This is a genomic window from Candidatus Sodalis endolongispinus (assembly GCF_018777395.1).
Lineage (GTDB): Bacteria > Pseudomonadota > Gammaproteobacteria > Enterobacterales > Enterobacteriaceae > Sodalis_B > Sodalis_B endolongispinus.
Genome location: NZ_JAFJYC010000001.1, coordinates 460,766 through 518,436, shown reverse-complemented (window position 1 = coordinate 518,436; position 57,671 = coordinate 460,766). Strand labels below are relative to the sequence as shown.

Here is a 57,671-nt window from a genome sequence, read left to right as displayed (position 1 = left end):
CATACCTTTTTACCATTTGGATACTTTCCCATCCCCCCATTTCTTGCAATGCTGGTAGAGGTACACCAGACTGGATTAACCAACTCGCCCAAGTATGCCTCAGATCATGAAATCGAAAGCTGATTTAGCCCCCTGAAACACTAGACAGTAGCTGTATCTCTTAATCTGGAGATACAGCTACTGTCTGGTGTTTCAGGGGGCTAAATCACGTTCGTCATCCAATGACTGTTTCCCTGTTTGCGTCGCAGACTACCGTAAACAATTATTCGCATGGTTAAAACTCAAACCGATAGAGCAAGTCTAGCGCCTGATTAAGACCAGACACGGCTTCCAGATAAAGTTTCGGCATTAAACGATAACGCAGCGTTAACGTCGCCAGTGAATCAAAAATACCCACACCGTATTTAACCTGCAGACCGGGCGCGATATAACCGCTGACCACCACCTGAGAGCTGTCGCCAACCCCCTGGGTATCCAACGCCAGATCGCTTACCCCGAATGCTTGTCCGATTTTACCCACAACTTGCCCGCTTTGCGCAACCCCCATGCCAATTAACATCGATGTCATCATATTGCTGTCGGCGCCGGAGGCGTCCAGACCCTGTCCGCGCAGTAAACAAGACAGCGCCTCCTGCTGGGATTTGACCGGATCGGAAAACACTTCCACTTTCGGCTGATCGGCCAATCCAGTTACCCGGACCCCTGCCGTAACATCATCTTCGGTGGAATCCGGATTGCGGATAGCTTCGATGTTCAGGTAAGGCTGATCGACCGGGCCGGAGAACAGCAGTTGGCCTTTGTTAACAATCAAATCCTGCCCGTAGGCGTGGAAACGGCCGGAGGGAATATCGATTTGCCCGTTAAGTCCCAGCCCTTGTTTATCCTGCGCCACTTTCAAATCGCCCGTCAGCCTGGCCTTCAGGCCAAAAGCGTCAATGCGCACATCCGGGCCGACGTGAACCAGCAGATTTGAGCTAATCGGGATCGCGGCGCCGCCGGCGCTGTCGGGTACCGGTTGCAGGTTGTCGTCCAGCAGCACCTCATCGCTGGAGACGCCGACCGCGCTTTGCGGCATATCTTTCACCTCGATACGCGCCCAGGGGATATCGACCTTACCGTTAAGGGCGAACAGCGTCGGCGTGGCCTCAAACACAATATCCGGCGACATATCCAGCCGCACCATCGGCGGTACGGTGATGCGCACCCGGCTGCCCTGCGCGTTAATGCGCGCGCGCCAGGCTTCCATCCTGCTCCAGTCGGCGTCGCCGGTCAGGTTGAGCTGGCCATGGGTGGTACCGATGAGGCCCTGCAGCGCGGAGCGGGTACCGGCGAAGGAGAGCGCCAGCCGGCTGTCGGTCATGGCAAAAGGCATGAAAGTACCTTTGATCACCAGACGCTCCAGCCCCAGCTGACCGTAAAGCTGTGGCCGCTGCACATCCCCGCCGAGACGCAGCGCGGCGTTAACCAGTCCATCGACGCTTTCACCCCGCGACAGCAGCGGTTTCAACAGCGCCAGCGAAAGATTATTGATATTGACGTTGCCGGACAGCCCGCGCCGGCTCTGAGGGTCCGCGACCTGCACCTGACCGTTGAACTGGCCGTTGCCGGCAATTTTCATCAACCAGTCCAGACGCGCCAGCCCCTTATCCAGCGCGGCATTGAGCGTCAGCGTCTCAAAGTCTACCGGTAGCGTCTTGCCCTGCACGGTCTGGCTGACCTTCACGCCGCTGCCCACCAGCGCCACTTTACCCTGCGGCAAACCGCCGCCCGCGGTCCAGCGTATATCGGCCCGGCCGGTGAAAACGCCGCTGGCCTGCGTCTCTGCCGGCAGCATCGGTTTCAGCATCGCCAGGTCAAAGCGGTTTAGCAGCACGCTCGCCTGCCCGGAGTCGCCGAGGTCAATATTCTGCGGCGCACAGATCTGCGCATTCGGGTTTTGCCAGCAGTGCGGGCCCATGACCAGATTTTGCGTTGCGGCCCGATAATCCAGCGTCATGGCCCGCGTTAGCCGCCACTCCCCCACCGGCGTATCAAAACGGGTTTGGCTCAGCGTACCTTGCCAACGTTGCTGCTGCCGGTCGAAGCTGCCGTTCAGCTGTAGTTGGCCGGCCACCGGCTCGCCATGCATCGCCAGCTTCAATTGATGCTGCTTTTCATCGCCGGTCGCGTCCAGGGTCAATTGCGCGATGGACAGCGCCCCCTGCTGCAGGCGATCCATCCGCAACCGCACGTCGCCGCGGACGATATCGCTGGAGCGCACATCCCCCTGTAGTGCGATACGCGCAATGCTCATTTCCCCCCAGCGCAGCGCATGCGCGTCGAGATCCATCAGCAATTGCGGCGCCTGCAGATTACCGTGCAGCTTGATATTCCCCGCTGCCCGACCGCCCAGGCCAGGCAGCGCACCGTTCAGCGCCGGCGCGTTGAGCACGGCGTCCAGCGCGAAGGCCTCGTTCAGCTCGCCTTTCACGTTCAATTGGTTGCGCCCCAGTGCCAGCAGCAGCTGCGGCACCTGCCATTGACCTGCGGCGTTACCGCGCAGCGATCCTTTGGCGGTCAACGCGTTCTGGCGAATTTGACCGTGCAGATCCAACTCAGGCACCTGTAATTGCCAGTTGCCACCGTACAGGCTGCCGAGGCTGGTGATTTTCCCCTCCACCCGCGCCGGCCAGTCCGGCCACTGGCGGGCGGTATTGATACCGCTTAACGCCAGCTCACTGCGCCAGCTTATAGCGCGTTGCCAGTCCACGACCGCGCTCAGGTCAGTGTTGCCCTGCAGCGCCGCCAGCCGCAGGCGCGACAGCGTAAAGCCGTCGGTGTTGCCCTTGGCGTCCATAGTCATATCCGCCGGCGGCAGTCCCTCGCCGCTGAGCGCCGCTTTCAGCGCCAGCCGGTAATCCCGCGCTTCGCCATCCAGCCGTAAGGCCACGCCTCGCGCCTGATATTGCGGTGTGCCGGTTAACGGCCATTGCAGGGACTGGCTATCGAACGTCAACGTCAGCGGCAGACCCGCCTGCGCCAGTTGCGTCTTCAGAGCCAGTTGCGCGGAGAGCGGGCCGGACAGATTGAGCGCGGCGCGCAGCTCGTCGCGTAACTCGCCGTCCACCGCAAGTTTGATTTTTTCGCCTTTCAGCGGCGCGCTATTCAAGATGGTGTTGACCGTCATCGCCACCGGCCAGCGCCCGCTCAGCTCGGCATGGCCGGAAGCATTTAGCAACCCCTGGGGCGAGTCGATATCCAGCAGCGTCAGCTCAGCGTGTTGATCCTGGGTTGCCGCCTGCAGGCGTAAACGGGTAATAAGCAGATTGGCGTCGCCGGTCAGGCGCAAATTTTCCCCGTCAACGCTCGCCAGCGTCAGATTCAGCGGCAGGGTAAACGGCGGCAATAACGGCTTGGCGAACAGGGCGCGCAACGTCTCGGCCAACGGCGGCTCGGCACGAATCGCCGCCCGCGCCGACTCTTCGTCGGCGCGTTTTTGCGCCGGGGTGCGCATGTCGGGTTTTATCGCCTGCACGGCGGCGGTGGCCGCTTTATCCGCCACTAACTGCGCCTCCGTCGGCAGCGCCACCAAAAGACCGGCGATGCGCGTCGGCGTCACCGTCAGGCTGTTGCCCTCAAACTGGAAGCCGGTAGTGAACTCGTCAAGGGCGATGCGGGTGTTATCCACCTTGACCTGGACATTCTCCAGCGCCAGACGGCGCAGGAGAAGCGGGTAAGGTGTGGACACGGGGCCGCCGTCCGACGCCTCCTGCGCGGCGGGCGCCGGCGGGCCCAGTTCGGTGGTGTTCACGCCGACCATCACACCGCGCAGGGCGAGATCATTGATGCACAATTGGCGCTGGCGTAAGCAGCTGAAATCCAGCGCCAAATGGAATTCGCCGGCGCCGACCGTCACCCCAGGCATCTGGTAACGCAGCTGTTTAATGGTCAGATCGCGCCAGCCGCCGCTGACCGAGGCCATTTCTAACCCCGGCACCCAGCGGGCCGCGCCGTTCAGCAACAGGTGCAAGCCGCTGGTGGTGCCGATGAGATAGGCAATCGCGCCCAGCAGCACTACCAGCAGCAGCACAACGCTCAGGCAAATTTTCTTAACAAGGCTCATAATTCCGGCCCCAGTCCAATGTAAAATTGCACGCCGTGCTCATGTTCATCCGCGACCGGGGCGGCAATGTCCAATTTGATGGGGCCGACGGGCGACTGCCAGCGCACGCCGACGCCGGCGCCGGTTTTGATGTTGCTTTCTCTGATGTCATTGACCGCCTCGCCGCTGTCGACAAACACCGCGCCCCACCATTTGCCGGTGACGTTATATTGATACTCAAGCGACCCGGTCGCCAATTTAGAGGCGCCGGTCAGTTTGCCGTCATCGTCCCGCGGCGACAGGGATTTGTATTTATAGCCGCGGATACTGCGATCGCCGCCGGCAAAAAAGCGCAGCGACGGTGGGACGCGTTCAAAATCATTGGTTTCAATCCAGCCTAGATTGCCGCGGGCCACAAAACGGTGTTTTTCCGCCAGCGTGCGGATCCAGACGTTTTTCGCCTGCAAAATGACGAAGTCGATATCCGATCCCCACAGGGTATTGGACACATCGACGGAATAGCGCTGGCTATCGCCCCAGGTCGGCATCAAGCCGCCGCGCTGGCGGGTGCGGTTGATACTGACGCCGGGGTAAATAAGCATGGTGGTATCGGTGACGTTGGCCTGGGTAAAGTGATCCAGGCTCCAGCGCAGATTGACGGCCCGCTGCCAGCCGCTGGACAGATCCCAATAGCGCGCCACATTTAACGTGGTGGAATCCGCCTGAGTATCGTTAAGATCCTCGCGCTTAAAGCAGCCCTGCAGGAGATAATATTGCTCCAGGGGGTCTTTGAGCAGCGGGATTTTATAGCTGACATCGGCCGATTGCTCCGGCGCCGACAGGCTCAGGCTGGTCTGCAAGCTGTGCCCGCGGGAATTGAGCCAGGGTTTACTCCAAGTGGTCTTCACCCGCGGCCCCACGTCGGTCGCGTAGCCGACGCCGGTCTCGATGCTGTTGCGGGTGCGCGGCGTCACCACCGCGTCCAGCAGCAAGGTTTTACTCTGTATGCCGCTGGCAAAATCCGGCGAAATGACCACCGAATTAAACCAGTTGGTGGCAGCCAACCGGCGGTTAAGCTCCGCCAGCGATTCGGCGCTGTAGGGCTCCCCCTCGCGCACTTTGGCGATGTTTTGCAAATAATCTTCGCGAATTTGCGCGCCGTGGAAACGCACTTTGCCAAAGCGATAACGCTGACCGCTGTCAAAGTCGATATCCCAGTAGGCCTCATAACGCGCCGGCGCAACGCCCAATTGGCTTTTACGGAATTCGGCGTCGAAATACCCCTTGCGCAACGCCAGGCTGGAAAAGCCGTTTTTAAACCTGTCGTAAGCACCGTGGTTTAATACGGTGCCCGGCGCGGGTTTGCCGTTGGCGACCCACTGCCGATAATCAGTATCCTGCCGCGCTTCGCCGCGCAAGATGACATTGACGCCGGCGATTTTCACCGGCTTGCCCGGGGTGATGCGGGCAATAAGCACATCTCGCCCGCCGTTCACCGCCGGCTTGAAAACGAAATCGATGGTGGGCGAATAATACCCTAGCGCCCGCAGACCTTCGCGTACCGCGTTATCTACCCGGCTCTGGAAACGCGCATCGGCGGTCACCTCGTCCGTCCCAATGGTCGACAGGCGCGCACGCACATTGCGCTGCAGGTCGCCGCTAAGCCCCTCCACCGGCAGGCGGACGCTGGCGCTGTGGGCCTGCGGCATCAGCAATAGCGCGCAGAAGAGCAAGGACTTTCGGCCATGCCATGTTTTCACGCTGATGACCTCTGTGTAATTCTTTCCTGGCAAAGTCTCTCCATCCGCAACGAATCAGCGTTGATGCTATTATTAGCAGACTCAACAGTCCATTGGCAAAACCGCCGGACCTGGCCTTGCGCGTACGTGTCCACCTCGCCGCCTGGCGTTAGATGGCGCTTACTCACCTATTGCTAAGGTGACCAACCCTCTCTAGTTCACGGTGAGATTATTCACTGAAAAACCGATTTATCTTCACAGCATCATGTAATATTGCGCTTTATTGTCGGTAAAGCGTGCAGGTTAAACAACCCTTGACCGAGTATTTCGCTGGCATTTGTTTAAAGAGGAGTTACGGATGGCGCACAATTTCGCCAAAACCACGCGCATTACGCAGGTTCGCCACGGTATTCGCGCACTTTATGTCCCCCGAGCTGGCGGAGCAACTGAGCTTTATCTGCTCGTTCTCGCTGGTGACCGGCATGTTTATTTTGTTCGCCGATTTGACCACGAAACGCATCGCGTTGATCTCCCAGGAAATTTATGCCGTTAAGATTATCAACCCAATGCGCTTCTGCCTGCTGGTGTTCCGTCCGCTGGTCTGGCTGTTCAACGGTCTGTCCAACGTCATTTTCAAAATGTTGAAACTGCCAATGGTGCGCAAAGACGACATTACCTCCGACGATATTTATGCGGTGGTCGAGGCCGGCGCGCTGGCCGGCGTGTTACGCAAGCAAGAGCATGAACTTATCAAAAACGTCTTTGAGCTCGAATCGCGCACCGTGCCTTCCTCGATGACCTCGCGTGAAAATATCATTTATTTCGATTTGCGCGAAACCGAGGACAGCATTAAAGAGAAAATAGCTACCCATCCCCATTCTAAATTTCTGGTGTGCGACGCCACCATAGACCACATCGTCGGTTATGTCGACTCGAAGGACTTGCTCAACCGCGTCCTGGGCAATCAAAGCCTGGCGCTCAACAGCGGCGTGCAGATCCGCTCGGCGCTGATCGTACCGGATACGCTGACGCTTTCCGAAGCGTTGGAAAGTTTCAAAACCGCCGGCGAGGATTTCGCGGTCATTTTAAACGAATATGCACTGGTCGTCGGCATCATCACCCTGAACGATGTGATGACCACCCTGATGGGGGATTTAGTGGGCCAGGGGCTGGAGGAGCAGATCGTCGCCCGCGATGAGAACTCCTGGCTGATTGAGGGTGGCACCCCGATTGATGATGTCATGCGGGTGCTGCACATTGATGAATTTCCTCAATCCGGCAATTACGAAACTATCGGCGGCTTGATCTTGCCCCGCCATCTCCGTACAGCTTTTGTATCTTAAGTTAACGAAGCCCGCTGCCGCCGGTATTCTCTCGGAGAGTGATATCCCAGCGCGCTGTGCGGATGGTTTTCATTGTAATGCGTGAACGCTGCTGCAAGGTTTCGCAGGGCTGTTCTCGCATCCGGTTTTGGCATGAACTCGATATAGTCTTCCTTCATCGTCTTCACGAACCGTTCGGCCATGCCATTGCTCTGCGGGCTGCTCACCGCTGTTGTGCAGGGCTCCAGATCCAGTTCTCTGGCGAACCTCTGCGTTTCATGCGCGGTATACGCTGAACCGTTGTCCGTCAACCACTGCACCGCTGTATCGGGTAACCTGTCGCCGAAGCGCTTTTCTACCGACCTCAGCATCACATCCTGCACGGTCGAACTGTCGTAGCCTACAGTGCTCGCAGCCCAGTCTATGGCCTCTCTGTCGCAGCAGTCCAGTGCGAACGTGACCCGCAGTTTTTCACCGTTGTCGCAGCCGAACTCGAAGCCATCTGAACACCAGCGCATATCGCTTTCTGCCACCGCGATCCTGCCCTTATGCTCACGCCTCGGCCGCTCTGGTTTTCAATGTAATAACAGCAGGTTATGCTCACACATGATCCTGTAAAGTCGTTTCGCATTTACCGGCGGCAGTCCCTCTGCGCGACGTTGTTTACGCAGGATGCCCCACACCCGCCGATAGCCGTAGCTGGGCATATCGCTGATGATGTCGAGGATGTCCGACAGTATTTCAGCGTCTGCTTCGTCATTACGCCGGTTACAGCGCCTGTCCTGCCAGTCGGCAGAACGCTTAATCCGCAGTGACAGCGGCGCACGCGACCCGCTCATGGCGCGGCTGACCTGTGCTATTCCCCGGCCTTTGGCAACAAGGGCGCGTGCGCTATCCATTTTCGTGACTGGCCGTACTCCACGGCTTCTTTTAGGATCTCAACCTCCATCGTCTTCTTACCCAGAAGGCGCTGGAGCTCCCGGACCTGCTTCAATGCAGCTGCAAGCTCAGAGGCAGGAACAACGTCCTCCCCGGCAGTGAGGCTGCCTTCCTGATATTGCTTTTTCCACTTAAACAGCAGGCTGGGCTGGATACCGTGCAGTCGTGCGAGATGGGAGACATTCATGCCGGGCTCCATCCTCTGCTGAATAATGGCCATTTTTTCCTGAGGAGTTTTACGTTTACGGACTTCTTGACCTAACAGGATCCCGGTCATATCAAAATTGGCGTTAGTGTTAGACATATATTCAAGCCTATCTCTTATCTGGAGATACAGCTACTGTCTGGTGTTTCAGGGGGCTAAATCACAATATTTATCCGATGCCAGTCGACGGTTTTCGCGATGGCATCATTAAGGTTGTACGAGGGGTGAAAGCCGAGGGCGCGCAGCCGGCTGATATCGACACTTCGATTGGCGACACCTATCGGCGCGTCGGCGTCCAAGACGATATTCAGGCGGGATTGATAGCAGAGGTTAATTGCCGATACCACCTGCGCCAGGGTAGATTCGCAGCCGCTGGCAATATTAACCATACCGCTGCCGTGCAGAAAAGTGTGCAACGCCGCCGCGCCGTCCTCTTCGCTGAACATGAAATCGCGGCTGGTTTCCGGCCGCCCCCATACATGGAGGCAGCGATCCTCTCGCCGCCAGCTGGCGGCGGCTTTTTCAATCAACGAGGGGATTACATGGCCGCAGTGGATATCGAAGCGGTCATTAGGGCCGAACAGGTTAGTAAAAATACCGTAGCAGTAATCGATATCGTATTCCCGGCGCAGGATTTCCAAATAGCCCAGCGCATGGCGTTTTGCCATACCATAACCATATTCCCCGGCGTGAGGCGCCCCGGTAAAGAAGTACGGCTCAGTTAACGGCAACGCGTGGTATGGATAGCCATAGCCGGCCACGGTACTGGCAAAAAAAAAAGATTTTGCGTACCGGATATCGCTGACAGGCGAGAAGCAAATGCTGGTTGATCAACGTATTGGTCGCGATAGCGTTTAGCTGGTTTTCCATGTTGCCCTGCAGGCCGAACACCAGCGAGGCAAGATGGAAAACGTAGTGCGAGCGATGATGAGCAAAGAAACCGTCCACCTGTTGCGTGTCTAGCGCGTTTAATTCCTGGCGGGTCGGACAAAGGAGATGGCGATAACCCTGCGCCTGCAGAGCACGTCGCAGGCCGTGTCCCAAAACGCCATTGGCGCCGGTAATGATGTTAGCGTCCAGTTCCATCGTCGACTCCCTGTTTAAATGTAATCATCAATTTCCCTGCGGCTTATCTGACGTAGCGATCCGTTTTGCATTAAAAAGAAAGTGTTGCAAAACGCCTTTATGGTTTCCCGGGAGTGTGAGGCCAGTATCATCACCGCCGATCTATCCACCATCTGCTGTAGCTTCTTGCTCATTTTGTCGCGAAATTGACTGTCGCCTACCGTTAGCCATTCATCCATCAACAACACGCTGGGCTGTAAGACGGAAATAATGGCGAACGCCAGGCGCAGTAGCATGCCGCTGGAATAAGTCCGCACAGGTAAAGAGATGAATTCACCCAGTTCACTGAATTCGATAATGAAAGGTACCTGCCGGGCGATTTGTTTCATGGTCAGGCCAAGCAGTAAACCGCGGATGTAAATATTTTGATAACCGGTCGCCTCGCTCTCCATTCCCATGGCCATATCGATGAGCGAAACCACCTCGCCGTGGATGGACACACGACGGGCAGTGGGGTGATAAACACCGGCCAGGACCCGCAAGAGGGCGGTTTTACCTGCGCCATTGCCGCCCAAAAGCGCTACCCGCTCACCCTGATGGACTTCAAAGGAGACGTTATCCAGCGCTGTAACCGCCAGCGCCTGATGATGTTTTGCCAGGTTGCCGCCCACCGCCCGTCGGAACAATAATTTCTTTAGGCTGCGTTGAGAGGCGGTATAGATAGGAAACTCAACGGAGATATTTTCCACTTTGATAATGGCTTGCATTGTTTATAACCAGTAGGCAATGCGACGCCGGGTTCTATTTAGTAATAGCATGGCCAGCAAAAAAAGGATGGCTGTAATGGTGAGCGCGATGCTTATTGAGCGCAGATCGGGCATTACACCTAATAGCGGCGGGCGTATGATATTAAAGTAATACACCAGAGGATTGTAATTTATGTAATGTAGCATCGCTGCGGGAACTTGCTCGGTTTTCCACATAATGGGAGTGAAATAGAAAGCAATAATTAATAGGTTCTGCATTATCATCAATACATCACGAAAACGTGTACATATGATAGCGAGAATGATAGAACAGAAAAAAGTGACGTAGTCAAAATGAGTAGTCCTGGCAAAAACCATAACATCTTAAAATGCCAGCCGGGGCCCACCAGCGTAATAACTATCGCGATAATGATAAAGTTGTGCGCAAAAACGATGACGTTTCTGCTGAGAATGCGCAATATCAACGAACAGAAAGAGGTACTGCTTTGCTTAATGATATAGTCAAATTGAACGAAACCATTACAAGATTCCGTAAGTTGTAGCAAAATATAGGTCCAGACAACCTGTACTATGGAAAAAAAGGTAAATATTCGCGTACATCCAATTTGAACAGCGTCGACCATAATACGCTCAACATCCCCACCAGGACACCGGTACTTAATGTTACCCAAAACGGCCCCAGCACAGAGCGTTTATAACGTTGTTTAATATCAAACCAAGAAAGTACGCTCCAGATTTGCGGCTTTTTTAACGCCATGATCAGATCGGTTAGCATGTGATAATAATCATTGTTTTTTAATGTTGCCGGAATGCCTTGCTTTCAGACGTTACTCGATACTGTGGCAAACGGCGTAACCGTGCGATTTGAGTAAACTTTGCTGGCGCGTGGCCTGGAGATCGTGTCCCACCATTTCCGCAATCAATTGCTGCAAGGTGATTTCTGGTTGCCAACCGAGCCGCTGCTGCGCGTAGCTGGGGTCGCCCAAAAGCGTATCCACTTCGGTAGGCCGGAAATAACGCTCGTCCACCTCGACAATGACATCGCCGACGCGTAATGAGGGGGCCAGGCCGCCGGTAATTTTGCTGACAAAGGCTTTCTCATTAATGCCTTGGCCCTCAAAGACGACTTCAATGCCCAATTCCCGTGCCGCCATGGTAATAAATTCACGGACGCTATACTGGTTACCGGTTGCGATAACAAAATCCTCAGGTTTATCCTGTTGCAGCATCATCCATTGCATGCGGACATAGTCGCGCAGGGCGCCAAGATTGCCCATATACAAACATTTTTCCAATCCATGAGCGATACTCGCCAAACCGCGGGTGATTTTGCGGGTGACGAACGTTTCGCCACGGCGCGGTGATTCATGATTGAATAAAATACCGTTGCAGGCATAGATTCCGTAGGCTTCCCGGTAATTCACCGTAATCCAGTAGGCGTACATTTTGGCCACGGCATAGGGACTGCGGGGATAGAACGGCGTCGTTTCTTTCTGTCGTGGTTCGCACACCAGACCGAAAAGTTCTGACGTGGATGCTTGATAGTACCGGGTTTTCTCGGTAAGCCCAAGAAAACGAATGGCCTCTAATAAGCGTAACGCGCCGATGGCATCGACGTCAGCGGTATATTCGGGAGAATCAAAGCTGACTGCGACGTGTGATTGCGCACCCAAATTATAAACTTCGTCCGGTTGGACTTCCGCTAATATGCGGGTTAAATTTGAGGTATCAGAAAGATCACCATGATGCAATTTAAGTATGGCGTTATTGTCATGAGATGCTTGGAAAATATGTTCAATCCGCTGCGTGTTAAACTGCGAGCATCGTCGTTTTATGCCATGGACATCGTACCCTTTGTTCAATAGGAATTCGGCAAGATATGAACCATCTTGGCCAGTAATACCAGTAATAAGGTCGACTTTATCTTTCAAAATAACTCCTGAAGGTATCATGGTCGTGGTGTCAAGATTGGGCAAGTGTAGCTCTTTATTATCTTAATCCATAGCCTGCAATGAAAAATATTAAGTTTCCTATAGAACGGCGGAGATAAGACTATTTCCTTTTTCATTCATACCGAGTTTGTAACCTTTCCGTCATGCTGCCGTGGAATATGCCGAGCTGTGTGCTTACAGAAAAGAAAATGCCCGATTTCATTTATGACATGACGCTTCACTTCATTCTCAACTCTCAACCTCTACACCAACCTCAACCTCTACACCAACCACCACCAACATTGCCATCGCGACGACCCGACCCGTTCGGCCAGCGATGACGTCCAGACATGCGCCGTCCGCCGGCGTTAGTCGGGCGCTTGACTCAGGGTGAAAAGCGTTTCCCGCACCCAGCGCTGGGCAGGATCGCGGTGGGTCCGTTCATGCCAGACCGCGGTTTTGCTAAAACCCGGGATCGACAGCGGCGGCGCCAGGGTGACCAGCCCTTCGGTATGCTGCGCCAGCCGCCGCGGGACGATAGCGATAAGATCGTTTGAGCGAAGAATATCAGGTAGTACCAGGAAACTGTTCACGGCTAACGTCACGCGCCGCGTCAGCCCCAGGTTAGCCAGTGCTCTGTCGGTTGCGCCCGTAAAACCGCCGTCGGAATAAGACACCAGCGCATGATCGAGCGCGCAGAAGCGGTCGAGTGACAGACTGCCGCTAATGGCGTCGGGGTGATCGGCGCGCATGACACAGACATAGCTTTCCAGAAACAACACATGAGAGTGCAGGTCCGGCGGCGTCGACTCCGGCGTTAATAACGCAATGTCGATATCGCCTTGCTCAAATTGCGTCTGTAGCCGGGCGTGGTCTACCGCCACCACCGCTACCCTGATGCCGGGCGCCTGTTGTCTAAGCATCGTCAAAAGCGGCACCACCACCGCGCGCAGGGCATAATCGGTTGCGGCGAAGGTTAATGTCGCGCAGGCTGTGGCGGGCTGAAATGTCGGCGGCTTGAGCATAGCTTCCACCTCGCCGAGCAATTGCTTTACGGGCGCCGCCAGCGCCTGCGCACGCAGCGTGGGAACGATGCCTCGCTGGGTACGAACAAACAGCGGGTCGTCAAAACTGTCACGCAATCGCGTCAGCATACCGCTGACCGCAGGTTGCGTCAGGGCCAGCCGCTGCGCGGCGCGGGTCACGTTGCGTTCGTCCAGCAGCACGTCCAGCGTTTTCAGCAAATTAAGATCCATCTTTCTAATATCAGTTGGCATGATGACTATAATTACAATCAGCGATTGGATTTATATCATGCTAGCACGCAATCTATACAGCCTCCATCAGGTGGCGCTTGCACTCGTTCGGCGTCGTCGTTTCAGGCTACATTGATAAGGTAATCCATGAACGCCATTATCTGGCCCGCGCAATATCAACCGGGCTTTTGTGACAATTTTGTTTCCAGTGAGACCATTGAAGCCGGCCTTGGCGCAGCCGAGGTCTGGCCGTGGCTTAACGATGCCGTGCGCTGGCCGGATTACTACACGAACGCCGCCAACGTATACTTATATGACCAGGCCGGCCCCGCGCTGGCATCCGGCGTGCGATTCTATTTTGAAACCTTTGGTTTCACGGTAGAGGCTCAGGTCGTTGAGCAGGTGGCGCCTGGCTCAGGACAACCGGGACGGCTGGCCTGGCATGGCTGGTCGGGGGAGGGCGAAACGCGTCTGGACGTACATCATGCATGGCTTATCGAAGATTTGCCCGGCGGTCGGGTTCGCGTCCTGACGCAGGAAACGCAGAATGGGACGCCGGCGGTGGCGTTGGCCCGTACTCGGCCTAATCCCATGTTGAACGGCCACCAGACATGGCTGGACGGCTTGGCGGCGGCGGCCCGTCGTGGACGCCAGATCTCGCTCTAGCCATCCGCCGTTCGGCTGAGCAAGCTGCCGGCGATAGTCTATTGTCTCGTTCACCTGAGCAAGCTGCCGGCGATGGTCTGTCGTCTCGTTCACCTGAGTGAGCTGCCGGCGATAGTCTGTTGTCTCGTTCGCCTGAGCGAGCTGCCGGCAAAGATTTATAGCCTCGCTCGGCAGTACCCGCTGCAATGAGCCGGGGGATCCTCAGTCGGTAAGGATAACACTCGGGTAGGGCGTAGCGCCGGCCGCCGCTTACCGATCTCCCTCATGCTCCTGACGCGCGGTTTGTCTGGCCTGACGCCAGTTCAGCAGCGGCGTCACGGTTATGCCATGCACAATCACGCTGGCGACGATAAGCGTCAGCGCCATGTTAACCATGTGTTCTGCGTCCTTGCCCGCCAGACCGTGGCTGAATGCGTAGGCAATATAATTCACGCTGCCGATGCCGCGAATCCCGAGCCAGCCAATCATTAGCCGCCGCAGCGGCGGCGTGCGGGTACCCAGGGTAGCCAGCCATACCGCCAGCGGACGAATCACAACGAACAGTATCGCCGCCAGTACCAACCCCTGGGGATCCCAGTGATGGGCCAGAGAAATACCGAGCGCCACCACTATCGCTGCGGCGAATAATCGCTCCACCGTATCGCCGAAGGACAGGGCATCCCCAACGACAAGACCGACGGCGGTCGCCAGCCCGCCCTTGCCCAGTGTATGGCGCCGGTTAGGGTTCACCAAAACCTCCGCGGGGGGATAATGCTCCTCCTCCGCCAGCTCTTCGGGCGGATGGCGATTTACCACCCGCACCTCGGCGCGACGCAGACCGACGCCGGCTGCGAAGGCGGCCAGGAACCCGGAAGCGTCGACGCTTTGTGCGGCGGCATAGCTCAGCGCTATCAGCGCCAAAGCAAAAAAGTCATTGGGGGCGACATCTTGGTGGGCGCTGCGCACCCGCGCCGCCAATCTTACCACGCCTCTCCCCATGCCGAAGCCGATACCCAGCCCGCCGAAAAGCGCCCACAGGATATCTTTCAGCGCCCAATGGAGCAGTAAGCCGGCGGAAAAGTCGGTTTTTGCGGCCAGCAGCGCCATCGCTAACATCAGTACCGGCAACGCCGTGCCGTCGTTCATGCCCGCTTCGCTGGAGAGCGAAACCCGCATGCTGTCGTCGTCGTTGGCGTCATTCACCGAAATCAAGCTGGCCAGCACCGGATCGGTAGGCGCGACGATCGCACCGAACGCCAGAGACAGTGGCCACGATAAGCCGGTAATGAGATGAAACAGCAGCGTGATGCCGGCAACGGTGAGGACCATTGCCGGAAACGCCAGGCGGATGCCCATGCGCCAGCCGGAGTCGCTGAATGGCAGCCGCAGCTTTAGTCCGGTGATGAACAGCGAGGTGGCCATGGCGATTTCGGTCATCCGTGCGACGAGCACGGCGTGACGGGCGAGTTTGAGATGGAGTAATCCCAGTATCCACGGTCCGCAGATAATCCCGGCAACCAAAATAGAGGCCGAAGACCGTCAGCGGACCGCGATTAATCCAGCCGGAGGCCAGCGACATCAATAATAGCAACCCTCCCACGGCAGCGGTCCATCCCAGAAATTCCATAGTTTCTCCCTTGGTCAATATCGCCGGAGGCGGATAACGGCGATCGTCGTCAAATGCTTATTATGAGTATAATCTATCAAGCACGACCGCGCCCGCCGGCCATACCGGTCAAGCCCGCAGAAGGCGTGAGTGATGATGGAATAAGCAGTCGCACGCCGGGAAGCAAAAAAAGGCTTGCCGTTGATGCCAAAGCAGTCCATAGTTGCGTCCATCTCGAAGATTGAGATGGCTAAAAGGCATTGGAATCAAAAAGTTAGGCGCTTCTATGACGCTGTTAATCCAACCAGAACCAAATGCCCATGCCGTCTTTGCCAGCAATGGTGCACTGCATAAATCATAATAAGCTGTCAGAAATTTGCCTGACAGCATGACAGTTATCATGCGGGAATAGCTCAGTGGTAGAGCACAACCTTGCCAAGGTTGGGGTCGCGAGTTCGAACCTCGTTTCCCGCTCCAAATAACGGTTGCCGATCCAACATGGGTCGGTCGCCGGTGGCAAAAAAGGGCCTGATAGGCCCTTTTTTGTTGCTGCGCGTTCGTTACGTGTGACATAACACCGCCATCACCGCCAATACCACTATCACTGCTTTACTGCCGCACGGCGATAACCATCAATGTTGCCAACCTTCGTACTCCATCTCACCCATTCTCCTCGCCGTTATCGCCATCGTTAGCGCTTGTGCCCTATCGAACATCCCCAGCACTGCCAGGGTGATAGTTTCGGCCGGACTTTACGCACTTCAGCTGGTCTTAACGTTACTGATGCCCGACGCTGAACTGACGCCAGGGGGTATGGTGCCTTCGCGTGCGTATTAATCATAATGAGGCTGGTGGTTTCGTTTAAAGGTTAAAGAGACTGTGATGTGCCCTGAACCCTGTCCTAACCATATTGATAATAATTAGACTCTCTTCAGAATAGGCATGGCAGGCTACCTGACGCGTAAAGCCGTCGACGGTAATCGCGCGGCCATCGCCCAGACTGCTAACGCCGGAGGGGGAAAAGGTTGTGCTCAGGCCTTGGTCGCGGCGCGTTGATTCCCCTGCCGCAGTCTAAGGGTGCTTAGTAATCGCTACTCATCAGACTCGATGCGGGTCTGAGAAGAATTTGCTGCCGGTCTTGAGTGCGCGTGCTGTGGTGGCTGACACGCATCATCACGAAAACCGACCGCCGCTTTTGCACGCCACAACGGTAAGCGGGTTCACGCAGACAACCGACAAAAAGCTTGCCAAGTTGTGGTGTCTGGTACATCATGCAACCCGTCGTCACGAAGGCTATCAGCGCGTAGCCGATAAGCGCTTTCGAGGCGATCCATCGCCACATTTTTTCCGCAGCAGGCGAAATAATTACGTGAATAATTTATCTACCGCCAAAGGTTACGCAGCGTCTGCCTTATTTCCTCTGCCGTAATCTTTTAAACAGAGTTATCCACAGGCTTACCACGGTCATCTCTCATGCTTTGGTTGACGGTGAAAATTTCGCTTAGTCATAGACATTTGAAAAAGAAAGATAAATTTTTATTATGAAACGTAAGATCGATCGCTTGTGTTTTTTGTGACGATTGATTGACAAAGGATTTTTATTTTTATGCACAGCGGGAGTGCGGCATTGAAAGAGGTCTTTTCCCGATGCGATATGCCTCAGGCATCGCGCGTTAATCCTTTCTCGATGGCTCTGACCAACCGCGTCTATTGTGCGCTGTGTACCGTGACGGCGGCGGACTGCCGAAGCGCCATTTGTCTACCCAGTGCCCATTGAATATGCACATCCAGCAGCGGTAGCTCGCCCAGCCGACGCTGCAGCGCCAGCACGATAGCGTCCTGATAAGGGGCGTTACCCAGCGCAACCGCAATATTACGTGACCATCGCACGTGACCTATACGCCGAATGGCCGACCCTTCGGTCACGCGCAGAAACGTCGCCTCATCCCAGCCAAAGAGTTCCAGCAGTTCAGGGGCGTGCAATACCGCGCGCGGACTGAAATCCGGCTCTTCGGTCAGCGACGAAAAGCGGTTCCATGGACAGATAAATTGGCAGTCATCGCAGCCATAGATACGGTTGCCTATCAACGGCCGCAGCGCTTGATTTATCCCCCTGAAACACCAGACAGTAGCTGTATCTCCAGATAAGAGATAGGCTTGAATATATGTCTAACACTAACGCCAATTTTGATATGACCGGGATCCTGTTAGGTCAAGAAGTCCGTAAACGTAAAACTCCTCAGGAAAAAATGGCCATTATTCAGCAGAGGATGGAGCCCGGCATGAATGTCTCCCATCTCGCACGACTGCACGGTATCCAGCCCAGCCTGCTGTTTAAGTGGAAAAAGCAATATCAGGAAGGCAGCCTCACTGCCGGGGAGGACGTTGTTCCTGCCTCTGAGCTTGCAGCTGCATTGAAGCAGGTCCGGGAGCTCCAGCGCCTTCTGGGTAAGAAGACGATGGAGGTTGAGATCCTAAAAGAAGCCGTGGAGTACGGCCAGTCACGAAAATGGATAGCGCACGCGCCCTTGTTGCCAAAGGCCGGGGAATAGCACAGGTCAGCCGCGCCATGAGCGTGTCGCGTGCGCCGCTGTCACTGCGGATTAAGCGTTCTGCCGACTGGCAGGACAGGCGCTGTAACCGGCGTAATGACGAAGCAGACGCTGAAATACTGTCGGACATCCTCGACATCATCAGCGATATGCCCAGCTACGTCAGATGGCTTCGAGTTCGGCTGCGACAACGGTGAAAAACTACGGGTCACCTTCGCACTGGACTGCTGCGACAGAGAGGCCATAGACTGGGCTGCGAGCACTGTAGGCTACGACAGTTCGACCGTGCAGGATGTGATGCTGATGTCGGTAGAAAAGCGCTTCGGCGACAGGTTACCCGATACAGCGGTGCAGTGGTTGACGGACAACGGTTCAGCGTATACCGCGCATGAAACGCAGAGGTTCGCCAGAGAACTGGATCTGGAGCCCTGCACAACAGCGGTGAGCAGCCCGCAGAGAATGGCCGAACGGTTCGTGAAGACGATGAAGGAAGACTATATCGAGTTCATGCCAAAACCGGATGCGAGAACAGCCCTGCGAAACCTTGCAGCAGCGTTCACGCATTACAATGAAAACCATCCGCACAGCGCGCTGGGATATCACTCTCCGAGAGAATACCGCGGCGGCAGCGGGCTTCGTTAACTTAAGATACAAAAGCTGTACGGAGATGGCGGGGCAAGATCAAACGGCCGCAGCGCTTCTGGTATTTCCCCCTCCAATTCGATCGTCAGATAGGAGATGCAACGGCGCGCGTCAATGGTATAGGGCTCAACAATGGCGCCGGTGGGACAGGTAGTGATACAAGCAACGCAACGGCCGCATTGCTCTGGCTGCGGTGCGTCTACCGGCAGCGGTAAATCGATTAGCAATTCGCCAAGAAAAAACCACGAACCGGCTTCACGGTTTAGAATAAGTGAGTGTTTACCTACCCAGCCGATACCTGCTTTGGCCGCCAGCGGCCGCTCCATAATAGGCGAAGAGTCGACAAAAGGACGGAAATTCACCGTGCCGCAGGCGTCGCGGATCCGCTCGCCCAGCTGTTTTAAGCGGTTACGTAAAACTTTGTGATAATCACGGCCCAGCGCATAGCGACTAACATATCCTAGTGAGGGATTTTTCAAGGTTGACGCAAAGGCGGCGTTGGCCGGCAAGTAGTTCATGCGTACGCTTATTACCCGCAGGGTGCCGGGCAGCAACTCGTGCGGCCGGGCACGCAGCATACCGTGGCGCGCCATCCAGGCCATTTCGCCGTGGTACTGGCGGTCCAGCCACGCTTGCAGCGCCGGCTCATGGGCGGCAAGGTCGGTGTCGCAAATACCGACCTGCTGAAAACCCAGTTCCTGCCCCCAGCGTTTAATCTGCCGGGCTAATTCTGAGAGATCGAAAGGATAAGACATGAGTGACCGTGACAACACATTCTCTGCACCCAGTTTATCACACTCCGTCTACGGTGCAGAATGGCTTCGGGGCTGGGAAAGCCAGGGCGCTATGCTGGCGGGCGTTCCACTGTATCAGTTGATGGAGCGCGCCGGCGCGGCGGCATTTCACCGCATTCTTTGGCTCTACCCCGGCACCCGGCGCTGGCTGGTGTTGGCGGGGCACGGCAACAACGGCGGGGACGGCTATGTGGTGGCGCAGCTCGCCGCCGCCGCCGGCAAGCAGGTTACGGTGCTGGCCTGCGCCTGGCCGCATCCCCTACCCGCCGAAGCGGAACAAGCGAAAGCGGCGTGGCGGGCGTCGGGCGGGGTAGTACATCCGGCCGACCAACACTGGCCCGAGGATGTAGAGGTGATCATTGACGCGTTGCTGGGCACAGGACTCAAGGCGGCGCCGCGCGACCCTTACCGCGCGCTTATCATCGCGGCTAACCGTCATCCCGCGCCGGTGTTCGCGCTGGACATTCCCTCCGGCCTTGACGCCGATACCGGCGCGACGCCAGGGGAGGTGATTCGCGCCGCCCATACCGTCACGTTTATCGCTCTGAAACCGGGAGTGCTGACCGGTAAGGCGCGCAGCGTGACCGGACAGCTGCATTATGACGATTTGGGTTTGGGCGAGTGGCTCAAACGGGAAACTCCGCTGATGGCGCGGCTCAGCGCGGCGCTATTGCCGCGCTGGTTGCCTGCGCGCGATCCCTGCGCGCACAAAGGCGACAACGGCCGCCTGCTGATTGTCGGCGGTGATCACGGGTTTGCCGGCGCCATTCGCATGACGGGGGAGGCCGCGCTGCGCTGTGGCGCCGGGCTGGTACGCGTGTTAACGCGCGAAGAGAATCTCCCGTCGCTTTTGACCGCACGGCCGGAACTCATGGTGGCGCCACTCACCCGCGATACCCTGCAGCAGGGGCTGGATTGGGCGGATGTGGTGGTGATCGGTCCGGGCCTCGGGCAGGAAAGTTGGGGGAAAAATGCGCTGCGTGTTGTAGAAAATTGTGACAAACCAATGCTGTGGGATGCTGATGCGCTTAACTTGCTGGCATTCAATCCTGAGAAACGTCACAATCGAATTATTACGCCTCACCCCGGCGAGGCCGCCCGCCTGCTGAATGGCAAAGTCGGCGACATTGAACGTGACCGATTAGGTAGCGCGCGCCAACTGGTGCGTCGCTATGGCGGCGTGGTGGTGCTGAAAGGCGCCGGCACTTTACTTGCCGCCGATGATGGCGCTGTCGCTGTCGCCGATGTCGGGAATGCGGGCATGGCCTCGGGGGGGATGGGGGATGTCTTATCCGGTATCATCGGCGGTTTGCTGGCGCAAAAGCTGTCGCTGTATGATGCAGCCTGCGCCGGCTGCGTGGTCCATGGTGCCACCGCCGATCATCTGGCGGTGGCAAAAGGCACGCGCGGTATGTTGGCCACCGATTTGCTGCCGGCATTGTATCTATTTGTTAATCCTGAGCTTACCGCATAGAAACCAGACATGGAAATACGTGTAATACCCCTGCCGGATGAAACGGCAACCGTCGCACTGGGCGCAGCATTGGCCGCCGCCTGCCGGCAAGCCTGCGTGATTTACCTTTATGGCGAACTCGGCGCCGGCAAAACCACGTTTTGCCGTGGTTTTCTGCGTGCGTTGGGGCACGCGGGTAATGTGAAAAGTCCGACCTATACCCTGGTCGAGCCTTACGCGCTGCCGCGCTGGACGGTATATCATTTTGACCTTTATCGCCTGGCGGATCCGGAGGAGCTTGAGTTTATGGGAGTGCGGGACTATTTCGATGACACCGCCCTGTGTTTGGTCGAGTGGCCACAGCGCGGGGAGGGCATCTTGCCGGCGGCGGATATCGCGCTGACGCTGCAATATCAGGTTGATGGCCGGCAGGCGCAGGTGCAAGCGTTGAGCGCCACCGGCGAGCGCATTCTGGCCCGGTTGGCACCGCGACAGGGAACGCTTTCATGATGCTGAAGTTCAGGATAATGCTGGTGTTGGCGGTGTGTTTGATGATGGGGCAGGCAGTGGCGGCGACACTCGGTGATATCAACGTCGCCAACAGCACCAGCCAGGCGACGGTGACGCTCGGGTTTAACCAACAACCGGTGTACGCCTTTTTCTCGCTGCATAATCCCGAGCGGGTGGTGGTGGATATCCGCCAGAGCGGCCCGGTGCAGGGGCTGCCCCTCGAATTTAGCGGCGAAAATGTCATTAAGCGCATTCGCACCAGTACGCCGGTCGATAAGCAGAGTCTGCGTCTGGTTTTCGAGCTGACCCGCAAATCCCGCGCGCAGGCCACGACACGGCAGGCTGGCGGGCGTTACAATGTGGTGCTGGCCGTAACCGGCCAGCAGCCGGCCGCCGTTGCCTCTGCGCCACGGACCCGCGCCGCCGCGCCGGCCTTAAGCGCGCCGCCGCCGTCAAAAGCGGTGAAAAATCCTTTCACCAACCGGGTGACGGTTGTGGAAAGCCCTGCTGCGGTGGCGGTGACGGCATCAACATCTACCCCGACACCGCGTGGTCGGTTGCCGGCGGGCGCCGAACCGGTAGTGGTAGCCATTGATGCCGGCCACGGCGGTCAAGATCCGGGGGCGACCGGTCCCAATGGCCTGCATGAGAAGAATGTGACTATCGCCATTGCCCGCAAACTGAAAACGTTGCTCGATGCGGATGCGATGTTCAAACCGGTATTGACCCGCGACGGCGATTATTTTATTTCGGTCATGGGCCGCTCCGATGTGGCGCGCAAAAAGGGCGCCAGCGTGCTGGTGTCCATTCACGCCGATGCCGCGCCCAACCGCAGCGCCAGCGGGGCATCAGTATGGGTGCTCTCAAACCGGCGCGCCAACAGCGAAATGGCGAACTGGCTGGAGCAGCATGAGAAACAGTCGGAGCTGCTGGGCGGCGCGGGCGATCTGCTGGCCAACAGTCAGGCCGATCCTTATCTCAGCCAGGCGGTGCTGGATCTGCAGTTCGGCCACTCGCAGCGGGTAGGATATGACATCGCGGTGAAGGTGCTGAGCCAGCTGCAGCGGGTGGGTGCGCTACACAAGCGCCGGCCTGAACATGCCAGTCTCGGCGTCCTGCGTTCGCCGGATATCCCATCGCTGCTGGTGGAAACCGGTTTCATCAGTAATACCCGGGAGGAGCGGCTACTCGGTAGCAGCGCATACCAGGATAAGATCGCCAATGCCCTGTATCTCGGGCTACGCGCTTATTTCCTGGCGCATCCGCTGCAAACCGGCCCAAAGCTCGAAAATCGGCCGCAGGGCGTTAGCTCCGCGGCCGATGCCGGCGCCAGCGGCACCCAGGCGGTGGCGCAGTCCAACGCCGGCGCGCTGGCCCCCGCCGCCGGTCGTCATGTCGTCAAACGTGGCGAGACGCTGTCTTCCATCGCCCGTCAATACGGGGTCAGCATGGCGGCGATTCGCTCGCTGAACAAGCTGAAAAAAGACGGTGTCTGGGTCGGTCAGCGGCTGCGCATTCCTGCCGGGGGAAGCGCTCAGTCCGCGCCGTCGCCCGCCGCCGCCGCGCCATCGGCCACGCCGCGCCGGCATCAGGTGGCGCGCGGCGATACGTTGACCGCAATCGCCGTCCGCTATGGGGTGTCCGCCAGCGCCATCAAGCGCGCCAATAATATGACGTCCAATAACGTGATGCTGGGGCAGACATTAACCATACCGCCTGCTTAAGGCCAGAGGAACCCGATTATTATGCCGATTCAGGTGTTGCCGCCACAGCTTGCCAATCAAATCGCCGCCGGTGAAGTGGTGGAACGTCCCGCCTCAGTGGTTAAGGAACTGGTGGAAAACAGTCTTGACGCCGGGGCGACGCGCATTGAGATCGATATCGAACGCGGTGGCGCCAAACGCATCCGAATCCGGGATAACGGCAGCGGTATCGATAAAGATGAGTTGGCATTAGCGCTGGCCCGCCATGCGACCAGCAAAATCGCCTGCCTGGACGATCTCGAAAATATCACCAGCATGGGCTTTCGTGGCGAAGCGCTGGCCAGCGTCAGCGCCGTGTCGCGTTTGACCCTGACCTCGCGCACCGTGGCGCAAAGCGAAGCCTGGCAGGCCTACGCCGAGGGGCGCGATCTGGCGGTCACGCTTAAACCCGCCGCCCATCCGGTGGGGACGACGGTGGAGGTGCTGGATCTGTTTTATAACACCCCGGCCCGGCGCAAGTTCATGCGCACCGAAAAAACCGAGTTTACGCATATCGATGAAGTGATCCGCCGTATTGCGCTGGCACGATTTGACGTCACATTTATTTTGCAGCACAACGGCAAAACGGTGCGCCAATACCGCGCGGTCAGCCAGCAAAGCCAGCCTTTGCACAGACTTGGCGCGCTGTGCGGCCCGGCCTTTGTCGAGCGGGCACTGAGCGTTTCCTGGCAGCACGGTGATTTGGCTATCCACGGCTGGGTGGCGGATCCGGCGGGCGGGGAACTGCCCGAGATGCAATACAGTTATGTCAATCGGCGCACCATGCGCGACAAATTAATCAACCACGCCATCCGGCAAGCCTATCAGGAACAGCTGGCGGGGGCGCAACAGCCGGCTTTCGTGCTTTTTCTAGAGGTGAGTCCCCATCAGGTTGACGTCAATGTCCATCCTGCCAAGCATGAGGTGCGGTTTCATCAGGCACGGCTGGTGCATGATTTTATCTATCAGGCGGTGGTGACCGTTTTGCAGAAAAGCATGGCTCCCCGCCTGCCGATGGGCGAGGCGGGGCCGCGTGCGCCGGAGAATCGCCAGGCGTCCGGGCGCAATCATTTCTCTCTGTCTGCCGGCGAGGCCGATCCGCGATGGCCGGCGCAACAGGTCGACGGCAAGGCATCACTCCCCTTGCCCACGGATCCCGCCGCGTCCGGGCAGGCGGCGGCGCGGCCTTCAGACGTAGCTGGCGCCGAAACGGGCCCCCAGAGTGGTAAGGCCGGCGGGGATCGGGAGGTTGACCGTCGGCCTGCGGCGGCCGGTGGGGAGAGTATTGCGGCGCGTCAGCATGATGGCGGCGGCCAGGCGCGGGAGCGCAGCGGCGGTTACGCCGGCGGCGCAGGCTATCAGCGTAAAGAAGGGGCCCTTTATCGGCAACTGATGCAGACAGCGTCGTTGCCGCAGGGGGCAAAAACGCCACCGCGCGATATTTTCGCCAAGCGTCGACCGGCAGAGGGCGACGGGCCGTCTTCGGACGACGCAGCGCGCTCTGCCGACCACGTACCCCACGCCGGTGGCAACGCGCTAAACGCCGACGCGCAACAGGCGCCCGGGGGCCAATATGCTTCCCCCGAGGTGCGTCACGAGCAGCGCGAGGAAGGTGGTCATTTAACGCTAACTACCGCCGGGTCAGACCCAACCGCCACCGCGTCGATTAACCGGGACAGCGGCGTCGATTTTGCCAGTGCCGGCATCTCGGGTGCCGACCCGCTTGCCGGCGCTCCCGGTGGCGACGCCTTCGTCGGCGTCGGGCCGGTAGTCGTTGGTAATCCGCACACCTTCGGCCGGGTGCTGACCTTGGTGGCGACTTGCTATGCGCTGGTAGAATCGGCGGGCAGCCTGGCGCTACTCTCACTGCCGGTTGCCGAACGCTGCCTGTCTGAACGCCAACTGACGCCGGGAATGGATACTTGGCGCGCCCAGCCGCTGCTGATCCCGTTGCGAATGACGCTGCGTGATGACGAGGTGGCAGCGCTGAAACGCCACCAGCCGCTGCTGCAGGAAATGGGTATTGCGCTCCAAGCGCATCTTCATCAGGCGATACTGAATGCGGTACCTTTACCATTACGCCAACAAAATTTACAAAACTTGATTCCAGACCTGTTAGGCTACCTGCAAGGTGAAACGTCGGTGACGCATCACCAGGTTGCGGTCTGGCTTGCCCGCCGGCTGCAGCACGAATCGGTCGTCTGGAGCCATTCCCGGGCGATACAATTGCTTGCCGAGGTGGAGCGCCTTTGTCCGCAGTGGGTGAAAGCCCCGCCCGACGGGCTTCTGGTAACATTGAATTTTGAGGCCGCTATTAAAGCCCTGAACCATGACTGAGCCGACATTTCCGCGCCGGCCCCAGGCCATTTTCCTTATGGGACCAACCGCCTCCGGCAAAACCGCGCTGGCGATGGCGTTGCGCCAGCATCTGCCGGTGGAGATCATCAGCGTCGACTCCGCGCTGATTTACCGCGGTATGGATATCGGCACGGCCAAACACGGCGCTGACGAGCTGGCGCAGGCGCCGCATCGCCTGATAGATATCCGCGATCCGGCGGAGGCTTATTCAGCGGCGGATTTCCGCCGTGATGCGCTTAAGGAAATGGCAGAGATCACCGAGGCCGGTCGTATACCGTTGCTGGTGGGTGGGACCATGCTCTACTTCAAGGCGCTGCTGGAGGGATTATCTCCCTTGCCCCCGGCAGGTCCAGAAGTGCGCGCGCGCATTGAGCGCGAGGCGGAAACCGTGGGGTGGCAGGCGTTGCACCGGCAATTGCAACAGATTGATCCGATTGCGGCAAATCGTATCCATCCTAATGATCCACAGAGACTGTCGCGGGCACTGGAAGTTTTTTTCGTTTCAGGTAACACTCTAACGGAACTGACAAAAATATCCGGTGAAGCGCTGGCGTATCGGGTACATCAATTCGCCATCGCACCGCTTGACCGCGCTTTGCTGCATCAGCGTATCGCGCAGCGCTTTCATCAGATGTTGGCCGCCGGTTTCGAGCATGAGGTCAGTACGCTTTTTGCCCGAGGTGATCTTCACAAGGAAATGCCATCCCTCCGTTGCGTCGGTTACCGCCAGATGTGGTCATATTTGGCCGACGAAACCGATTATGATGACATGGTTTTCCGCGGGATTTGCGCGACTCGACAGCTTGCCAAGCGACAGATGACCTGGCTGCGGGGGTGGCACGATGTTCATTGGTTGGATAGCGATGAGCCCGCCGCCGCCCTCGATAGGGTATTACAGGTTGTTAGTGCATAGGTTGGGTGATTGTGTACAATTGATGGTACTGAACGCGCTTTTTTACAATGATTATTTTATTTAGAGCCACATGGTTCTTGTTACAAACAACAAGCACATAAGGAAAAGACAGAATGGCTAAGGGGCAATCTTTGCAAGATCCGTTCTTGAACGCATTGCGTCGGGAACGTGTTCCGGTTTCTATTTATTTGGTGAATGGCATTAAACTACAGGGCCAGATTGAATCTTTTGATCAGTTTGTCATTTTATTGAAAAACACGGTCAGCCAGATGGTTTATAAACACGCCATCTCTACTGTCGTACCGTCGCGTCCCGTATCGCATCACAATAACAATCCGAGCGGCGGTTCCAGTAATTATCATCATGGCAGCACCCCTGCTTCGCAACCGTCGCAGCCGGAAAGCGATGACGCCGAATAAGGCGCATCCATGTTGACCATTTCGCGGTGCTTTAGCGTGCTGTTTGCGCTAAGGCCCGATTATAGCTGCGGTAAATCCGCATGAGAGGTTGTACGCTTGTTTGACCGTTACGATGCCGGTGAGCAGGCCATACTGGTTCACATCTTTTTTTCGCAAGACAAGGATATGGAAGATCTGCAGGAGTTTGAATCCCTGGTATCTTCCGCCGGGGTAGCGGCGCTACACGTCGTTACCGGCAGCCGTAAGGCGCCACATCCTAAATATTTTGTCGGCGAGGGAAAAGCGGAAGAGATCGCGGAGGCGGTTAAAACCAGTAGCGCGTCTGTGGTCCTGTTCGACCATGCCTTATCCCCCGCCCAGGAGCGTAATCTTGAACGCCTGTGCGAGTGCCGGGTTATTGACCGCACGGGGTTGATCCTCGATATTTTTGCCCAGCGCGCGCGTACCCATGAGGGTAAGCTGCAGGTAGAGCTGGCGCAACTGCGTCATCTTGCCACACGTCTGGTGCGGGGCTGGACGCACCTTGAGCGGCAAAAAGGCGGTATCGGGCTGCGCGGGCCGGGGGAAACTCAGCTTGAGACTGACCGCCGCTTGCTGCGTAACCGAATCAGCCAGATACTTTCCCGTTTGGATAGGGTGGAGAAACAGCGTGAACAGGGACGGCGCGCCCGCGCCCGCGCGGATGTGCCCACCGTCTCGCTGGTGGGCTATACCAACGCCGGTAAATCCACTTTATTCAATCTGATGACCGAGGCCGGCGTCTATGCGGCAGATAAGCTATTCGCCACGCTCGACCAGACGCTCAGGCGCATTAATGTGGGTGATGTGGGGGATACCGTCTTGGCGGACACGGTGGGCTTTGTCCGCCATCTGCCCCACGATCTGGTCGCGGCATTTAAAGCGACGCTGCAGGAAACGCGGCAGGCTACTTTGCTGCTGCATATTGTCGACGCCGCCGATACGCGTATTAAAGACAATATTGACGCGGTTGATCAAGTATTGGCCGAAATTGAAGCCAATGATATTCCGACGTTGTTGGTGATGAATAAAATCGATTTGCTTAATGATTTCGCGCCGCGCATCGATCGCGATGAAGAAAACCGTCCTGTCCGGGTGTGGCTTTCCGCCCACAGTGGTGAAGGGATAGCGCTGCTGATGCAAGCGCTCACCGAGCGTTTGGCGGGCGAAATTGCGCGCCATGAGCTCCGTCTGCCCCCGCAGGCTGGCCGGCTGCGCAGTCTTTTTTATCAACTGCAGGCCATTGAAAAAGAGTGGGTCGAAGAAGATGGCAGCGTGGGGCTGGTCGTAAGACTGCCCATCATCGACTGGCATCGTTTATGTAAGCAGGAAATGGCGTTGGTAGACTATCTTGTCTGACCGTCCTTTGGGAACTCAAGCCTGAAGAATACTAATTAAAGTAAAATGGAGCTAAAACATGGCGTGGAATCAGCCCGGTAATAACGGACATGACCGCGACCCGTGGGGGAGCAGCAATAATAATAGCGGCAACTCTGGCGGAAATAACAATAAAGGCGGACGCGAAAAAGGGCCGCCCGATCTGGATGATATCTTCCGTAAACTCAGCCGCAAGCTGAGCGGGTTTGGTAACAAAGGCGGCGGCACGGGTACCGGTACCAGCGCCCCGGGCAGAAGCGGCCGTTATATCGGTCTTGCGGTAGCGGCCGTTGTGGTCATCTGGGCGGGCAGCGGCTTCTACACGATCAAGGAAGCGGAACGCGGCGTGGTGTTGCGTTTTGGCAAATTCGATCATCTGGTTCAGCCCGGCCTGAACTGGAAGCCGACTTTTATCGATACCGTGACCGCGGTCAACGTGGAGTCGGTGCGGGAGCTGGCGGCGTCCGGCGTGATGTTGACCTCCGATGAAAACGTGGTGCGCGTGGAAATGAACGTGCAATATCGCGTGACAGACCCTGAGCGCTACCTGTTCAGCGTGACCAACGCCGATGACAGCCTGCGTCAGGCCACCGACAGCGCCCTGCGCGGCGTTATCGGTAAATACACCATGGATCGCATCCTGACCGAAGGCCGTACCGTGGTGCGCAGCGACACCCAACGCGTGCTGGAAGAAACTGTTCAGCCTTACAACATGGGCATCACCCTGCTGGACGTCAACTTCCAGGCCGCTCGGCCGCCGGAAGAGGTGAAAGCGGCATTTGACGATGCTATTGCCGCGCGGGAAAACGAACAGCAATATATCCGCGAAGCCGAAGCGTATTCCAACGAAGTCCAGCCGCGCGCCAACGGTCAGGCGCAGCGCATTTTGGAAGAGGGCCGCGCCTATAAGGCCCGCACGGTGCTGGAAGCGCAGGGGGAAGTCCAGCGGTTCGCCAAGGTGTTGCCGGAATATAAGGCGGCGCCGGAAATTACCCGTGAGCGTCTGTATATCGATGCCATGGAGCGCGTGCTGAGCAACACCCGCAAAATTCTGGTCAATGACAAGGGCAGCAATAATCTGATGGTGCTGCCGCTCGATCAGATGCTGCGTAACGCGCCGGCCGGCAATACCAAGCCCCGCTCGGGCAGCGATGCCCTTAATCTGCTGCGGCTGCCTGCCGGCGGCTCTGGCGGTACCGCGACGGCGCCTGCCGCGGGCGGCAACGCCAGCGGAACGGTCATGGATCAGCGACGCGCCAATGCACAGCGTGACGATACCACGCGCGAAGGGAGGGAATAACCGATGCGTAAGCCTTTGTTGCTTATTGTGGTCGTAGTGCTGGTGGTGCTTTATGCGTCACTGTTTGTGGTGCAGGAAGGCCAGCGCGGCATCGTTCTGCGCTTTGGCAAGGTGTTGCGCGACGGCGATAACAAGCCATTGATTTACAACCCCGGCCTGCACATGAAAATACCGTTTATCGAAACGGTCAAAAATCTTGATGCGCGCATTCAGACCATGGAAAACCAGGCCGATCGCTTTGTCACCATGGAGAAGAAAGATCTGATTGTCGACTCCTATATCAAATGGCGTATCAGCGACTTCAGCCGTTATTATCTGGCGACCGGCGGCGGTGATGTTTCGCAGGCGGAAGTGTTGCTGAAACGGAAGTTTTCCGACCGTCTGCGCTCGGAGCTCGGCCGGCTAGATGTTAAGGGGATTGTCACCGATTCCCGCAACCGTCTGATGACAGATGTGCGCGAAGCGCTGAACAACGGCACGTCCGGCGACGATGAAGAGACGCAGGCGACCTCGGCCGATGACGCCATCGCTTCCGCCGCCGCGCGGGTAGAGCGTGAAACCAACGGCCCGCAGCCGTCGGTGAATCCAAACAGTATGGCGGCGCTGGGGATCGAGGTTGTCGACGTGCGTATCAAGCAAATCAACCTGCCGACGGAAGTGTCAGACGCCATCTATCAACGTATGCGCGCCGAGCGTGAAGCCGTCGCCCGTCGCCACCGTTCTCAGGGTCAGGAAGAGGCGGAGAAGCTGCGCGCCGCGGCGGATTACGAAGTGACCCGCACCCTGGCTGAAGCCGAGCGTCAGGCGTTGATTACCCGCGGTGAAGCGGATGCGGAAACCGCCAAGCTGTACGCCGATGCGTTCAGCAGGGATCCGGCGTTCTATGCCTTTATCCGCAGCCTGCGCGCGTATGAGAACAGCTTTAACAGCAACAGCGATGTGATGGTGCTGAGCCCGGAAAGCGATTTCTTCCGCTTCATGAAGTCGCCGGAAGACACCGTGGTCGGCCGCCGTCCCTGACGGTTGCTCCATACAGTTAATCAGGCCCGACTCTTCGGGCCTTTTTTGCTTTGAGGAAATGTCATGAATCCGACGATTTGGATGGCGCTCGGTCTGGTGCTGGTCTTGGAGGGATTGGGGCCGATGCTGTTTCCCAGCGTTTGGCGTAAGATGATAGGTTCGCTGGCAACGCTGCCGGACCCGCTTTTGCGCCGTTTCGGCGGCGGTTTAGTGGTCGCCGGCTGCGTCATCTACTATATGTTGCGTAGCAAAATGGGCGCCTGATCGCAGCGCGAAAAAACAGCGCGAACCGGCGTCAAAAAGTACTGAAAGTCGTGGATTCAGATGGTAGAATCCATTTTTAAGCAATCTGGTGAAGTTAAGAGATGGGTAAGAACGTCGTCGTACTGGGCACCCAATGGGGTGACGAAGGTAAAGGCAAGGTCGTCGACCTGCTGACCGAACGGGCTAAATATGTTGTTCGCTATCAGGGTGGACACAACGCCGGTCATACTTTAGTTATCAACGGTGAAAAAACCGTCCTTCATTTGATCCCCTCAGGCATCCTGCGTGAAAACGTGGTTAGCATCATCGCCAACGGCGTCGTGCTGTCGCCGGAAGCGCTGATGAAAGAAATGGGTGAGCTGGAGGCGCAGGGTATTCCGGTACGCGAACGCATGCTGATTTCCGAGGCGTGCCCGCTGATTCTTGCCTACCATGTGGCGATGGACGTTGCGCGCGAAAAGGCCCGCGGCGCCAAAGCTATCGGCACCACCGGTCGCGGCATTGGCCCGGCCTATGAAGATAAAGTGGCGCGTCGCGCGCTGCGCGTGGGCGATCTGTTTAACAAGGACACGTTTGCCGCCAAGCTGAAAGAAGTCGTGGACTATTACAACTTCCAGCTGGTGCATTATTACCAGGCCGACGCGGTGGATTACCAAACGGTGCTGGATGATATCCTGGCGGTGGCCGACGTTCTGACCGGTATGGTGGTGGACGTTTCCGAGCTGCTGGACAGCGCGCGCAAACGCGGCGATCTGATGATGTTTGAAGGTGCTCAGGGCACGCTGCTGGATATCGATCACGGCACTTATCCCTACGTCACCTCGTCCAACACCACGGCCGGCGTCGTCACCACCGGCTCCGGCCTCGGGCCTCGCTATGTGGATTATGTTCTGGGTATCGTCAAGGCCTATTCCACCCGCGTCGGCGCCGGCCCGTTTCCCACCGAGCTATTTGACGACACCGGGGAATTCCTGTGCGCCAAGGGCAATGAATTCGGCGCCACCACCGGCCGTCGCCGTCGTACCGGCTGGCTGGACGCGGTAGCGGTGCGCCGTGCGGTGCAGATCAACTCTCTTTCCGGTTTTTGCCTCACCAAACTCGACGTGCTTGACGGTCTGCAGGAAGTGAAAATCTGCACTGCTTACCGTCTGCCCGACGGTCGCGTGGTGGAGAGTACGCCGCTGGCGGCGGAAAACTGGGAAGGCATTGAGCCGATTTATGAGACCATGCCGGGCTGGAGCGAAAGCACCTTTGGCGTAAAGGCGTTCGACAAGCTGCCCGAGGCGGCGCGTCTCTACATCAAGCGTATCGAAGAGGTCACCGGCGTGCCGGTGGACATCGTGTCGACCGGGCCTGACCGAAGCGAAACCATGATCTTACGCGATCCGTTTGACGCCTGATGGTCGTCGGACGTTGAAAAAGTAAAAAACAGAGCAAACCGGGCGTGTCCCGGTTTGTTTTTATATGTCAATAGGTTATCCTGCCGTTACCGCGCATGCCCTCATTGCCGCCCGACAAGTCTTATGGCCTGTTTGGTTCTCAAAGGTTACTCTTATTGTTCATGTTTTCCTTTTTACCGTTACAGTTAACCCCGCCGGGGTTTGGCGGGCTTGCCAACGAAGCGGTATTCAGGTCGGCGCGCTGCGCGCCGGCCGGTTGTAGCGCGGGACACAAGGTTGACATTTCGCCTGCCGTTAAAAACAGGTGTTGCCGCAGGCGCCCACACGGTTTATTGCATCAGCCCGCGCCTTGGTTGGCCGGCTTGATGGCCTTGACCGCCGCTCTACATAGATGTGCGCGTGCCCGTTAGCGGCACGGCAACCTGTTTTGACATTATGGAGGTAGCACGATGTCACAAGATCCCTTTCTGGAAAGAGAGGCAGAAAAATACGCATTCCCGGTTCCCAGACGAGAATTTATCCTCGCCCATCTAGCCAAGCGGGAAAAGCCCGCCAGCCGCGAGGAGTTGGCGCAAGAGCTGGACATCAGCGGCGAAGACCAACTGGAAGGTTTGCGCCGCCGCCTGCGCGCCATGGAGCGGGACGGGCAATTGATTTTCACCCGGCGTCAGTGCTATGCGCTGCCGGAGCGCCTGGATCTGTTGCGCGGTACGGTCATTGGTCATCGCGACGGCTTTGGTTTCCTGCGCGTCGAAGGCAGCAAGGATGACTATTATTTGTCCGCCGAACAGATGAAAATGGCTATTCACGGCGATGTGGTCATGGCGCAACCCCAGGGTGCGGACCGCAAAGGCCGCCGCGAGGCGCGTATCGTGCGGGTACTGGTGCCAAAAACAAGCCAGATCGTAGGCCGGTTTTTCACCGATGCCGGCAGCGCGTTTGTTGTGCCGGACGATAGCCGCCTCAGTTTCGATATTCTGATCCCGCCGGAGGCCACCCAGAGCGCCCGCATGGGGTTCGTGGTGGTGGTGGCGTTGACGCAACGCCCGACCCGGCGTACCAAAGCCATCGGCAAAGTGGTGGAGGTGCTCGGCGATAATATGGGTACCGGTATGGCGGTGGATATCGCGTTGCGCACCCACGATATTCCCTATGTCTGGCCGCCGGAAGTCGAGCAGCAGCTTGCGGATTTGCAAGAAGACGTGCCGGAAGCCGACAAGCGCGGGCGTATCGATTTGCGCGCGCTGCCGCTGGTGACCATTGACGGCGAGGACGCGCGCGACTTCGACGACGCGGTGTACTGCGAGAAAAAACGCAGCGGAGGCTGGCGACTGGGGGTGGCGATTGCTGACGTGAGCTATTACGTCCGCCCGCATACGCCGCTCGATCAGGAAGCCAGCCGGCGCGCTACCTCGGTTTATTTCCCTTCGCAGGTGATCCCGATGCTTCCCGAGGTGCTGTCCAACGGCCTGTGTTCGTTAAACCCTCAGGTGGACAGGCTGTGTATGGTGTGCGAGATGACCATCTCTGCCCAGGGACGTCTTTCATCCTATAAATTTTATGAAGCGGTGATGAACTCCCATGCGCGCCTGACCTATAACAAAGTCTGGCAAATCTTGCAGGGGCAGCAGGAATTGCGTGCCCAGTACGCGCCGCTCGTCAAGCCGCTGACGCAACTGCATGAAATGTATCAGACGCTGGAACAGGCCAGAGTCCAGCGCGGCGGCATCTCCTTTGAAACCGAAGAGGCCAAGTTCATTTTCAACGCGGAGCGGCGCATCGAGCGTATCGAGCCGGTGAAGCGTAATGATGCCCATAAACTGATCGAAGAGTGCATGATCCTAGCGAATATTGCCGCGGCGCGCTTCGTTGAGAAGCACAAGGAGCCGGCGCTTTATCGCGTGCATGATAGGCCAAGCAATGACCACATCACGTCGTTGCGCACGGTATTGGGCGAGCTGGGGCTGACGCTCGGCGGCGGTGAGAGACCCGAACCGAAAGATTATGCCGATATGATGAATCTGGTCGCCGGTCGGCCGGATCACGAAATGCTGCAAACCATGCTGCTGCGATCGATGAAGCAGGCGATTTACGATCCGGAAAACCGCGGCCACTTCGGGCTGGCCCTGCAGGCGTATGCCCACTTTACCTCGCCTATCCGCCGTTATCCGGATCTGGCGCTGCACCGGGCGATAAAATATCTTCTTGGCCAGCAAAACGGCGATGTTGACGGCCGCGCCACCCCGACCGGCGGTTGGCATTCCGAGCTGGAAGAAATGTTGCAGTTGGGCCAGCAATGCTCACTGAGCGAGCGTCGCGCCGATGAAGCGACCCGCGACGTGGCGGACTGGTTGAAGTGTGACTTTATGCAAGATCACGTTGGCGAGGTGTTTAGCGGCATCATTACCAGCGTGACCAGCTTCGGGTTTTTTGTGCGCCTCGATGAACTGTTTATCGATGGTCTGGTACATGTCTCGTCGCTGGACAATGATTATTATCGTCATGACAACATCGGCCAGCGGTTGATAGGGGAATCCGGCGGTAGAGTGTACCGGCTCGGCGATGCCGTGGAGATCCGCGTTGAGGCCGTGCATATGGACGAGCGCAAAATCGATTTTTCCTTGATTTCCAGCCGCCGTCAGCCGCGAGGCGCCGGCAAAACGGCGCGCCAGCGTCATCCGCAGTCGACCCGCAGCGGTAACGAGGGTAAACCGTCGCGCCGTCGCCGTAGCGGTAAACCGCCGGCTAATTTCGAGGCCGATAGCGCATCCCGGCCGGCAGCAGTGACGGCAAAGGGGGGCGACAAGCCCGGCGGCGGGCGTGGTAAGCGCCAGCGGGGTGGTGGACAAAACGCGCCGCAGACGCCAGCCGGTGGCCAGGCCGCCCAAGGAGGCACGAAAAGCACCAAAGGTGGCCACGCCTTTTCCGCGCCGTCCAAACCGGCCACCGAGGAAGCCTCTCGCACCAAACCGTCCACGGACGGGGCAGCACGTAATAAAACCGCCGGCGGCAAAACGCGCCGCGGCAGGAAGTCGGCCGCAACGTCCAAACACTCAGAGAGCTGAGTGCCGGTGCGCGACGTCGACTAGCATAACCCCAAACGGGCACTAGGCCCGTTGACGATGAAAGACGATCATGAGCGAAATTATTTACGGTATTCATGCCGTACAGGCCCTGCTGGAGCGCGATCCCCAACGCTTCCTGGATGTGTATTTGTTAAAAGGGCGCGGCGACCGCCGTTTGCAGCCGCTGGTTCAGCAGTTGGAAAAGGCTGGCATAGTTATCCAGATGGTAAGCCGCCAGTGGCTGGATGAGAAGTCCGATGGTGCGGTACATCAGGGCATTGTCGCCCGGGTGCAGGCGGGGCGGCAGTACCAGGAGAATGATCTGCCGGCGCTGCTGACCAAGCAGGCCGCTCCGCTGCTACTGGTGCTTGATGGCGTCACCGACCCGCATAACTTGGGCGCGTGCCTGCGCTGTGCCGACGCCGCCGGCGTGCATGCGGTAATCGTACCGCGCGATCGCGCGGCGCCGCTCAACGCCACCGCCAAAAAAGTGGCCAGCGGCGCCGCGGAAACCGAGCCGCTTATCCGCGTGACCAATCTGGCGCGCACGCTGCGTCTGCTGCAACAGCATAATGTGTGGATAGTCGGTGCCGCCGGCGAGGCGGATCAACATCTTTATCAAAGTAAACTGACCGGGCCGCTGGCGCTGGTCATGGGCGCGGAAGGTGAAGGCATGCGCCGCCTGACGCGTGAGCATTGCGATGAGCTCATCAGCATCCCCATGGCCGGCACGGTTTCGTCACTCAACGTGTCGGTTGCCGCCGGGGTATGCCTGTTTGAAGCCGTGCGGCAGCGGTGGCAGAACTAACCCCGCAGTTGCCGGCGTCCGCTTACCGGTAAAGAATCGCCTCGCCGCGCCAGACGCCCGGGGTCACCGTCTCGTCGATCATCAGGATCTGGTAGTAGTGTGCCTGATGCTCATCCGCCCCGCGCTGAAGGGCGTTTTTGGCGTCCATGGGGCTGCCGCGCTCGTCTACGGTGACCTTGCCTATCCGGGTTAGCGAACCCACCTTATTGCGGCTGATTTCGACCGCTTGCTTTTCCGGTGCCGGCGGCGGTTTGCCGTTTAACACGCTGCACCCCGCTAACGGCAGGCCGCAAAAGAGGATTAGTGTGAAGCCATTTCATAGCCAAATATCCGCAATGCATAGGTGATTAAAGTATAGCGAAACCGGTCTGCAGTGGTTATGGTAATGACCGGACGCTGCGGCGACAGGACGGCGTAGCGTATATGTGACGGCGAACGGGAGGCCCCATGGTCGAGATGTATCAGGAGTACGTCGGCGACATCGAAGTGATACATGCGGTGCCGGCGGGCGGTTATGCTTCACCGTTGCCGACGCTGTTCTTTTACCATGGCTACACCTCGTCCAAAGAGGTCTATAGCTATTTCGGCTATGCGCTGGCGCAGGCCGGGTTCCGTGTTGTCCTGCCGGATGCTTTGATGCATGGTGCCCGTTTTGACGGCGATGAGCAACGCCGCCTGCTGCATTTTTGGGATATTCTGCGCAAAAACATCGATGAATTGCCTGCGCTGTATGCGCATTATCGCCAGCAGGGACAGATTGACGGCCGGCGCGTCTGCGTCTGCGGCGCCTCGATGGGCGGCATGACCGCACTGGGGGCACTGGCGTGCTTTAACTGGCTGATGTCCGCCGCGGCGCTGATGGGATCAGGGGATTTTATGCGCCTTAGTCGCACCCTGTTTCCGCCGGTTACATCCGATGCGCCGGACTATGAACGGCGTTTCGCCGCCGCGCTGGCGCCGCTGGCGGACTATGATGTGTTTCGGCGGCTGGATAAACTGCACGATCGGCCATTGCTGCTTTGGCATGGCGAGGCGGACCCGCTGGTGCCGCCAGCGGAGAGCGCGCGGCTGTATCAGGCGCTGTGCGCGCGCGATGGCCATCATCAGGTGCGCTATCTTACGAGCCGGACATTGGTCATAAGATCACCGTGGGTGCGCTTGCGGCGACCGTGGCTTTTTTCCGCGAGGTGCTTTAGCGCTGAACGCAGACTGCCAACGACAAATGCCGAACGCCGAGCGGCGAATGTCTCACATTAAACGCTAAATGTTAAACGCCCGACTCAAACGCTTGTCGCCGAAGCTTAGACACCGCCCCTCGACCACGGAACACGGAAATAATCCACCGCGGTCCTTGTGTTTAGCCGGCCGGATAAGTACAATTGCGCGTCATTTTTCGACCGTAAACTTATCACGTTCCTTGCTTCCATGGGCCGCGGCTGACCCTGACAGGGGGCTGAATAATCCGTAAGGAGCAATTCTATGCGTCATTACGAAATCGTTTTTATGGTTCATCCTGACCAAAGCGAACAGGTTGCCGGCATGATCGAACGCTACAGCACCCTGATTACCGGTGCTGAAGGCCAGATCCACCGCCTGGAAGACTGGGGCCGCCGTCAGCTGGCTTACCCGATCAACAAACTGCACAAAGCCCACTATGTTCTGCTGAACGTAGAAGCGCCGCAGGAAGTGATCGACGAGCTGGAAACAGCTTTCCGCTTCAATGACGCCGTTATTCGCAGCATAATCATGCGCGTTAAGCACGCGGTGACTGAAGCGTCTCCGATGGTTAAAGCGAAAGACGAACGCCGCGAGCGCCGTGAAGATTTCGCCACTGAAACCAACGAAGACTCTGATGCTGGGGATTCTGAAGAGTAATCGATGATGACGGCGAACCGTCTGATGTTGTCGGGCACCGTGTGCAAGACACCCATCCGAAAGGTCAGCCCGTCAGGTATTCCGCATTGCCAGTTCGTGCTTGAGCACCGTTCTGTGCAGCAGGGAGCCGGTTTTTCACGCCAGGCATGGTGCCGACTCCCCGTGGTGGTCAGTGGAAAACAGACACTCTATATTACTCGCAGTTTAACGGTCGGCGCGCAGATCACCGTGCAGGGGTTCATTAGTTGCCATCAAGGGCGAAATGGCCTCAGCAAAATAGTCCTGCATGCCGAGCAGATTGATTTGATAGATTCTGGAGACTAGCCTTATGGCACGTTATTTCCGTCGTCGCAAGTTCTGCCGTTTCACCGCGGAAGGCGTTGTTGAGATCGACTATAAAGACATCGCTACGCTGAAAAACTATATCACCGAAAGCGGTAAAATTGTCCCGAGCCGGATTACCGGTACTCGCGCCAAGTACCAACGTCAGCTGGCCCGCGCGATCAAGCGTGCGCGCTACCTTTCCCTGTTGCCGTACACTGATCGTCATCAGTAATCGGTCATTGTCCACTAAGTCTTTGAGAGAATAAGGTAATGCAAGTTATTCTGCTTGATAAAGTCGCCAACCTGGGCGGTTTTGGTGAACAGGTTAACGTTAAAGCGGGCTACGCTCGTAACTTTCTGGTGCCGCAGGGCAAAGCCGTGCCGGCCACCAAGAAAAACGTAGAATATTTCGAGGCGCGCCGCGCCGAGCTCGAAGCCAAGCTGGCGGAAACCCAGGCTGCGGCTGAAGCACGCGCTGCGAAAATCAATGAACTGGGCAGCGTCACCATCTCGTCTAAAGCCGGCGACGAAGGTAAACTGTTTGGCTCTATCGGTACCCGCGATATCGCCGACGCGATCACCGCTGCAGGCGTTAACGTCGCCAAAAGCGAAGTGCGTCTGCCGAACGGTGTTCTGCGCACCACCGGTGACCACGACGTCAACATTCAGGTACACAGCGAAGTTTTCGCTAGCCTGAATGTAGTGATTGTACCCGAAGCGTAATCGCGAGATTATGTGAGGTTAAAACGCCGGCCTTGTGCCGGCGTTTTGCTTTTCCGGCCAGGCCCGATCTGGTTGACGCGATAATAGCTATGGCCGCTGCGTCAGCGTGACCATCGACGCCAGCAGTGCGATGGCTAGCGCCGCTGACGAAGGGAGCGGCGCTGTTGCTGGCATGGTCAATGACGCGGTGTAAGGACGGTGCTGTTGCTGGCATGATTAACGCCGCTGGTAGCTGCCGTCGGGCTGAAGCGAAAAGCGTACCGGACCGGCGGCACCGGTTTCAATCTCCAGCAGCGTTACCACGCCCTGCGCATTCTGAACTATCCGCACTTCCTGACCGGCTTGCAGGCTGCTCAGCGGTTTATCGTTACCTTCCACCTGCGCCATGGCAAAGACATCCGCTACCGGCAAATTGTGCGCGCGAAATAGCTGTGCCAGCGTCTGGCCGTCGGCGATGCGGTAAGTTTGCACGTGGCGGTTATCCGTGTTGCCGGCGCTGGCACTATTGTCCACCAGCTCGGCCTGCATTGTCGGCGCAGGCGTCGCGTCGTTGCGCGCCATCGGGGCGGGAGGGGACTGCGGGCTGTAAGGCCAAAGCAAAACTACGGCCACCATCAGGGCAACGAGCAGCAGCCAGCGGCGATGCAAGGGCGGCAGCGGGACCCATCCATTTAAATCCATCCGGCAGGTGCCACAACGTCGCCAGCAATGTCTTCCCGCGCTGTGCCACACCCGAGTGGGGCGGGGCGGGGGGCGAAACCGTCCGCGGCGTCACCTCTGCCAGATAGTCAGGGTGATGACCGGCGCTGCCGATGGGGGCCGGCAGCGGCTCGTCCTCGTCCGCGGCACTGCCGATGGCCAGAGCATAGGACGCGTCCCGCGGCGAGGCCGTGGCAAGTCTGTCCTGTTCGTCGTGAATTTGCCCTGGCGCGCGCTTATCGTCCTCGGCCGCCGGCCGGCTGACGTCATCATCGGGGCCGAAACGGCGGCGCCATTTCTCCCGCAGGCCGTCCAGGCCAGGCAGTGAAAAGCCCGGGGACGTATTCTTCCTGGACGCGATTCTGCCCATGATGACCTCTCTTGCAAAACTGTTGCCGTAACCCGATGAAGTATAGAGCGGCGCGAGATGAAGCTCCATGCCTATTTCATACCGCGCCTGTGCGGTTAGGGCCGGTGTCATACTAATTGCACGTGGCATTTTACCCCAACCGCCCGCGCTGTTATGCTGCGCTTTTCGCTTTTTTAGATTTCAAGGAAATGTCATGACCAACCCTTCATTAGACAGCGTAGAAGCACAGGCGAGCTACGGTATCGGCCTCCAGGTGGGCCAGCAATTGGTAGAATCCGGGCTGGAAGGCCTGTTGCCCGATGACCTGTTGGCTGGTTTGCGCGATGCGCTGGAAGGTAATGCCCCGGCGGTGCCGGTGGACGTGATTCACCGCGCGCTGCGTACCGTCCACGAACGTGCCGACGCGGTACGTCAGGAACGCCAGCAGCACCTGGCGGTGGAAGGCGATAAATTTCTGGCGGACAATGCCGGCAAGGAAGGGGTCAATCTAACCGAATACGGCCTGCAGTTTAAAGTGCTGACGCAAGGCGAAGGCCCCATCCCCTCCCGTCAGGATCGTGTGCGGGTGCATTACACCGGTCGGCTGCTGGACGGTACCGTGTTCGACAGTTCGGTTGAACGTGGCCAGCCGGCGGAGTTCCCGGTCAGTGGCGTGATTGCCGGTCGGTTCTCGGTGGGAGTTGTACATTCCCCACAAACTGGCTTACGGCGAGCGTGGCGCCGGCGCGTCCATTCCGCCTTTCAGCGCGTTGATTTTTGAAGTTGAACTGCTGGAAATTCTGTAATTCCTGATAAGCGCGCCAACAGGCTGCCCTTATCGCGCGCTGTAATGCTGGCCGCATCGCATGCTGTTAGGCTGCCCTTATCGCGCGCTGTAATGCTGGCCTTGTCGCATGCTGTTAGGTTGCCCTTATCGCGCGCTATAATGCTGGCCTTATCGCATGCTGTTAGGCTGCCCTTATCGGGCGCTGTAATGCTGTCCTTGTCGCGCGCCAATAGGCCGCCAGTCTCGCGCGCTGATATGCTTCCTTTACCGCCGCACCGATGGCTTCCCGATGGCGCGGTGGTATGAAACTTATGCGCCGCAGAGTGTCGAACAATTATCACACCGAGCAAAAGAATATTATTATTACCCTAAGGCTCATCTTCGAGGTGTATCATGATTGAACACATCATCGCGCTTTCCCGCGAGGCCGGCGCGGCTATTATGCAGGTCTACAACGGCGACAAACCGCTGGAGCTTAATCAGAAGCAAGATGACTCGCCGGTGACCGCCGCTGATCTGGCCGCTCATCGGGTCATCGCTGCCGGTTTGCAGGCGTTGGCGCCGGATATTCCCCTCCTTTCGGAAGAAGATCCGCCGGACTGGTCCCTTCGTCAGCACTGGCGCCGTTTCTGGCTGGTAGATCCGCTGGACGGCACCAAGGAATTCCTGCGGCGTAACGGCGAATTCACCGTTAATATCGCCTTGATTGAGGACGGTAAGCCCGTGCTGGGCGTGGTCTATGCCCCGGTGACCGATAGGCTTTATGCCGCCGCGGACGGCAAGGCCTGGCGAATCGATGAGAATGGCGAACGACAGGCTATCGAAGTCAAAGAGGCGCGGCCGCCGCTGGTGGTGGTGAGCCGTTCGCATGGCAACAATGCAGAGCCGCAGGATTATTTAGCCCATCTGGGTGAGCACCAGACGGTGACGATTGGCTCATCGCTGAAGTTCTGTCTGGTGGCGGAGGGCAAGGCGCAGCTGTATCCGCGCTTCGGGCCGACCAGCGTCTGGGACACCGCCGCGGGACACGCAGTGGCGATGGCGGCCGGGCGCCCAGGTCAATGATTGGCAGGGACGGACGCTGGATTACACCCCGCGCGAGTCTTTCCTCAATCCGGGCTTCAGGGTGTCGCTGTTCTGAGCCTTGGGTTCCGCAGGCTAACGGCGCGGCGGGCTGATAGTCTCCGCGCGCCCCGTTGTGCTGTTCCCTCCGGGCAAGGTCTCGTGCGAGCGTTTAGCGCTCTTGCTCGCGCATCAGGCGCTGAATAAGCGTGACGACCTGGCGCACTTCCTCCAACGTCAATGCCCCTTCTTTCACCCATTGCACTTCCCCGCGCGCGTTAAGCACTACGATTGCCGAACTCTTGCTTTTCAACTGCCAAGCATGGCGCACTACGCTTCCGGCATCGTCAATGATCTGCGACCAGGGGTAGCGGCGCTGGCTGGCCTAGATTTGGTGGCGGATAAACCAGCCGGTCGCGAAAAAGTCATCTCCGCGATCGACAATTTTACGCCGGTTACAGCGCCTGTCCTGCCAGTCGGCAGAACGCTTAATCCGCAGTGACAGCGGCGCACGCGACACGCTCATGGTGCGGCTGACCTGTGCTATTCCCCGGCCTTTGGCAACAAGGGCGCGTGCGCTATCCATTTTCGTGACTGGCCGTACTCCACGGCTTCTTTTAGGATCTCAACCTCCATCGTCTTCTTACCCAGAAGGCGCTGGAGCTCCCGGACCTGCTTCAATGCAGCTGCAAGCTCAGAGGCAGGAACAACGTCCTTCCCGGCAGTGAGGCTGCCTTCCTGATATTGCTTTTTCCACTTAAACAGCAGGCTTGGCTGGATACCGTGCAGTCGTGCGAGATGGGAGACATTCATGCCGGGCTCCATCCTCTGCTGAATAATGGCCATTTTTTCCTGAGGAGTTTTACGTTTACGGACTTCTTGACCTAACGGGATCCCGGTCATATCAAAATTGGCGTTAGTGTTAGACATATATTTAAGCCTATCTCTTATCTGGAGATACAGCTACCGTCTGGTGTTTCAGGGGGCTAAATCATCATCGCGGTGCTCGGTACCTGCCAGAGCATGCGGGTGAATGAACAGCTGGATATCAGCAGTACCCAATACCTGGATATTCACCATGCGGATATCGTGGCACGCATCGATCTGACCGAATGGGAAACCCAGCCGGCCTCCAAGCGCTATTTGACATTTCTGAAATGGCGCGTGGGCCGGAAAGTCTCGGATTTCTTTATGGACTTTCTCGCGGCAGCCGAGGGATTGGACACCAAGGCGCAAAACCGTGGCCTGCTACAAGCGGTGGATGACTACTGCTCCGATGCGGCGCTGGATAATCACCAACGGCAAGAAGTTCGCCAGCAGGTACACAGTTACTGCAAAGAGCAACTGCAGGCCGGCGAGGAGATCGCGCTGGCGGATCTGTCCGCCACCCTGGCGCCGGTGAGTGACAAAACTTTCCAGGCGTTCTCCAGTGAACAGGGGTATGCGCTGGAGGAAACGTTCCCAGCCGATCGCGGCACGCTGCGCCAGCTCACCAAATATGCCTGTAGCGGCGGCGGAATAACGCTTAATTTCGATGCACAATTGCTCGGCGAGCGTATTTTCTGGGATCCAGCGACCGACACGTTGACCATCAAAGAGACGCCGCCAAATTTGCGCGATCAATTGACCCGACGTCAGAACGGGAAATAATAGCCGTCATACCTTAAACTACCGTTAAATATATTGCGGTGGTTTAAGATGACAGCGTTCTCGGGTCGCCGCGCAAGTCATGCACCAATGACGGGCCTGAAAGCGGATGGCCGTTTATCACGCCAGTATTCTTTCAGGTTGTCACGTTTTTGTTGCAATACCGAATTACGCTATGCTACCTTGCTGCGAAATATAGCATCACCGGCGCCTTGTTTTTTTGACTGTATAACGCGAAATATCCCGCGAGGGTATTTCTTACGGCATTATTTTATAATGAAACGTTATGGCAGAAATTATTTTTATTAGCAATTTATATTCTCTGTCAGGTGTTCTGCGCCTTGATATGACTACTTATGAAATGGAGTTTGCTAAAACCAGGAGGTTTATAATGCCCATGTCATCAGTCGCACTGCAAAATAGCGTTGCAGGGAAATATTATAACCAACGTCTCGATAAAACGATCAACGCGGCGGTGGTTAACCGTCAACAACGACCGCTGGCTCTGCGTCCTGCCCGGAATGACGCGGCTGCTGGTCAAAGGATCTGGCGGTTAATCAACGCCGCCAATGTCATGGATGCCCGACCGCCAGCCCTCAGGCAAAGCAATATCGTCAACGTGATGACCTTACTCTCTCTTCTAAGACCCAGCCTCACGCTTGGCGGCCTGAGTGATGCGGCGGGAAGCGCCGGCCATGTCACTACCGCGCTGACGGCCAGGCTGGCCCCGGCGGCGTTGACGGTATCACCCGGCGCGCTTTATCCCCCGTTGCCGGGCAATGCCAGGACAAAGCGGTCGGCGGAAGCCATGAAAGATTGGATGATATGTTGATAATTAAAACCGCAGAAAATTCTTATCCCTCTTCCGTCGAGGCGCTTAATGAATTGTATCAATTTATCGCGGTTATAAAAAATGAAAAGATGGCCAATGACGCTTATGGGCTATTGTCTGCCGCGAAAAACATTTGTCATCAGGGTGAAAATTTACTTGAGGCAGCTCGGTTGGCGAAAATCGATCTGGCTAGTCATGAAAATTATATTAAGGAAAATAAATTTTCAGCCCGGCATTTGCGAAAACTTAAAAATGTCGCCGAAGATTTGCGTAATGACGTCATCAAGGAAGCGTGGAATGCTTATCAGTCGTTTCGAGTTTGTTACACTATTGCCAAGTCTGAAAAGAAAATCGAGGCGATAATTAAAAAAATCAGTAAAACCTATGATCAACAGCAAGGGGTGGCGGTTGGCGTCGTTGAGGATGAATTAAGTAAGAATAGTCATGTTCTCGGTTTGACCGAAAAGAAACTCAATAAAATATTGGGTGATATGCAAGACGCCATCAGCGCGTATACCCAACAAGACAAAGCGGCTTATTATCAAGAAATTATAGCGCAAAACCATCCTGGCATTGTGGTGCTTGCCCTCGCGCTTAAAAATGAGCCGCGGCCATCCTCGTCAGGGGCTGCCGATGGCAAACCCCATCATCTGTCTCTTATCGATAACGCTGCCCAGGCCTTCATTGCCAAGGTTGTCATGCCTTATGAGGAGCAAGCCAAGCGCGCATTGGAACAAAGTGGCGCCGAGCCTTTAAAAAAATTGGCGTCCAGCGCTAGCGTTTCCGGTACAGTAGCGGTAGGTGCTGGTGCGGTCTATGTCATGAGCAAAAAAAACAGACCCCTAATCCTCTTGAGATGCGGGAGTTTGCTGATGAAGCGTGCGCCGACTTCCCCGTGGCGGGAGACGAAACCACAGCGTTGGCGGAAGAGTCAGTCATGGATCCGGCAACGGATGCGGCTGTTACAAGCAGTGCGGAACTGACGGCGGAACTGGCTGAGGAAACGGTAGCGGATATGGCGTTAGAAACGGTAGAGGAGGCGACTGTGGAAAATCTGGAGGTTGAAGCCGCGGAAGCCGGGACATTACTCGGCGGACCGGTGGGGGGGCTTATCGCGTTAGCGGCCATTGAAGCCGCAAAAGAGGTGGGCGGAGCAATCATCGAAAGCGCTGTCGAGTCGGCGGGGGATGCGGTAAGCGAAACGCTGCAGGAGGCGGTTGGCGCGGCGGTCAAATCAGCGGCGGCGGCCACGACTGACGATGCCACGGCGGATGCGGCTGGCATAACGGCCGTCGAGGCAATGGTGGACTCGGTGGTTGAGAAGATTAATGAAAGGGTAGAGGGCCGACTCTCGGACAAGCTGAAAAAACGGTTTGGGGGTCATTAAGCGCGGCTCAAATCGATAGACGCAGAATATAACGGCGTCAACCACTAAGCGTCCGGGGGGAGCCAGGTCATACGCCACTGACGTGCGCCAACGGCCACCTGACAAGACTCTGGCGACAGGCCGACTCTCGGCATCGGGTAAAAAAAACGCCGCAGGTTGCGGCGTTTTCTTTCGACCTCGCACGCTTAGACGCGAACGAAATCGATGTGGGTCAGTTTCGGTTTGAACGGATGACGTTGCACCGCCTGTAACTTCACTTTGGTCTCTTTACCGTCGATCACCAGGGCCAGAACGTCGGTGTAAAAACCTTCTTTGGTCTGGGTGTTCAGAACGATATCGTGATCCAGCTCAATGGCGACCGGTGCTTCGGCGCCGCCATAAACGATAGCCGGGAACTTGTTCTCAAGACGCAGGCGGCGGCTCGCACCCTTGCCCCGGTCTTTACGGATTTCAGCGTTAATGGTTAACATAATTTTTCTCAAAACCGGGAATTGAACCTGCTACAGGCGACCCAGCAGCAGGCAGGATAAACTTGCTTGCCAGTAAGCGGGCGGAATTCTACCGGAATTCCCGGCGCGGAGCAAACAAAACCCGGTCAGCCGCGTAGTTCATGGGCGCGTCGCAAGCGACCCTGATAGTCGAAGACTTTTTCGCGCACCTGCCAAAAATGGCCGCGCCGGCGGGCAACCACAAAATCCGGTGGCCGTAACTTGTCCGCTGCCGCTTCGATATCCACCGCCCGCCGCCAGGTGAAGTTCACCCCCGGGGCGCGCAGGTGCAACGGCAAAAACCGAAGCGCAAACAGCCGCCGCTGCGCTGGTGTATGCAGGCGGTAGCGCTCGCCGACGTCGGCGCCGTCCTCGTCGTAATAGGTTACCTGCAGCCATTCCCCATTATCATCCTGACCCGCGCGCAGCGACATGCCGCTACAGCGCAGCACCAGCGCATCCTTCAGCCGTAGCGCCGCTTTAAGCATATCGTCAGGATCGAGCAAAATACGCTGGCAATGGTGGCAGCGGCGGGCGGCGATGTCGTTCTGTGCGCCGCAGTCGGCGCACAGTTTAAAGCGAAAGCGGTAATCACATTGCAGGCGCGTGCCCCGTTCGTCTTCATGCCAGCCATGGCAACGACGGCCGTAATGCTCAATCACCTCGCCGTCGCCCGTCGTTTTGCCCCAAAACAGATTGGCGAAACCGCAGGCGGGACAGAAAACCTGTACCGGCTGGCTCTGCCCGTCCGGTTTTGCCTGCCCGACCTCCGGCGAATAGAGATCGTGCCCGTTTCCGGCATAATCCAGGATGAGACAGGCGGTTTTGCCGGGATAAAGCCGCAATCCGCGGCCGACGATCTGTTGGTACAGGCTCACCGAGGCCGTTGGGCGCAAGATGGCGATAACGTCAACATGGGGGGCATCGAAACCGGTGGTCAGCACCGCGACGTTGACCAGGTAATGCAGGCGCCGCGCGCGGAAGGCGTCAATCAACCGATCGCGCTCGGCCGTCGGGGTCCCGGCGCTGATGAGTGCCGCCTTCTCCGCTGGCAGCAAACTGAGAACTTCCCGGGCGTGCTCAACGGTGGCGGCAAAGATCATCACGCCCCGTCTGGCGGCGCCGTAATCGAGGATTTGCGCGACAATCAGCGGAGTGGTGCGCCGCAGGCGCCGCAGTTCACCATTGAGCGCGTTTTCCGGGTAGTCGCCCAGCGCGTTGGGCAGAAGGCGGCTGAAATCGTAATGGCGCACCGGCATATCCAACCGCTCCGGCACCACCAGATAGCGGTGCTTCACCATGTAATGCAGCGGCAGTTCAAAAATACAGTCGCGAAAAAAGCAGCCCTCATCGCCGCGCACCATGCCGTAGTAATGAAAATGATATATCCATCCCTTTCCCAGCCGGTAAGGGGTGGCGGTAAGGCCGAGAATGCGCAGCCCAGGCGGCGTGACCTCGCGCAGATGGAGGATCACCTGCTGATATTGGCTGTCGTCGTCATCGCCCAGGCGGTGGCACTCATCAATGATCAGCAGCGAAAACGGGGTGGTGAAGGCGGATAGATTGCGTGCTACGGATTGTACGCTGCCAAACACCACCTTGCCGGCGCTGTCGCGCAACTTCAGGCCGGCGGCGAAGATGGTCGCTTCCAGCCCCAGGGCACGGTATTTTTGCTCGTTTTGCGCCACCAGATCTTTCACGTGCGCCAGCACCAGGACACGGCCGCGCGCCAGGCGCGCCAGCTCGGCGATGACCAGGCTTTTGCCGGCGCCGGTTGGCAAGACGATAAGCGCCGGCGTGGTGTGACGGCGGAAATGATCGACAGTAGCCGTTACCGCTTCACGTTGATAGGGGCGCAGTGTCAATGTCATCAGCGCCGCACCCTCGCCAGCGGGAAAAAATCGGTGAAAAGAGTCGTAATAATGGCTGTTTTCATAATGAATTAGGATGGATGATAATAATTAGAGTGGATGCCTGCTAGGCGTGGCGGGCAAGCCCCGGTATACTTATCCCATAAACAGCCACGGCTGTTCTCCCTGCGCGATTCGCTGACGTTTCCTTTTCAGCCGCGGTGTTTTCCCTCTGCGGAAGCGCCGATGTCGACAGGCGCTTCCCAAGATTACAGGCAAAACAACGTTAATGCGACTGGACAAATTTCTCTCTCAACAGCTGGGCGTCAGCCGGGCTTTGGTGGCGCGCGAGCTGCGCGCCAAACGCGTCACCGTGGACGGCGAGGTTATCAGACAAGGAGCGTTTCAGCTGCAGCCCGAACACCAGGTCCGCTTTGATGGCAACTTGCTGCATCAGATTCTGACCGCGCGCTATTTCATGCTGTATAAGCCGCAAGACTATGTTTGCTCAACCGACGACCCCGATCATCCTACCATCCTGTATTTCATCGATGAACCGGTACCGGACAAGCTCCACGCCGCCGGTCGGCTGGACATTGATACCACCGGTCGGGTTCTGTTGACCGATGACGGGCAATGGTCGCATCGGCTGACCTCGCCGCGCCATCACTGCGAGAAGGACTATTTAGTGACGCTGGAACAGCCGTTGGCGGCGGACACCGCCGCGCAATTCGCTGACGGTATCCTGCTGCGCGGCGAGAAAGTGCCAACCCGTCCGGCGCGGTTGGAAACGCTTGCGCCCTTACAGGTGCGTCTGACCCTCAGCGAAGGCCGCTACCACCAGGTAAAACGCATGTTCGCCGCCGTCGGTAATCGGGTGGTGGCGCTGCATCGCGAGCGCATCGGCGCCATCGTGCTGGATGCGCATCTGCAGCCAGGGGAATACCGCGCGCTGACCGCCGAGGAAATTGCCGGCGCGGGTCTGGCGGTAAATTAAGCCATTAAAACACCAAATCAGGCTGATGAAAGCAGTATGGAGAGTGCATCCCGAACGTAAAAAGCATATCGGTATTGTGGTAATACTGGGACTGTTGTCCATGTTGATGCCGCTGGCTATTGATATGTACCTGCCAGCGCTGCCGATTATTGCGGCAGAATACGGCGTCAGCGCCGGTAGCGTGCAGATGACGCTGAGCGCTTATGTGCTGGGCTTCGCCATCGGCCAGCTGTTTTATGGGCCGATGGCTGATTGTCTCGGTCGCAAGCCGGTGATTATGTTCGGGACCTTCTGCTTCGCCATGGCCGCGGCCGCGTGCGCGCTGTCGCAATCGGTGGCGATGCTGATTTATATGCGCCTGCTGCACGGTCTGGCCGCCGCCGCAAGCGTGGTGATCAATGCGCTGATGCGCGATATGTTCACCAAAGATGACATCTCGCGCATGATGTCTTTCGTGGTGTTGGTGATGACCGTGGCGCCGTTACTGGCGCCAATCATCGGTGGTGGCCTGTTGGTATTGTTGAGCTGGCACGCGATATTCTGGACCATTGGCCTAGCGGCGCTGGTCGCGACCGTACTGGTATTGGTGTTTATTCGCGAAACCCTGCCGCGCGAGCGGCGACAAAAGTTTCGCCTCAGCACTACCATCGGCAATTTCGGCTCGTTGTTTCGCCACAAACGGGTGTTCAGCTACATGCTGGCCAGCGGTTTCTCCTTTGCCGGCATGTTTTCGTTTCTCAGCGCCGGGCCGTTTGTCTATATCGACCTCAATGGCGTGGCGCCGCAGAATTTTGGCTATTACTTTGCGCTCAACGTCGTGTTTTTGTTTATCCTGACGCTGATTAATAGCCGTTTTGTCGCGCGTTTTGGCGCGCAAAGCATGTTCCGGCTCGGACTAGCGATTCAATTTTGCACCGGTTTGTGGATGATAGCGGTGCTGACACTGCACCTGGGCTTCATGCCGCTGGTGGTCGGCGTGGCGCTGTTTGTGGGTTGTGTCGCCATGGTGACCTCTAACGGCATGGCGGTGATCCTGGAGGATTTCCCGCATATGGCCGGCACGGCCTCGTCGCTGGCGGGCACGCTGCGCTTCGGCGTCGGCGCGATTATCGGTGCGCTGCTGTCGCTGGCGACGTTTAACAGCTCCTGGCCGATGGTGCTGTCCATGGCGATTTGCAGCAGCGTTGCGCTGCTTTTGTATCTGTATGCCGGCCGGCCGCGCAAGAGCAAGGCGCGCGCCGCGCCGGCAGACGCCAAGCCCGGCTGATTCGCCCCCGCGCGAACGGATGTCGCGCTGAACCAGGCTTTGTGGCACCGGTGCCGCGCTTGGGCGTCCTGTCCAAGGATGTCATGCTCGCGCCGGGCGGATAGAAGCCCTGAACCCGGCCTTGTGGCACCGGTGCCGTGCGGCCCTGGGTGTCCTGTTGATTCTGTCAGTTAGGATTGATAGGGAGCAAAACCGGCCGACGCGCAGCGGCGTCGGGTGACTGTGCGCGTTATGCCCGGTGGATCCTCACCTTCTTCTCAGGTAGCTGCATGTTGGCATCAAGGGCGGTGACGGTGCAACCGGCGGCCTAAGCTGACCTATGGATGAGAAAACGCTACTCCGTTTGCGCGCGCGTGGGTATACGCCTGCGCCCCAAGTCTCCGACCCGTGCGGCTCCTGCCTTAGCCATTATTTCCCGTCTTTTTCCCTAAGTTGTTTAGGGTTTGAACGTAGCATCAAAGTTGCAATTTTGCTAACAAGAACCTTGTTTTTCTCCCTAGGTAATGATAATCAATATCGTTCTTATTGACGTTAATTTACAATGTTCTGCCGTTGGGTGGGTGAGGATAATCTATGTTTGTAACGTTTCTAATCATGCTCAGGGAAGGTCTTGAAGCGGCGCTGATTGTTAGCCTCATCGCGGGTTACCTGAAAAAAACCGGCCGCGGTCAATGGCTGAAAAGAGTGTGGCTCGGCGCTATTACTGCGGCGCTATTATGCCTGGCATTGGGGCTGGCGATTAACGCCACCACCGGTGAATTTCCGCAAAAAGAACAAGAATTATTTGAGGGCATCGTGGCGGTTATTGCCGTTGTCGTGTTGACCTGGATGGTGCTATGGATGCGTAAAATGTCCCGGTCGGTAAAAAACCAGCTGGAAATGGCGGTGGATCAGGCGTTGGCTCAATCCCGGCGTCAGGGCTGGGCGCTGACCGGTATGGTGTTTTTTGCCGTAGCGCGAGAGGGGTTAGAGTCGGTGTTTTTCCTGCTGGCGGCCTTTAGTCAGGATGTCGGCATCGCCGCGCCCATCGGCGCGGTATTGGGTCTCGCCTGCGCCATCCCGTTGGGTATGATGATGTACTGGACCGGTATCCGGTTACCGCTGGCGGCCTTTTTCAAATGGACCAGCTTGTTTATTTTGTTCGTCGCCGCCGGTCTTGCCGCCGGCGCTATCCGCGCGTTTCATGAAGCCGGGCTATGGAACAGCTATCAGTCTATCGCCTTTGATTGGAGTCAGGTGCTGTCAACGCATACGCTGTTCGGTACGCTGTTGGAGGGCTTGTTGGGTTACCAGGAAACACCGACCGTCAGCGAAGTCGCGGTGTATGTCCTCTATCTGGTGCCGGCGCTGATTTTGTTTTTCCTGCCGTCACGGCACAACCGGTCGGCGACGCTCGCTAAATAAGAAATTTTCATCAGCCTCTTACTATCAGGATAATGTTCTATGTCTACCCAACCACGTTTTGGCCGTCGCCTGGCGCCGGCGATGTTGTTTGCTCTGCCGGTATTGACGTCCGTAAGCCTGCCCGCCCGGGCGGAGGATATTCCTGAAGTGCGGATCACTGTCAACGATAAGCAGTGTGAGCCGATGGCGTTAACCGTTAAAGCGGGAAAAACCCGTTTTGTGGTGCACAACACCAGCCAGAAAGGGCTGGAGTGGGAAATTCTCAAAGGGGTGATGGTGGTGGAGGAGCGTGAAAATATCGCGCCGGGCTTCACCCAGAAAATGACCGCCAATCTGGAGCCGTGGGAGTATGACATGACCTGCGGTCTGTTAAGCAATCCTCGCGGCAAGCTGACGGTTACCGCCGATGGCAGCCAGAGTGCCGGCCAGCCTGACGCCATGGCGCTGGTTGGCCCCATCTCTGATTACAAGGTATACGTTATCGGCGAAGTGGCGGAGCTGGTCGAGGGCACCAAGGCCTTTACCGACGCGATTAACCGCGGCGATTTGGCTACCGCTCAGCAGTTATATGCCCCGACCCGCCAGCACTATGAACGTATCGAACCCATCGCTGAGCTGTTCTCCGATCTGGATGAGAGTATCGATGCGCGGGAAGATGATTATGAGAAAAAGGCTGAGGACCCGAAATTTACCGGCTTCCACCGTCTGGAAAAAACGCTATTTGCCGATAAAACCACCGACGCGATGACGCCGTTTGCCGACAAACTCTACCGCGACGTGCTGGAGTTGCAAAAACGCATCGGCGAACTGACCTTCCCGCCCAGCAAAGTGGTCGGCGGCGCCGCCGGGTTAATTGAGGAGGTTTCCTCCAGCAAAATCACCGGTGAAGAAGATCGCTATAGCCGTACCGACCTGTGGGATCTCCAGGCCAATATCGATGGCGCGCAAAAGATTGTGAATCTGCTGCGCCCGCTGTTGACCAAGGCCAACGCGCCGTTACTGAGCAAGATTGACGGCAATTTCACCAAAGTCGATACGGTTCTCGCGAAATACCGCAACGGTAAAGGGTTTGAGTCCTATGACAAATTGACCGATGCCGATCGCAACGCGCTGAAAGGGCCTATCACCACGCTTGCCGAAGACCTCGCGCAGCTGCGCGGCGTGCTGGGGCTTGACTAGGACCCTGGGTATTATGCGTCGCAGTGACAGGAAAACATCCCGCCGGGAAGGGACCGCGACAGCGTCCGTCACCCGGCGGCGTTTATTACTCGGTCTGGGCGCTGCCGGCGCCGGCCAAGCGACGGCGGCCAATGTGCCGCAGGCGGCGGAAGGCGCGTCGCCGGGGACGCTGTCGCCGGATGAACGTTGGCAACGGCAGCCGTGTTTTGGCCACCATCAGGCAGGCATCGTGACGCCACAGCAGGCGGCGATGATGCTGGTCGCATTTGATGTGCTGGCAAAAAATCGACAGGATCTCGAACGCTTATTCCGGTTGTTGACCGAACGTATCGCCTTTCTCACCACCGGCGGACAGGCCCCGGCGGTGAATGAGCGGCTACCGCCGATGGACTCCGGTATACTCGGCGCGTCCATTTATCCTGATAACCTCACGGTCACGGTGTCAGTAGGGGATTCGCTGTTTGACCAACGCTTTGGTCTGGCGGCGCATAAGCCGTAGCGTCTGCAGGTTATGCACCGATTTCCGAATGATGCGCTTGATAACGCGTTATGCCATGGCGATCTGCTGCTGCAGATTTGCGCCAACAACAACGACACGGTGATCCATGCTTTGCGGGATGTCATCAAACATACGCCGGATCTCTTAAGCGTACGCTGGAAGCGGGAAGGCTTTATCTCCTCGCACGCCGCGCGCAGCAGAGGGCGCGAAACGCCGATCAATTTGCTGGGATTTAAAGATGGCACCGCCAACCCGTCGACCGCCGATCATCCTCTGATGGATAAGGTTATCTGGGTCGGCAAGCAGGCCGGCGAGCCGCCCTGGACCTATGGCGGCAGCTATCAAGCGGTGCGTGTCATCCGTTTTCGCGTCGAATTTTGGGACCGCACCCCGCTGCACGAGCAGCAGCAAATTTTCGGCCGCGATAAGCGCACCGGTGCGCCACTGGGCATGCACAAGGAACATGATGTGCCCGATTTCCAGCAGGATCCTCAAGGCGCTATTATACCGCTGGATGCGCATATCCGACGTGCCAACCCGCGCCGCCCGCAAGATATCGCCAGCACCATGCTGCGCCGCGGTTACAGCTATTCGCTGGGGGTCTCGAATGCCGGCCAGCTGGATATGGGACTGTTGTTCGTGAGCTATCAGCACGATCTTGAACAGGGGTTTATCACCGTCCAGCGTCGCCTGAATGGCGAGGCGCTGGAAGAGTATATTCAGCCCATCGGCGGCGGTTTTTTTTTCGTGCTGCCTGGCGTTCCCGACCAGACGCATTATCTCGGCCAGGGGCTGCTTGAGGCGTAGGCCATCGGCGTACAGGTTGTCGCTAACGCCGGCAGCGCAGCAGTATCGTTTGCCAACTTTTACGCGGCCTCGTTGCCTGCGCCTGCCGATTCCGCTTGGCCAGCCTTCCCAGTACCCTATACCCACCCTGAGCCAGAATGCTGGCATTGCCAGTGCAGCCTTATTGGCATGCGCCGCCGGGCAATCTTCGCCAGGCTTCCCCGCGCCGCAAAATCCGCCGCCCCTGCCTCACATGCGCTCGCGTTTCCGTGGCGCAGGCAAGAAGAGGGCGTGCGCGACCCTGGCCGAAATTTTTGATGTCCCTACATGATGTAACAGGCATGAATAAAAAAGTTGTATTACGTAGCCAAAAAAGGTTACATAGCGGTTAAAATGCCGATCCTTATCACACTTTTGACGCTAATAAGAGCCGTTATGTGACGTTTTTTGTGTAAATGTCACGCCAGCATTATGCTTATGTGATAAAATTGTTATGTGATGGCGCTTCTGGGGAGAAGCAGTGACAAATTTACAATTATCCGTGGTACACCGATTACCGCATCATTACCGCTGGCTGCAAGGTTATACCGGGCTCAAGGTGGAGCCGGTTATTGAAGCCCGCCATGATGACAATGTCCTGATCGGTCTGACGCTGCTGAGTCACGGTGATGATACCGCCTGGCAGGTGATGCGCGAGCTCGCCAGCACCTTGGCTGGAATTGAAGTCAGCTGTTCTGTCGTGGAATGCGACGGCGAACCGTGCTTGTTTTTGCACCGTGATGACGAATGCGCCGGTCTGTGTCGTATTAAAAATATTGGCGTGGCGGTGGCAGAACCCGCTGGCGCACCGCATATCGCTTAAAGGTTGTCTCCTCACACCGTTTTGACCGCGCGCGACCGCCTGTTGCTCCCCGCCACGCATCGGCGGGCTGTTTTCTTCGCCTTATCGCGTCCGGTAACCCCGCTTTCGCCTCACGCTAGCGTTCAGGGACGAATTGACGCCCAGCCGTCATCAATTCCCGCGTATACGGCGCCTGCGGGGTGCGGAACACGGCCTCGGCGCTGCCTTGTTCCACGACCTGTCCCTGACGCACCACCACCACCTGATGGCACATCGCGCGTATTACCTGTAAATCATGACTAATGAAGACATAGGTTAACCGGTATTTTTGCTGCAGGGTTTGCAGTAATGACAGGATCTGGGCCTGTACCGATCGATCCAGAGAGGATGTCGGTTCATCAAGGATCACCAACTCTGGCTGCAAAATCAACGCGCGAGCGATGGCGATACGCTGGCGCTGTCCGCCGGAAAACTCCCCTGGATAGCGGTGACGACTGGCGGCATCCAGTCCGACTTCCTCCAGCACCGCAACCACCCGCTGCTCCACCGCCTGCGCACTGAGCTTTTGATGCACCTGCAGGCCATCCGCGACAATTTCCGCCATGGATAAGCGTGGATTCAACGCCGAGTAAGGGTCTTGAAACACCACCTGGATGCGCCGGCGCAGCGGCAGCATTTGCCGGCGGTCAAACTGATGCAGGGGCATATCGTCAAACTAGATTTCGCCATCGCTGGCGATGAGCCGCAGCAGCGCCAGCGCGGCGGTGCTTTTCCCGGAACCGGATTCCCCTACCAATCCCAGACTTTCAGCGCGGCGCAGCGTAAAGCCAAGACCGCTAAGGGCGATTTTAGGCGCCTGACGCCGGGCGAATATCCGCCCGGCGCCGCCATAGCTGACGCCCAGATGGCTTACCCGCAGCAGGGGGGGCGTCCTGTGCTATCGCCTGGGGCTGACCGGACGGTTCGGCGGCCAGTAATCGCTGCGTATAGGGATGCGCCGGCGCTCTGAACAGGGTTTGGCAACTATTGGTTTCCACGCAGCGCCCGTTTTGCATCACCGCTACCCGATCCGCCAACTGGCGCACACTGTTTAAATCGTGGGTAATAAACAGCAGCGCCATGTCCAATTCCCGGCGCAGATCCGCCAGCAATTGCAAAATCTGCGCCTGGACCGTCACATCGAGGGCGGTCGTCGGTTCATCGGCTTGGCCGCGTTAACAACGCCATCGCGATCATGACCCGCTGTCGTTCGCCGCCGGACAACTGATGCGGGTAATCTCGCAAGCGGCTGGCGGGGTGATGAATGCCGACCCGCTCAAGGCTCGCCAACGCTTCGGCGCGGGCGGCTTTTCCCCCCATACCGCGATGCAGCAGCAGAACTTCGCAGAGTTGCTTCTCCAGCGTGTGCAGCGGGTTAAGCGACGACATCGGCTCTTGAAAAATCATCGCGATATCATTGCCGCGAATACGCCTCAGGGCCGCCTCATCGGCGTCCAGCAAACTTTGTCCGTTAAACCGGATTTCCCCGCCGGGGTACTCAACCGGCGGCGCGGGCAGCAGGCGCAGGACCGACAGCGCGGTGACGCTCTTGCCGGAGCCAGATTCACCCACCAGCGCCAGCGTTTCGCCCGCGTGCAGCGTGAGCGACACATTATCGACGACCCGTTGCACCGACGTTCCCTGGCGGAACGCCACACACAAGTGATTGATAGCAAGTAACGGCGTGCGGTTCATATTAATAAGCCTTCCCCGGATCGAAGGCGTCGCGCACCGCTTCGCCGATAAAAATCAATAACGACAGCACCAGCGCCAGCGTTATAAATGCGGTAATACCGAGCCAAGGCGCCTGCAAATTGTTTTTGCCTTCCAAGAGCAGATTTCCCAGCGACGGCGAGCCGAGCGGCAGGCCGAAGCCGAGGAAGTCCAACGAGGTAAGCGTGGTTATCGAGCCGCACAATATAAACGGCAGAAAGGTTAGCGTTGCGACCATGGCGTTAGGTAGCATATGGCGCAGCATAATGTGCCGATCGCTGACGCCCATTGCCTGCGCGGCGCGGATATAGTCGAAATTGCGGGTGCGCAGAAACTCGGCGCGCACGACGCCGACCAGGCTCATCCAGCCAAAAAGGACGGTAATGCCCAGCAGCCACCAGAAATTGGGCGGCACTACGCTTGAGAGTAAAATGATCAGAAACAACGTCGGCATACCGGACCAGACCTCAATAAAGCGCGGGCCCCACAAATCCAGACGCCCGCCGTAATAACCTTGGGTGGCGCCGCCCAGGATGCCGATAAGGCTCGACAAAAACGTTAACTCCAGCCCGAACAGCATCGACAGCCGGAAGCCATACAGCAGATTGGCCAGGACATCGCGGCCGTTGCTGTCGGTGCCGAGCCAATTCCTCGCCCCGGGCGGCGCCGGGAACGGCGAGGCCGAGGCGTAGTTTATGGTGCGATAGTTGAAACGCACCGGCGTCCACAGCG

At 57.6% G+C, this 57,671-nt stretch carries 39 protein-coding genes, 1 tRNA gene and 18 pseudogenes (2 of these 58 running past the window's edge); 35 read left to right on the top strand and 23 right to left on the bottom strand.

The window, feature by feature from the left end; translation table 11 throughout:
• The 4 genes and pseudogenes from JZM24_RS02585 to tamA form a co-directional block, all read right to left on the bottom strand.
• Positions 1-118 (bottom strand): annotated as a pseudogene (locus tag JZM24_RS02585) (tyrosine-type recombinase/integrase) (its annotated part extends 98 nt beyond the left edge of the window); the annotation flags it as partial.
• 91 nt (positions 119-209) lie between these two features.
• Positions 210-272, bottom strand: a pseudogene (locus JZM24_RS02580) (gamma-glutamylcyclotransferase family protein); the annotation flags it as partial.
• Between the two features lie 2 nt (positions 273-274).
• Positions 275-4,102 (bottom strand): autotransporter assembly complex protein TamB, encoded by a 3,828-nt coding sequence (gene tamB, locus JZM24_RS02575; RefSeq protein ID WP_215668456.1) that lies wholly within the window; start codon positions 4,100-4,102, stop codon positions 275-277.
• Positions 4,099-5,790: an autotransporter assembly complex protein TamA gene (tamA, locus tag JZM24_RS02570; protein WP_215669976.1), complete on the bottom strand. Its 1,692-nt coding sequence runs from the start codon at positions 5,788-5,790 to the stop codon at positions 4,099-4,101. The genes tamB and tamA overlap by 4 nt, the downstream gene beginning before the upstream one ends.
• Before the next feature lie 428 nt (positions 5,791-6,218).
• Here tamA and JZM24_RS02565 point away from each other — a divergent pair.
• Positions 6,219-7,130: pseudogene (locus JZM24_RS02565) on the top strand (hemolysin family protein); the annotation flags it as partial.
• Positions 7,131-7,159: 29 nt separating this feature from the next.
• On the opposite strand, the pseudogene JZM24_RS02560 reads toward JZM24_RS02565, so the two are convergent.
• The 7 genes and pseudogenes from JZM24_RS02560 to JZM24_RS02530 all read right to left on the bottom strand — a co-directional run bounded on the left by JZM24_RS02560 (position 7,160) and on the right by JZM24_RS02530 (position 13,326).
• Positions 7,160-8,358 (bottom strand): annotated as a pseudogene (locus JZM24_RS02560) (IS3 family transposase).
• 83 nt (positions 8,359-8,441) lie between these two features.
• Positions 8,442-9,047, bottom strand: coding sequence for an NAD-dependent epimerase/dehydratase family protein (locus tag JZM24_RS19075; RefSeq protein WP_312884885.1), 606 nt, complete (start codon positions 9,045-9,047; stop codon positions 8,442-8,444).
• On the bottom strand, positions 9,004-9,372 hold the full coding sequence (locus tag JZM24_RS19070) for an NAD-dependent epimerase/dehydratase family protein (protein WP_281418176.1): 369 nt from the start codon (positions 9,370-9,372) through the stop codon (positions 9,004-9,006). The genes JZM24_RS19075 and JZM24_RS19070 overlap by 44 nt, the downstream gene beginning before the upstream one ends.
• A gap of 14 nt (positions 9,373-9,386) precedes the next feature.
• Positions 9,387-10,118: an ABC transporter ATP-binding protein gene (locus JZM24_RS02550; protein WP_215668455.1), complete on the bottom strand. Its 732-nt coding sequence runs from the start codon at positions 10,116-10,118 to the stop codon at positions 9,387-9,389.
• Between the two features lie 568 nt (positions 10,119-10,686).
• Entirely contained in the window at positions 10,687-10,893 is a 207-nt protein-coding gene (locus JZM24_RS02540) for a hypothetical protein (RefSeq protein WP_050747382.1), read from the bottom strand.
• Between the two features lie 52 nt (positions 10,894-10,945).
• Positions 10,946-12,070 (bottom strand): GDP-mannose 4,6-dehydratase, encoded by a 1,125-nt coding sequence (gene gmd, locus JZM24_RS02535; protein ID WP_215669975.1) that lies wholly within the window; start codon positions 12,068-12,070, stop codon positions 10,946-10,948.
• Between the two features lie 347 nt (positions 12,071-12,417).
• Positions 12,418-13,326 (bottom strand): LysR family transcriptional regulator, encoded by a 909-nt coding sequence (locus JZM24_RS02530; RefSeq protein ID WP_215668453.1) that lies wholly within the window; start codon positions 13,324-13,326, stop codon positions 12,418-12,420.
• A gap of 126 nt (positions 13,327-13,452) precedes the next feature.
• Between JZM24_RS02530 and JZM24_RS02525 the strand changes: the two genes are divergently transcribed.
• Positions 13,453-13,971 (top strand): SRPBCC family protein, encoded by a 519-nt coding sequence (locus JZM24_RS02525; protein ID WP_215668452.1) that lies wholly within the window; start codon positions 13,453-13,455, stop codon positions 13,969-13,971.
• Between the two features lie 249 nt (positions 13,972-14,220).
• Here the strand turns inward: JZM24_RS02525 and JZM24_RS02520 are convergent.
• Positions 14,221-15,577, bottom strand: a pseudogene (locus JZM24_RS02520) (cation:proton antiporter).
• Positions 15,578-15,958: 381 nt separating this feature from the next.
• Here JZM24_RS02520 and JZM24_RS02515 point away from each other — a divergent pair.
• A tRNA-Gly gene (locus tag JZM24_RS02515) sits at positions 15,959-16,033 on the top strand.
• Between the two features lie 1,230 nt (positions 16,034-17,263).
• Here JZM24_RS02515 and JZM24_RS02510 read toward each other — a convergent pair.
• Positions 17,264-17,665 (bottom strand): annotated as a pseudogene (locus JZM24_RS02510) (epoxyqueuosine reductase family protein); the annotation flags it as partial.
• Positions 17,666-17,748: 83 nt separating this feature from the next.
• Between JZM24_RS02510 and JZM24_RS02505 the strand changes: the two are divergent.
• A pseudogene (locus JZM24_RS02505) lies at positions 17,749-18,750 on the top strand (transposase).
• Positions 18,751-18,794: 44 nt separating this feature from the next.
• On the opposite strand, the pseudogene queG reads toward JZM24_RS02505, so the two are convergent.
• Positions 18,795-19,505 (bottom strand): annotated as a pseudogene (gene queG / locus JZM24_RS02500) (tRNA epoxyqueuosine(34) reductase QueG); the annotation flags it as partial.
• Here queG and nnr point away from each other — a divergent pair.
• From nnr to rlmB, 14 genes and pseudogenes are all read left to right on the top strand, one after another.
• The gene (gene nnr / locus JZM24_RS02495) at positions 19,504-21,018 is read left to right on the top strand and encodes a bifunctional ADP-dependent NAD(P)H-hydrate dehydratase/NAD(P)H-hydrate epimerase (RefSeq protein ID WP_215668451.1); all 1,515 of its coding nucleotides are present in this window, start codon (positions 19,504-19,506) and stop codon (positions 21,016-21,018) included. The pseudogene queG and the gene nnr overlap by 2 nt on opposite strands.
• Positions 21,019-21,027: 9 nt before the next feature.
• Positions 21,028-21,507: a tRNA (adenosine(37)-N6)-threonylcarbamoyltransferase complex ATPase subunit type 1 TsaE gene (tsaE, locus tag JZM24_RS02490; protein WP_215668450.1), complete on the top strand. Its 480-nt coding sequence runs from the start codon at positions 21,028-21,030 to the stop codon at positions 21,505-21,507.
• Positions 21,504-23,231: an N-acetylmuramoyl-L-alanine amidase AmiB gene (amiB, locus tag JZM24_RS02485; RefSeq protein WP_215668449.1), complete on the top strand. Its 1,728-nt coding sequence runs from the start codon at positions 21,504-21,506 to the stop codon at positions 23,229-23,231. The genes tsaE and amiB overlap by 4 nt, the downstream gene beginning before the upstream one ends.
• 21 nt (positions 23,232-23,252) lie before the next feature.
• Positions 23,253-24,683 (top strand): annotated as a pseudogene (gene mutL / locus JZM24_RS19955) (DNA mismatch repair endonuclease MutL); the annotation flags it as partial.
• A gap of 153 nt (positions 24,684-24,836) precedes the next feature.
• Positions 24,837-25,586 (top strand): DNA mismatch repair MutL family protein, encoded by a 750-nt coding sequence (locus JZM24_RS19950; RefSeq protein WP_446680065.1) that lies wholly within the window; start codon positions 24,837-24,839, stop codon positions 25,584-25,586.
• Positions 25,579-26,520, top strand: coding sequence for a tRNA (adenosine(37)-N6)-dimethylallyltransferase MiaA (miaA, locus tag JZM24_RS02475; RefSeq protein ID WP_215668447.1), 942 nt, complete (start codon positions 25,579-25,581; stop codon positions 26,518-26,520). The genes JZM24_RS19950 and miaA overlap by 8 nt, the downstream gene beginning before the upstream one ends.
• Before the next feature lie 113 nt (positions 26,521-26,633).
• Positions 26,634-26,939, top strand: coding sequence for an RNA chaperone Hfq (hfq, locus tag JZM24_RS02470; RefSeq protein ID WP_011410200.1), 306 nt, complete (start codon positions 26,634-26,636; stop codon positions 26,937-26,939).
• A gap of 96 nt (positions 26,940-27,035) precedes the next feature.
• Positions 27,036-28,316, top strand: coding sequence for a ribosome rescue GTPase HflX (gene hflX, locus JZM24_RS02465; RefSeq protein ID WP_215668446.1), 1,281 nt, complete (start codon positions 27,036-27,038; stop codon positions 28,314-28,316).
• A gap of 58 nt (positions 28,317-28,374) precedes the next feature.
• The gene (gene hflK / locus JZM24_RS02460) at positions 28,375-29,634 is read left to right on the top strand and encodes an FtsH protease activity modulator HflK (protein ID WP_215668445.1); all 1,260 of its coding nucleotides are present in this window, start codon (positions 28,375-28,377) and stop codon (positions 29,632-29,634) included.
• Between the two features lie 3 nt (positions 29,635-29,637).
• Positions 29,638-30,654: a protease modulator HflC gene (gene hflC / locus JZM24_RS02455; protein ID WP_215668444.1), complete on the top strand. Its 1,017-nt coding sequence runs from the start codon at positions 29,638-29,640 to the stop codon at positions 30,652-30,654.
• 63 nt (positions 30,655-30,717) lie between these two features.
• A complete protein-coding gene (locus tag JZM24_RS02450; RefSeq protein ID WP_215668443.1) occupies positions 30,718-30,918 on the top strand; it encodes a DUF2065 domain-containing protein in 201 nt (66 codons plus the stop codon).
• A 101-nt stretch (positions 30,919-31,019) separates the two neighbouring features.
• Entirely contained in the window at positions 31,020-32,318 is a 1,299-nt protein-coding gene (locus JZM24_RS02445) for an adenylosuccinate synthase (RefSeq protein ID WP_215668442.1), read from the top strand.
• Between the two features lie 449 nt (positions 32,319-32,767).
• Positions 32,768-35,383, top strand: a complete 2,616-nt coding sequence (rnr, locus tag JZM24_RS02440; RefSeq protein ID WP_215668441.1) for a ribonuclease R — start codon at positions 32,768-32,770, stop codon at positions 35,381-35,383.
• Between the two features lie 70 nt (positions 35,384-35,453).
• Positions 35,454-36,191, top strand: coding sequence for a 23S rRNA (guanosine(2251)-2'-O)-methyltransferase RlmB (rlmB, locus tag JZM24_RS02435; protein WP_215668440.1), 738 nt, complete (start codon positions 35,454-35,456; stop codon positions 36,189-36,191).
• A 22-nt stretch (positions 36,192-36,213) separates the two neighbouring features.
• On the opposite strand, the gene JZM24_RS02430 is transcribed toward rlmB, so the two are convergent.
• Positions 36,214-36,456, bottom strand: coding sequence for a YdgH/BhsA/McbA-like domain containing protein (locus JZM24_RS02430; RefSeq protein WP_312884883.1), 243 nt, complete (start codon positions 36,454-36,456; stop codon positions 36,214-36,216).
• Positions 36,457-36,638: 182 nt separating this feature from the next.
• Here JZM24_RS02430 and yjfP point away from each other — a divergent pair.
• The 5 genes and pseudogenes from yjfP (at position 36,639) to rplI (ending at position 39,113) form a co-directional block, all read left to right on the top strand.
• A pseudogene (gene yjfP / locus JZM24_RS02425) lies at positions 36,639-37,387 on the top strand (esterase).
• Positions 37,388-37,670: 283 nt separating this feature from the next.
• Positions 37,671-38,066 carry a 30S ribosomal protein S6 gene (gene rpsF, locus JZM24_RS02420; protein ID WP_215668439.1) on the top strand — a complete coding sequence of 132 codons (396 nt, stop codon included), beginning with the start codon at positions 37,671-37,673 and terminating at the stop codon, positions 38,064-38,066.
• 3 nt (positions 38,067-38,069) lie between these two features.
• On the top strand, positions 38,070-38,390 hold the full coding sequence (gene priB, locus JZM24_RS02415) for a primosomal replication protein N (RefSeq protein WP_215668438.1): 321 nt from the start codon (positions 38,070-38,072) through the stop codon (positions 38,388-38,390).
• A gap of 4 nt (positions 38,391-38,394) precedes the next feature.
• Positions 38,395-38,622 carry a 30S ribosomal protein S18 gene (gene rpsR, locus JZM24_RS02410; RefSeq protein WP_005974788.1) on the top strand — a complete coding sequence of 76 codons (228 nt, stop codon included), beginning with the start codon at positions 38,395-38,397 and terminating at the stop codon, positions 38,620-38,622.
• Between the two features lie 38 nt (positions 38,623-38,660).
• Positions 38,661-39,113: a 50S ribosomal protein L9 gene (gene rplI / locus JZM24_RS02405; protein ID WP_215668437.1), complete on the top strand. Its 453-nt coding sequence runs from the start codon at positions 38,661-38,663 to the stop codon at positions 39,111-39,113.
• 216 nt (positions 39,114-39,329) lie between these two features.
• Here the strand turns inward: rplI and JZM24_RS19355 are convergent, their stop codons facing one another.
• Both JZM24_RS19355 and JZM24_RS19350 read right to left on the bottom strand, forming a co-directional pair.
• The gene (locus tag JZM24_RS19355; RefSeq protein WP_312884990.1) at positions 39,330-39,626 is read right to left on the bottom strand and encodes a LysM-like peptidoglycan-binding domain-containing protein; all 297 of its coding nucleotides are present in this window, start codon (positions 39,624-39,626) and stop codon (positions 39,330-39,332) included.
• Positions 39,627-39,731: 105 nt separating this feature from the next.
• A pseudogene (locus tag JZM24_RS19350) lies at positions 39,732-39,794 on the bottom strand (hypothetical protein); the annotation flags it as partial.
• A gap of 581 nt (positions 39,795-40,375) precedes the next feature.
• Here JZM24_RS19350 and JZM24_RS02395 point away from each other — a divergent pair.
• Positions 40,376-40,967: pseudogene (locus JZM24_RS02395) on the top strand (FKBP-type peptidyl-prolyl cis-trans isomerase).
• A gap of 374 nt (positions 40,968-41,341) precedes the next feature.
• Positions 41,342-42,089 (top strand): annotated as a pseudogene (cysQ, locus tag JZM24_RS02390) (3'(2'),5'-bisphosphate nucleotidase CysQ).
• Positions 42,090-42,182: 93 nt separating this feature from the next.
• Here cysQ and JZM24_RS02385 read toward each other — a convergent pair.
• Positions 42,183-42,380 (bottom strand): annotated as a pseudogene (locus JZM24_RS02385) (YtfJ family protein); the annotation flags it as partial.
• Between the two features lie 78 nt (positions 42,381-42,458).
• Positions 42,459-42,913, bottom strand: a pseudogene (locus JZM24_RS02380) (transposase); the annotation flags it as partial.
• Positions 42,914-43,000: 87 nt separating this feature from the next.
• Here JZM24_RS02380 and yejK point away from each other — a divergent pair.
• From yejK to JZM24_RS02360, 4 genes and pseudogenes are all read left to right on the top strand, one after another.
• Positions 43,001-43,660, top strand: a pseudogene (gene yejK / locus JZM24_RS02375) (nucleoid-associated protein YejK); the annotation flags it as partial.
• 283 nt (positions 43,661-43,943) lie between these two features.
• Positions 43,944-44,489: a hypothetical protein gene (locus JZM24_RS02370; RefSeq protein ID WP_215668436.1), complete on the top strand. Its 546-nt coding sequence runs from the start codon at positions 43,944-43,946 to the stop codon at positions 44,487-44,489.
• Complete coding sequence (locus JZM24_RS02365; RefSeq protein WP_215668435.1) at positions 44,483-45,472, top strand: hypothetical protein; 990 nt, start codon at positions 44,483-44,485, stop codon at positions 45,470-45,472. The genes JZM24_RS02370 and JZM24_RS02365 overlap by 7 nt, the downstream gene beginning before the upstream one ends.
• A gap of 32 nt (positions 45,473-45,504) precedes the next feature.
• A complete protein-coding gene (locus JZM24_RS02360) occupies positions 45,505-45,876 on the top strand; it encodes a hypothetical protein (RefSeq protein WP_215668434.1) in 372 nt (123 codons plus the stop codon).
• A 185-nt stretch (positions 45,877-46,061) separates the two neighbouring features.
• On the opposite strand, the gene rplY is transcribed toward JZM24_RS02360, so the two are convergent.
• Both rplY and radD read right to left on the bottom strand, forming a co-directional pair.
• Entirely contained in the window at positions 46,062-46,346 is a 285-nt protein-coding gene (gene rplY / locus JZM24_RS02355; protein WP_215668433.1) for a 50S ribosomal protein L25, read from the bottom strand.
• Positions 46,347-46,471: 125 nt separating this feature from the next.
• Positions 46,472-48,235: a DNA repair helicase RadD gene (gene radD / locus JZM24_RS02350; RefSeq protein WP_215668432.1), complete on the bottom strand. Its 1,764-nt coding sequence runs from the start codon at positions 48,233-48,235 to the stop codon at positions 46,472-46,474.
• A 268-nt stretch (positions 48,236-48,503) separates the two neighbouring features.
• Here radD and rsuA point away from each other — a divergent pair, with 268 nt between their 5' ends.
• From rsuA to JZM24_RS02320, 6 genes and pseudogenes are all read left to right on the top strand, one after another.
• Positions 48,504-49,211, top strand: a complete 708-nt coding sequence (rsuA, locus tag JZM24_RS02345; protein ID WP_215668431.1) for a 16S rRNA pseudouridine(516) synthase RsuA — start codon at positions 48,504-48,506, stop codon at positions 49,209-49,211.
• Between the two features lie 25 nt (positions 49,212-49,236).
• Complete coding sequence (locus JZM24_RS02340; RefSeq protein ID WP_215668430.1) at positions 49,237-50,478, top strand: Bcr/CflA family multidrug efflux MFS transporter; 1,242 nt, start codon at positions 49,237-49,239, stop codon at positions 50,476-50,478.
• A gap of 573 nt (positions 50,479-51,051) precedes the next feature.
• Positions 51,052-51,882, top strand: a complete 831-nt coding sequence (gene efeU / locus JZM24_RS02335; protein ID WP_215668429.1) for an iron uptake transporter permease EfeU — start codon at positions 51,052-51,054, stop codon at positions 51,880-51,882.
• A 39-nt stretch (positions 51,883-51,921) separates the two neighbouring features.
• Positions 51,922-53,061 carry an iron uptake system protein EfeO gene (efeO, locus tag JZM24_RS02330; protein WP_215668428.1) on the top strand — a complete coding sequence of 380 codons (1,140 nt, stop codon included), beginning with the start codon at positions 51,922-51,924 and terminating at the stop codon, positions 53,059-53,061.
• A 13-nt stretch (positions 53,062-53,074) separates the two neighbouring features.
• Positions 53,075-54,367, top strand: a pseudogene (efeB, locus tag JZM24_RS02325) (iron uptake transporter deferrochelatase/peroxidase subunit).
• 499 nt (positions 54,368-54,866) lie between these two features.
• The gene (locus JZM24_RS02320) at positions 54,867-55,208 is read left to right on the top strand and encodes a YejG family protein (protein ID WP_215668427.1); all 342 of its coding nucleotides are present in this window, start codon (positions 54,867-54,869) and stop codon (positions 55,206-55,208) included.
• A 115-nt stretch (positions 55,209-55,323) separates the two neighbouring features.
• Here JZM24_RS02320 and yejF read toward each other — a convergent pair.
• A pseudogene (yejF, locus tag JZM24_RS02315) lies at positions 55,324-56,921 on the bottom strand (microcin C ABC transporter ATP-binding protein YejF).
• Between the two features lies 1 nt (position 56,922).
• On the bottom strand, positions 56,923-57,671 hold the 3' portion of the coding sequence (locus JZM24_RS02310) for an ABC transporter permease (protein ID WP_215668426.1). Its footprint extends 277 nt past the window's final position; only the last 749 of its 1,026 coding nucleotides appear in the window; its start codon lies off the right edge, out of view; its stop codon occupies positions 56,923-56,925.

Bases quoted from the DNA above. Each gene is read 5' to 3' on its own strand.
- tamB (WP_215668456.1), bottom strand. From the start codon at position 4,102: ATGAGCCTTGTTAAGAAAATTTGCCTGAGCGTTGTGCTGCTGCTGGTA.
- tamA (WP_215669976.1), bottom strand. From the start codon at position 5,790: ATGCCGCAGGCCCACAGCGCCAGCGTCCGCCTGCCGGTGGAGGGGCTT.
- JZM24_RS19070 (WP_281418176.1), bottom strand. From the start codon at position 9,372: ATGGAACTGGACGCTAACATCATTACCGGCGCCAATGGCGTTTTGGGA.
- JZM24_RS02550 (WP_215668455.1), bottom strand. From the start codon at position 10,118: ATGCAAGCCATTATCAAAGTGGAAAATATCTCCGTTGAGTTTCCTATC.
- JZM24_RS02540 (WP_050747382.1), bottom strand. From the start codon at position 10,893: ATGCTAACCGATCTGATCATGGCGTTAAAAAAGCCGCAAATCTGGAGC.
- gmd (WP_215669975.1), bottom strand. From the start codon at position 12,070: ATGATACCTTCAGGAGTTATTTTGAAAGATAAAGTCGACCTTATTACT.
- JZM24_RS02530 (WP_215668453.1), bottom strand. From the start codon at position 13,326: ATGCCAACTGATATTAGAAAGATGGATCTTAATTTGCTGAAAACGCTG.
- JZM24_RS02525 (WP_215668452.1), top strand. From the start codon at position 13,453: ATGAACGCCATTATCTGGCCCGCGCAATATCAACCGGGCTTTTGTGAC.
- nnr (WP_215668451.1), top strand. From the start codon at position 19,504: ATGAGTGACCGTGACAACACATTCTCTGCACCCAGTTTATCACACTCC.
- tsaE (WP_215668450.1), top strand. From the start codon at position 21,028: ATGGAAATACGTGTAATACCCCTGCCGGATGAAACGGCAACCGTCGCA.
- amiB (WP_215668449.1), top strand. From the start codon at position 21,504: ATGATGCTGAAGTTCAGGATAATGCTGGTGTTGGCGGTGTGTTTGATG.
- miaA (WP_215668447.1), top strand. From the start codon at position 25,579: ATGACTGAGCCGACATTTCCGCGCCGGCCCCAGGCCATTTTCCTTATG.
- hfq (WP_011410200.1), top strand. From the start codon at position 26,634: ATGGCTAAGGGGCAATCTTTGCAAGATCCGTTCTTGAACGCATTGCGT.
- hflK (WP_215668445.1), top strand. From the start codon at position 28,375: ATGGCGTGGAATCAGCCCGGTAATAACGGACATGACCGCGACCCGTGG.
- hflC (WP_215668444.1), top strand. From the start codon at position 29,638: ATGCGTAAGCCTTTGTTGCTTATTGTGGTCGTAGTGCTGGTGGTGCTT.
- JZM24_RS02450 (WP_215668443.1), top strand. From the start codon at position 30,718: ATGAATCCGACGATTTGGATGGCGCTCGGTCTGGTGCTGGTCTTGGAG.
- JZM24_RS02445 (WP_215668442.1), top strand. From the start codon at position 31,020: ATGGGTAAGAACGTCGTCGTACTGGGCACCCAATGGGGTGACGAAGGT.
- rnr (WP_215668441.1), top strand. From the start codon at position 32,768: ATGTCACAAGATCCCTTTCTGGAAAGAGAGGCAGAAAAATACGCATTC.
- rlmB (WP_215668440.1), top strand. From the start codon at position 35,454: ATGAGCGAAATTATTTACGGTATTCATGCCGTACAGGCCCTGCTGGAG.
- rpsF (WP_215668439.1), top strand. From the start codon at position 37,671: ATGCGTCATTACGAAATCGTTTTTATGGTTCATCCTGACCAAAGCGAA.
- priB (WP_215668438.1), top strand. From the start codon at position 38,070: ATGATGACGGCGAACCGTCTGATGTTGTCGGGCACCGTGTGCAAGACA.
- rpsR (WP_005974788.1), top strand. From the start codon at position 38,395: ATGGCACGTTATTTCCGTCGTCGCAAGTTCTGCCGTTTCACCGCGGAA.
- rplI (WP_215668437.1), top strand. From the start codon at position 38,661: ATGCAAGTTATTCTGCTTGATAAAGTCGCCAACCTGGGCGGTTTTGGT.
- JZM24_RS02370 (WP_215668436.1), top strand. From the start codon at position 43,944: ATGGCAGAAATTATTTTTATTAGCAATTTATATTCTCTGTCAGGTGTT.
- JZM24_RS02365 (WP_215668435.1), top strand. From the start codon at position 44,483: ATGTTGATAATTAAAACCGCAGAAAATTCTTATCCCTCTTCCGTCGAG.
- JZM24_RS02360 (WP_215668434.1), top strand. From the start codon at position 45,505: ATGGCGTTAGAAACGGTAGAGGAGGCGACTGTGGAAAATCTGGAGGTT.
- rplY (WP_215668433.1), bottom strand. From the start codon at position 46,346: ATGTTAACCATTAACGCTGAAATCCGTAAAGACCGGGGCAAGGGTGCG.
- radD (WP_215668432.1), bottom strand. From the start codon at position 48,235: ATGACATTGACACTGCGCCCCTATCAACGTGAAGCGGTAACGGCTACT.
- rsuA (WP_215668431.1), top strand. From the start codon at position 48,504: ATGCGACTGGACAAATTTCTCTCTCAACAGCTGGGCGTCAGCCGGGCT.
- JZM24_RS02340 (WP_215668430.1), top strand. From the start codon at position 49,237: ATGAAAGCAGTATGGAGAGTGCATCCCGAACGTAAAAAGCATATCGGT.
- efeU (WP_215668429.1), top strand. From the start codon at position 51,052: ATGTTTGTAACGTTTCTAATCATGCTCAGGGAAGGTCTTGAAGCGGCG.
- efeO (WP_215668428.1), top strand. From the start codon at position 51,922: ATGTCTACCCAACCACGTTTTGGCCGTCGCCTGGCGCCGGCGATGTTG.